Origin of the sequence: Hymenobacter elongatus (assembly GCF_004745955.1) — a bacterium.
Taxonomy (GTDB): domain Bacteria; phylum Bacteroidota; class Bacteroidia; order Cytophagales; family Hymenobacteraceae; genus Hymenobacter; species Hymenobacter elongatus.
This window is the reverse complement of the sequence record NZ_SRLD01000004.1, coordinates 1-57671: the sequence shown is the minus strand read 5'-3', so window position 1 is coordinate 57671 and position 57671 is coordinate 1. Positions and strand designations below refer to the sequence as shown.

Sequence of the window (57671 nt, the reverse complement as noted above, 5' to 3'; positions counted from 1 at the left end):
GGTATCAAAGCCAGTAGCATTAGTAGTAAGGGAAAAACTTCCTGCTGACCAGAGGAAGAATTTGCCAATGGTACCCGCCTGCCATCATTATTCACTACATAGTCTTCATCACCATTCAATGCAAGCTTGCCCTTTATTATTTGCTGTGTCAAATTGTAAAATGATTTCTTGTCAGATGCACCATCTATAAGTTGGTAGCGACGTGCAATTTCATATTGCTGAATAAAATCTTTAAGCAAAGGATCTATAGCTGATGAAGGCGTATTAGCTAAAAATGTGAGTACTGAACCTTTTAGCGCGGTGAAAAAGGAGCGTCCAGCTATTACGTAACGCTGCAGTGGCTCTAATTCGTTTCCATTACTATAATGGAAAGAAGCTCTTAGGTTATATAATGCTTGAGGTTCCCACGCAAGCCGTTCGAATATGTCTTGGCTATGAGGAAAGCGGATAGATTTAGTATTGAATGCTTCCACTTCTTTCCTAGCATTCTCTGCTGTGGTTATGAAAATATCCGAGTATGTAAATTCAAACTTCCGGTCTTTACTCTCAATCTGTACGAAGATATTTGCGGCTTCATAGCGTAAAATAAAATCTTTATCGTTGCGCCATAAATTAGGAAAATATTCTCTAAATCGTATTAAATACGAATCCTCAAAATTGATTTTAGATTGTCCCGACTTTATCGAAGCGAATAATGTTGGTATAAATGATTTAAACAAGTATAAACATTTAGCACAAACGCTCTTTCCACTAGCCTGCGGGCCAATAAAAATATTTATTCTTCCAAGCTCAATATCAATATTATCAAGCCCGGCGAAGTTGCGAATGATTAGGCGTTCTGACATGACTTGTATGTATTAGGCTTCGCTTAGCTTCACCAATATCTCCTGCGCCGCCACAGCAATAACCGTCCCCGGCCCATATACGCCCACCACGCCGGCGTTATACAGGAAGTCGTAGTCCTGGGCGGGGATGACGCCGCCGGCAATGACGAGGATGTCTTCGCGGCCGAGCTGCCGCAGCTCCTGAATCAGCTGGGGAATCAGGGTTTTGTGGCCGGCGGCGAGGCTGCTCACGCCCACTACGTGCACGTCGTTCTCAGTGGCCTGGCGGGCTACTTCGCCGGGCGTTTGGAACAGGGGCGCAATGTCCACGTCGAAGCCCACGTCGGCGAAGGAGGTAGCAATAATCTTGGAGCCCCGGTCGTGGCCGTCCTGGCCCATCTTGGCGACCATCATGCGGGGGCGGCGGCCTTCGGCCACGGCAAAGGCATCGGCGGCGGCGCGGGCCTTGGCAAACTCTTCGTCGTAGTTCATCTCGGCCGAATACACGCCCGAAATAGCCCGGATGGTGGCTTGGTGGCGGCCGTATACGGCTTCTAAGGCATCGGAAATCTCGCCCAGCGTGGCGCGCAGGCGGGCGGCGCTTACGGCCAGCTCCAGCAGGTTACCCTGGCCGCTACGGGCCGCGTCGGTGAGGGCCGTGAGAGCCTGCTGCACGGCCGCCGAGTCGCGCTCGGCCTTAATCTGGGTGAGGCGCGCAATCTGGGACTCGCGCACGGCGGCGTTGTCGATGTCGAGCACATCAATCTTCTGCTCGGCGTCGAGCTGCTTGTCGGTGAGGCGGTACTTGTTTACGCCCACCACCGTTTCTCTGCCCGAGTCGATTCGGGCCTGCTTGCGGGCCGAGGCTTCCTCGATGCGCATCTTGGGCAGGCCGGTTTCGATGGCCTTGGCCATGCCGCCCAGCGCTTCCACCTCCTGAATGAGGGCCCAGGCTTTGTCGGCCAGCTCGTGGGTGAGGCTTTCCACGTAGTAGGAGCCGCCCCAAGGGTCCACCACGCGGGTGATGTCGGTTTCGTGCTGGAGGTAGAGCTGGGTGTTGCGGGCAATGCGGGCCGAGAAGTCGGTGGGCAGGGCAATGGCCTCGTCGAGGGCGTTGGTGTGCAGGCTCTGGGTGCCGCCCAGGGCTGCGGCCAGGGCTTCCACGGCGGTGCGGGCCACGTTGTTGAACGGGTCCTGCTCAGTGAGCGAGTAGCCCGAGGTCTGGCAGTGGGTGCGCAGGGCGAGGCTTTTGGGGTTCTGGGGGTTGAACTGCTTCATGAGCTTGGCCCACAGCAGACGGCCGGCGCGGAGCTTGGCAATTTCCATAAAGTGGTTCATGCCGATGGCCCAGAAAAAGGAGAGGCGCGGGGCAAACTGATCCACATCCATACCCACGGCCAAGCCGGCGCGCACGTACTCCAGGCCGTCGGCCAATGTGTAAGCCAGCTCAATATCGGCGGTGGCTCCGGCTTCCTGCATGTGGTAGCCCGAGATGCTGATGCTATTGAACTTGGGCATGTGCGCCGCCGTGTAAGCGAAAATATCGGCAATGATGCGCATGCTCGGCGCGGGCGGATAGATGTAGGTGTTGCGCACCATGAACTCCTTCAGAATGTCATTCTGAATGGTGCCCGCCAGCTTTTCCGGCCCCACACCCTGTTCCTCAGCCGCCACAATGTAAAAGGCCATAATCGGCAGCACGGCCCCGTTCATGGTCATGCTCACCGACATCTGGTCCAGCGGAATCTGGTCGAACAGGATCTTCATATCTTCCACCGAGTCGATGGCGACGCCAGCCTTGCCCACGTCGCCTTCCACGCGGGGGTGGTCGGAGTCGTAGCCGCGGTGCGTGGCCAGGTCGAAGGCCACGGAGAGGCCTTTCTGGCCGCCGGCGAGGTTGCGCCGGTAGAAGGAGTTGCTTTCCTCGGCCGTACTGAAGCCCGCGTACTGCCGGATGGTCCAGGGATTCTGTACGTACATCGTGGCGTAGGGGCCGCGCAGGTAAGGCGCCACGCCCGCGCCGAAGCCCAGGTGGTCGAGCCCGGCCACGTCGGCGGCGCTGTAGTGGCTTTTGATAGTGATGCCCTCGGGCGTCAGACTACCAGCCGTGGCCGCAGCAAGGGGCGACAAAGGAGCAGCGTCGTAGGAAATATGGGCGAAGTCGGGTTTCATCAGGTGGGGTTATCCGTTTGTGCAGCCGAAGCATTTCGGGTGTACCAGTTATTCAGACACTAGGCGGGAGAGAGGCTATCGGCAGCGCGGACGGCAGAGCCAGCAGCGCTGCTCTTACTGCGTTACCGGCCCTGGAGGCGGGCCAGCACGTCGTCGGTGCTGTAGCCTTCCACGGTAAATTCGCGGAAGCCAAACAGGGATACGGCCTCCTGCATTGTCGCCAAATCGGCGGTGAGCAGAGTGGGCGGCACAAAGTCGGGCTCGTTGATGGCCACCCGGCACACCACGCGGGCGAAGTGCCCGAACTGGTCGGGGGTGGCGTACATGAGCGTAGCGGCTTCGGGCGTCGAAAACAGCACCGACAGCGTGCCTGCCGGATGACTGGCCTTCAGCGCCAGGCGCTCTTGCACGGGCAGCAGCCGCAGAAACGACTCCATAATCAGCTGATTGGTGTGCGCGCCTAGTAATACTACGGCGGCGCGGCGGTGCTTTTTCTCACGCCGCTGGAAGTGTAAGACCGTTGCTAGCCGCAGCACTTCCGAGGGGTACGCGGCCCGCGTCGAGTCAAACTCCTTACTGCGCAGCAGCTTCTTGGGGTTATAGTCGAATTGCTCGTGGGGGTTCTGAAACCGGTTGGTGCCGATAATAACCTGCTCGCCGGACGCGATGCGCTGGAACTGCATCTGAGCCACCGCGTGCAGCTCCTGCAGCACCATGCCGATAGCCACGCTAAGTCCGCCCGCCGCATCGACCCGCTGAAACACTGCCCAGGCTTCGCGAGCCATCTGGTCGGTGATGGTTTCCAGGTAATAGGATCCTGCCGCCGGGTCAGCCACGCGGTTCAGGCCCGCTTCCTCGCGCAAAATAACCGGCAGGTTGCGCGCTAGCCGGCCCGAAAACTCATTGGGGCTTTGGTAGAGGCTGTCGAACGGGGCTACCCCCACGGCATTGGCCCCGCCCAGCACGGCGGCCATGGTAGCGGTGGTGGCCCGCAGTAGATTCGTATGCGGGTCGAGCGTGGTTTGGGACCAGGTGGAGGTAACGGCAAAAATCCGCAGAGCCTGGGCCGCGTCGGCCGGCAGCCCGAAGGCGTGCAGCAGCGTGGCCCACAGCCGGCGTAGGGCCCGCAGCTTGGCTATTTCGAAGAAGTAGTTGGGGTTGAGGCCCACCTGAATCTGGAAAGCAGCGGCTACTTCGGCCAGCGGTATATCGTCGGTGGGCAGCTGCTCCAGGTACACGGCGGCAGCTGCCAGCGCAAACCCGACTTGTTGAATAACGGTGCCGCCCCGATTGGCGAAGAACGCGCCGTTGAGCGTCAGGGCCCGAAACTCGGCCATGTGCCGGGTTAGCGTCAGCACCGTGCGCAGCTCGGCCAGCTGGTGCGGCAGGTCGGGGGCGTGGTCGGTAACGGGGTCGAAGCGCAGAAAGCCGCGCAGTGTGGGGGTGCCGGTGGCCAGCAGCCGCTCCACGAAGCTAGCCGCCCCAATCCGGACCGAATAGCCGATATAGCTGGTACTCAACGGCAGCCGCTCGTGCAGGTAACTTATATCGAAAGAAGCCGCGTCGGTGAGCTCGAAATAAATACCATCGGCCCCGCGCTCCAGCGCGTCGGCAGCCCGGGCAATGGCGGTGTGGCCTTTATCGGCCGCGCCCACGGCGTAAGTGGGTATGTTCAGCCAGGCTGTAGAAGTGGTCAGGGCTTGCGTCGGTAGCCCGTGCAGGGCTTCCTGATGGTAAAACGGCTGGACGTTCAGCCCCTCGGCCGTGGCCCACTCCAGCGCGGCCGGGTCGGCCCCTTTCAGGTCACGCTTGATGCGCTCCTGCCAGGCCGCAGTACTGACGGCGTCAAATTCGGAAAACGAAACAGGAGCAGAATGTGGCGTATCGGCCATAGTAGAGGGAATAAAGCCGAAGAACACCCGGCCGGATAGAACGGGCTAAAGATACCGGAAAGGGCGAAGAACGACTACCACTCGCGCGAGTTTGCTCCGCCTGATTTAGCCGTAGCTTTGCCGACATATCTTTTGCTATGCTTTCCTGGCTACGCTATACTCTGCCTGCTTCTTCACGTATGACCCCATTTTTATGCCTGCTGGCGGTGCCCCTGGTGGCTCTTTCCTCCGTCGCCTTTGCCCAGTCTGATTTTCGCCCTGGGTATGTTGTGCCCACTACCGGCGACACGCTGCGCGGAGAAGTTGACTACCGAGGCGAACAACGCCAAGCTATCCTGTGCCGGTTTCGGGCCGCTGCCAACGGTGCCGAGGTAGCATACACGCCCGCGCAGCTACGGGGCTACGGCCTGGCGCAGGGCCAGCACTACCATAGCCAACTGCTACCCGGCGCGGTTCCCCAGTATGTTTTCCTGGAGGTGCTTGCCTTGGGTACGCTGGCGCTGTACCATCATGCTGATGAGAACGGCAAGCTACTACGTCCGCAAGAATGCGGAGGGGTTGCAGGCGCTGATTCAGCGCGATACGACTGTTAGCCGCTTCAGTCCCCAAAGTCAGCAGCAAACCACCGTCCGGGAGCGGCACTATCCTTTTCGGACCGTGCTATGGGCCAAAATGGCCGACTGTCCAGCGGCGCAGGTGCTGGTGCAAGCCATGGAGCTGAAAGAGTCGCAGCTGGTGAAAGCCGTGGCCGCCTATAATGCCTGTGCTGGCAATCAGGTGCAGTATACGCAGCCAATTCGCGCCTCGCGGGTGCGCTTTTCGGTGCTGGCGCTGGGCCATGCCGCGTGGGCAATTTTGCCGGGCCTCGACGGCAGTAAAATCGTGTCCTCGGATAAATTGCCAAGCGGTGGAGTAGGCCTTGATTTCGCCCCGGCTTTTTTAAATCCTAAACTTACGCTGCACCTGCAGGTCCTGTATTTTCAGCAGCTTTTCAGCTCCGAATCGGTATTGGCCAGCTCCCCTTCGCTGAATGGCACCGATGTGCAAGAAAGAGTGCGCCTGGAACTGAACGCCATTCAAATACCTGCGCTGGTACGCTACACGTACCCGAAAGGAGCCGTGCGACCCTATTTTCAAGTGGGACCTATGCTGTCGTTGCACACCCATGCCAAAGCGCAGCGGTATTTCTCGTACAAAACCACCACCGGGGCAACCAATACCTACGCCGACATGATTGAGTTGCGCGGCTATACTTTGGGGCTGACTGCCGGGGCTGGGGTAGCTGTGCCGGTTAGCCAGGGAGCAGTGCTTTCGCTGGAAGTTCGGGGCGAGGGCACAGATGGCATCTCGGCTACTGCGGGGAGAATACCCGGTAAGCGGGGCGTTTCGATAGTAGCCGGCTTCACCTTCGGTAAATAACCCACACAGCATGGCTGCTCGTCGCCGCTTAAGCTGTTTTTGGCCGGGCTTTCTGGCCCAAAAGCGGTTTCGCCGTCAGTGGTCGCCATACCGCGAAGTGTTACTTCGCGACGCCCGGTACGAGTCGGCTGCGGCCGTCCGCAACGACTCGCGGAGTAACGCGAAGCGTTACCCAGAGGCAGTGCACTGATTCAGAAACGGCCTTAAAGCGTGTTTGGGAATTGGTGAAAACCCCGTTTGCGTCATGCTTCGACAAGCGGACGCCAGAGGAAGCATGACACGAAATATAAAATCCCAAACACGCCCTTAATCAATACCTGATGCATTTTTGTCTCCTTAACCCACAACATCTTATGTTTCGATTTCTGCGCCTGCTGGTGTTACCGTTGCTGACTATATCATCTGTGGCGGTAGCCCAGGTTGATTTTCGACCTGGTTATATCATTCAGCCCGCTGGCGACACTTTGCGGGGCGAGGTAGATAACCGCAGCGCCGTGCGCAGTGCTACGGAGTGCTGGTTTCGGCAGGGTGCCGGTGCAGTGCGCTCCTATAGCCCCACCGAGCTGCTGGGCTACGGCCTGCCCGGCAGCAAAGTATACCGCTCGCGCCTCGTCGCCGTGCCCGACAGCAGCGCGCTGCTGCCTCGTACCTATTTCCTGGACGTGCTCGTGGCCGGGGCCACCCAGCTTTACTACCGCCGCGACTCGAATGGGTATGAGCATTTCTACGTCGGCACGGGCCCGGCGGCCGCTACCGAGCTGGTGTATCGCCGCACGCTAACCACTTCGCCCGATGGCAGCAGCCGCTACCTGGAGAAAAACCTGTTTCGCGGCACGCTGGCCGAAACGTTTAGTGCCTGTCCGGCCGTGCAGCAGCAAGTGGCTTCGCTGCCATTCAAGCAAAGTCAGTTGGTGGCTATAATCAAGCTCTACAACGCCTGCGTGGGCAGTGCTACGTCGGCTTCGTCGCAAGCTTCGGCCATCCCACGCTCCCACGTCACTATCGGGATGGTGGCCGGCTTGGGCATAGATGAGTTGCGCATCACTACAAACCCGGGCTTCGCAGGCCTGAGCAATGCTGACTTCGGGACCTCCACGCAACCGGTGGGCGGGCTGCGGCTGGGCGTTACGCTGCCGCGCCTCAGCGAAAAGCTCTCTGTTCAATTGGAAGTACTCTACCATCACCAGAGGTACCAGAACGAGTACCGGATAAATTACAGCAGTAGCACCTATTCGGAGCAGACGCGCGTGCAACTCACTCACATCAAGTTCCCGCTGCTGTTGCGCTATACTTACCCCACCGGCAGGGTGCGTCCCATTGTGCAGGCGGGAATAGCGGCCAATCTGGGCTTGAAAGCGGTGGCTGAATACCGGCAGCAATCGGCCACTAGCACTACTTCCTATAGCCCGTGGCAGCCCGTATTTACTTCCGAGGTTCGTACTCGTTCCGGTTGGGGGCCCGTGGCCAGCGCGGGAATTCAGAGCCTGGGGCTAGGCGGACGGCTGCTAACGCTGGAGGCCCGTACCGAGCGAAGTTTGGGCTTTACACATGACACGGGAGTTGGGAGTATAATTTGGCACCACCAGGTATTGCTAGGCGTTACTCTTACCAAGTAAGCGTGGCGGCATTACCTTTGCCCTCCGCCACATTCAATCCGTATGTCATTTCTTCGTTCCAACTCCTCGGTGCTTGGCTTTCTGCTGGCTGCTACGCTTACGGTCGGGTGCCAGCGCGGGGGCTACCAGCCCCAGGCGCAGCTGGCTCCCATTACGGCTCAGCCGGTCAGCAAAACGCAGCCCGAAGACCCCAAAGCGGCTGCTACCATTGAGCCCTACCGCCAGCGCGTGACGCAGCAAATGAACGAAGTGCTGGGCACTGTGCCGGTCGCTATCGGCAAGAACAGTGGGGAGTCGCCGCTGGCCAACTTCGTGGCCGATATTCAGCGGGTGCGGGCCAGCACAGCGCTGGGCCAGCCGGTGGACGTGGGCGTGATGACCAACGGCGGTCTGCGCACCAGCCTGCCTGCCGGGCAGCTCACGCTGGGTTCTGTGTTTGAGCTCATGCCGTTCGAAAACGAGCTGGTGGTGCTCGACACCCCCGGCCCGGTGCTGCAGCAGCTGCTCGACTACGCTGCCCGGATCAAGATGGCACTTTCGAATGTCACCTACGCCGTGGCAGCCGATGGCAAGCCCGTCAACGTGCTCATCGGCGGTCAGCCTTTCGACCCCGCCCGCACCTACACTGTGGCTATTTCCGACTATCTGGCCGGCGGCGGCGACCAGATGGTGTTCTTCAAAACCATTAAGCCCCGCAGTACCGGCGTGCTGCTGCGCACGGCCATTGCCGACCACATCCGGACTCTGACCAAACAGGGTAAGCCCGTGGAAGCCAAGGTAGAAGGAAGAGTGAAAATCATGTAGCCGGAGGCGCGTTTCAGGGCGCGCCGCTACTGCCAGGTGCGCCGGCAGCCGTTATCCGACTACTGTTACCCATTAATTGACAAGCCATGAACCGTCGCGATTTTCTCAAGCATACGTCCCTGGGTGTTGGCAGCCTGAGCCTGTTGGGGCTGAGCCTGCCCGCAGCAGGTGCGGCCAAAGACGTGCGTCTCACCATTCTGCATACCAACGATATGCATTCGCGCATCGAGCCGTTTCCCGACACCAGCCCGCAGTGGGCCGGTATGGGGGGCATGGCCCGCCGCGCCAGCCTGATCGAGCAGATTCGCAAGCAGGAAGCCAATGTGCTGCTGCTCGACTCGGGCGACATCTGGCAGGGCACGCCGTACTTCAATTTTTTTAACGGCGAGCTGGAGTACAAGCTCATGACCCAGATGGCCTACGACGCCAGCACGCTGGGCAACCACGACTTCGACAACGGGCTGGAAGGCCTCAAGAAGCAGCTGCCCAACGCGGGCTTTCCCTTCCTGATTGCCAACTACGACTTCTCCCAGACTATTCTGGCCGGCCAGTTCAAGCCCTATAAGGTGTTTGAGAAAGCAGGGCTGCGGATTGGCGTTTTCGGTTTGGGCATCGAAATGACGGGCCTGATTTCGGACCGCAACATCGGCGGCACCACATACCTCGACCCCGTGACGACGGCCCGGACGGTGGTGGCGCAGCTGCGCGGGGCTGAGCGGTGCGACATGGTTATCTGCCTTTCGCACCTGGGCTACAAATACGAAAGCGCTAAAATCGATGACCGCAAGCTGGCCGCCCAGGTTGCCGGCATCGACCTGATTCTGGGCGGGCACACGCACACCTTCCTGGAAAAGCCCGAGCCAATAGATGGCCCTAGCGGCCACCGGACGCTCATCAATCAGGTCGGCTGGTCGGGTATCAACCTGGGCCGCCTCGACTATTCCTTCTCGCACGGCACCAAGCGCCCGGCCGTAGCCAGCTCAGCAGTAGTACCTGTAACCACGGCGTGAGAAAAGCAAGGAAAAGACCGTTTTTTTGTGTCCTGACTTTTCCACATTTTTGTCTCCCCTTGCCAAAAAAGCCCTGTTTTTGGTCCGCTCCTGGCCCTGTTTCTCGCCCTCTAAGCACTTGTTGCTTTTGTTCTAACTGATTGATGCTGAAGGATTGCCAAACCGTATGGGTCAACTGTCTTCGCGTCATCAAGGCTAATATTGGTGAGCAGAGCTTCCGTACGTGGTTTGAGCCAATCATGCCGGTGCAGCTCCATAATAACGTCCTGATTATCCAGGTTCCCAGCCAGTTTTTCTATGAATGGCTGGAAGAACATTATGTGGATGTCTTAAAAAAGGGCATCTACCAGGAGCTGGGCCCCGAAGGTCGGCTGGAGTACTCCATCGTCGTAGACCAGGGCAATAGCCAGAACAAGCCGCGCACTGTCAACATCCCGACCTCGCGCAAGGCTGCCGCGCCCACCGGAGCCGCTACCATGGCCGGCGCCATTGCCGCCAGCGCCCTCACCGGCTCGGCCCGCAACGTAGCCGCTGCCGCTGCCGCCCCCGATACCAGCAACATGCTGCGCAATCCGTTTGAGGCCACCAAAGCCATCGACCGGAACTATGTGAAGTCGCAGCTCAACGGCACGTACTCGTTTGAGAACTACGTGGAAGGCGACTGCAACCGGCTGGCCCGCTCGGCGGGCTTGGCCGTGGCCAACAAGCCGGGCACTACCAGCTTCAACCCGCTGATGATTTATGGCGGCGTAGGCCTGGGCAAAACGCATTTGGTGCAGGCCATCGGCAACCATATCAAAGCTACCACGCCCGATAAATTCGTGCTCTACGTGTCGGCGGAGAAGTTCACGAACCAGTTCATCGAGAGCCTGCGCAACAACGGGGTGCAGGACTTCGCCAACTTCTACCTGCTGGTCGATATTCTGATCCTGGACGACGTACAGTTTCTGTCGGGCAAGGACAAAACCCAGGAGATGTTCTTTCACATCTTCAACCATCTGCACCAGGCCGGCAAGCAAATCGTGATGACCTCCGACCGGCCGCCCCGCGACCTGAACGGCCTGGAAGACCGGCTGCTTTCCCGTTTCAAGTGGGGCCTGACGGCCGATTTGCAAAGTCCCGACTTCGAGACGCGCATGGCCATCATTCAGAACAAGATGGAGCAGGATGGCATCGATATTCCGCCGCAGGTGGTGGAGTATCTGGCGCACTCCGTGAATACCAACGTGCGCGAGCTGGAAGGCGTTCTGATTTCGCTGGTGGCCCAGAGTAGCCTCAACCGCCGCGAAATTGACCTGGAAATGGCCAAGCAGGCCCTGCGCCACATCATTGAGGAAGTGGAGGCCGAGGTCAACCTGGACTTCATCCAGAAAACGGTGGCCGAGTACTTCAGTATTTCCCTGGACCTGCTGAAGGCCAAAACCCGCAAGAAGGAAGTCGTGACGGCGCGGCAGGTAGCGATGTACTTCGCCAAGGAGCACACCAGCCATTCGCTCAAAAGCATCGGTTTCCACTTCGGGGGCCGCGACCATAGCACCGTCATCCACTCCGTTCAGACCGTTTCGGACCTGATAGACAGCGACAAAAATTTCCGCAATACGATTGTGGATTTGCGGAAGAAATTCGCCGGCAAACAGCGCTAAGCATTGTTTCTCAGAACAAAAAAAGCCCGCTGCATAGCGGGCTTTCTTGTTGTGGCACCTTCAGTAGCGGATGGCAGCACGCACCATCGTAGACTGATGCGTACTACTCGCGCATCAGGCTCGGGCCGTGGGAGAGGTTTCGCGCAGCGTGATGTTGTACTGGGCCGCGAACTGCCGGATTTCGGCGCGGAAGTTTTCCCGGCGTTTCGGGCCTTTCACCTCGCGCAGGCTTAGCGTGTAGAGGTCGTTGGAGCGCAACCGAATGCGTAGCTGCATGGGAGCCAAATCGATGGCATCGATATTTTCGGCGGCGAAAACCTGCTTAGGGCGAAAGAGGCCGCCTTTGTGCACGATATAGCCCGGCGTGAACTCGAGGTAGCTCTGGGTGCCGAAAACCGGGGCGTTGTGTACCAGCACGTAGCCCAGATACACGAGGCTGAACACCAAAAATACGTAGTGCAGAAAGTGGTAGTCCTGCATTCCCTGGTCAGAGATAATCAGAAAGACCGTGTAGGCAATCCAGAGGCCACCGATGAGCAGCTGGCCCCAGAACGGGACCTTGGACGTATCGGCGGGCCGCAGACGAATGCGGGTAGTTTTGGTGGCGCGGGGCATAGAAAGGAGAAGTCTGGCAACAAAGTAAACGAAAAACCGGCAACGCTACGGGCGCTGCCGGTTTTGGGAGTTGCTGGTACGTCACAAACGTCATGTCGACCAGTGAGATACATCTCGCGTGCAGACGTTGCAACGCCATTGCTTACCATGAAGCTGTTTAGAAAGTCGCCAACCCTAATCAGGAGTTATGCATTATCTGGCGGCCGCCTGTCGAAGCATCTCTACCGCCAAACTAAACTGAATTAGCACTGCGGTAGAGATGCTTCGACAAGCAGACGCCAGATAAAGCATGACGTTCTTTTGACTTGCTAAACAGTTTCCATGGCACGCGAGATTCCTCGGCTTCGCTCGGGATGACGTTCTTTTCGGCTTTATTTCAACGTGGCTGAAGCCAGCTCCATTTCGGGCACGGCGCTCAGAAGCTGCGAAATGGGGCAGTGGAGCTTGGCGTTTTCGGCCTGCTGCTGAAATTCTTCCTGCGTGATGCCCTCTACTTCGCCTTCTGTGGTGAGCACAATTTTCACCACCTTCGGAATCTCACCCGACGTATCGAGCGTCACTTTCGACTCGGTGCGAATCTGCTTCACCTGCGCGCCGGCTTTGGTGAGCTGCCCGGTCAGGAACATGGTGTAGCAGCCCGCGTGGGCCGCCCCGATCAGCTCCTCAGGGTTGGTGCCTTTCTGGCCCTCAAACCGCGCGCCTACTGAGTAGGGCGCTTTCACGGTGCCGCTCTGGGTGGAAACTTCGCCGCTGCCTTTGATGTCGCCGTTCCAAACGGCATTTCCGTGCTGATTAATCATAGAAGTGTGGGTGAGGTGGTGAGATAGTAAAACAGGTACGTCAGAAACAATGGAAAGGGTGGAGCTGAACGGCAGTGTTGGTAGTTCGTTGGAAGTGTACCTTTGAAAACACGGGAGCGAGTGCCAGCGGTAGCAACGCCTTCCTTTACTGTTTTACGCTCTTTCCGCATGGGTCTGAAATCTGCCTTGAGCCGCCCGCTGGCTGCCTACGTTCACCACCGCTACCAGCAGTGGCAGCAAGACCCCGTGGCTACCCAGCAGCGCGTATTTCGGCAGCTGATTGACACGGCTGCGAACACTGCCTTCGGCCGCGACCATGACTTCGCCGGCATCCGCACGCCTGCTGACCTGGCCCGGCAGGTGCCCGTGCGCGACTATGAAGCCCTGGCCCCGTATTTTAACCGCGTAAAAGAAGGCGAAGCCGATGTGCTCTGGCCCGGCAAGCCCGACTATCTGGCCAAAACCTCCGGTACGACTTCGGGCGCCAAATACATTCCGCTAACCAAAGACAGCATCCCGAATCACATCAACGGAGCCCGGGATGCCCTGCTTTACTATGTGCACCGCACCGGGAAAAGCCGTTTTCTGGACGGTAAGCTCATGTTTTTGTCGGGCTCACCGGCGCTGGAAATGGTAGGCGGAATTCACACCGGGCGGCTGTCGGGCATCGTGAACCACCACGTGCCGGCCTATCTGCGCCGCAACCAGCTGCCCACATATTCTACCAATAGTATCGAGGACTGGGAAACCAAGCTCGACCACATCGTGGAGGAAACCCTGCCCGAAAACATGACCCTGATTTCGGGCATTCCGCCCTGGGTGCAGATGTATTTCGACAAGCTGGTGCAGCTGACCGGCCGGCCGGTGAAAGACATTTTCCCCCAGTTCGATTTGTTCGTGTACGGCGGCGTCAACTTCGAGCCCTACCGTGCCAAGCTGTTCGAAACCATCGGCCGGGCCGTGGATAGCATCGAGCTGTTTCCGGCCTCCGAGGGCTTTCTGGCTTTCCAGGACGAGCCCGGCAACCCCGGCCTGCTGCTGCTGCTCGACGCGGGTATCTTCTACGAGTTCATCCCTGCCGAGCAGTTCTTTGAGCCCCACGCCCCACGCCTGACTATCGGCGAAGTGGAGCTGGATAAGCAGTACGCCTTGGTACTCAACTCCAACGCCGGCCTGTGGGGCTACAGCCTCGGCGACACGGTGCGCTTCGTGAGCCTGAACCCATACCGCGTGGTAGTGAGCGGCCGCATCAAGCACTTTCTGTCGGCCTTTGGCGAGCATGTCATCGGCGAGGAAGTGGAGCAGACCCTGCGCGAGGCCATGAGCCAGTTTCCGGAAGTGGAAGTCGTGGAATTTACCGTAGCACCCCGAGTCAGCTCCGACCCCGCCGAGCCTTCGCGGCACGAGTGGCTGGTAGAGTTTGCCCGCCCGCCCCACGATGCCGCTGCCTTTGCCGCCGCCCTGGATGCCGGCCTGCGCCGCCGCAACGTGTATTATGACGATTTGCTGACTGGGAATATTCTGGCACCGCTGCTCCTCACGAGTCTATCGGCTGGCGCGTTTCAAAGGTATATGAAAAGCCTGGGCAAGCTCGGTGGGCAGAATAAGGTGCCGAGGTTGAGCAATGATAGGACGGTGGCGCAGTGTTTAATCAAAATTGGGCAAAATCTGGCTTAAGAAACAGTCACAAAATAAAAAAATATCATGAACGCTGAATACGATTGGGCACGTCTGAATCCTTTGCAGGTGGGGCGCTTTGCCGAATACTTTATAAAAATGAAATGTGCATTATATGCTTTCGATATTTATTCGTCGGAGGTAGATGATAAAGGCATAGATTTTATTCTCCGAGTTGATGCCAGTTCTTACTATGATATTCAAGTAAAATCAATTCGAAGTAACGGGTATATATTTTTCCCTAAATGGAATTTCACGCCGCGCCACAATTTGTATGCTGCTGTAGTAGTTTTAGTGCAAGGGCAGGAGCCTGATTGTTATCTTATACCATCTATGGCTTGGGCGAATGAAAATGCTCTGTTTCGTAATCGTGATTATGGAGAAGGTCTGAAATCGAAGCCTGAATGGGGGCTAAATATAAGTCAGAAGAATATGCCTCTGCTGGGTGAATACTCATTTGCCAACGTAGTTCCTACGTTGCGAAAGTCTACTGATTTCGATGAATAACGAAGTGCTAAAACAAGCTCTCTATACCGCCTGCGAGCACTACGCCCAGGACCGCCTCAACACTTGCCTGGCGGCTATCCAAGCCGCGCAAGAGTCAGCCAATAGCGAAACCAAGAGCAGCGCCGGCGACAAGTACGAAACTGGCCGCGCCATGGCCCAGAATGAGCGCGACCGGAACCTGGTGCAGCTCCAGCAGGGCCGGCAGCTGCAAGGCGAGCTGCAGCGCATCGACCCCAGCAAGCCCTGCGACACCGTGCGGCCCGGCGCTTTAGTCAAAACCAGCATGGGCTGGTTTTTCATCAGCATCAGCGCCGGTAAGCTCACCGTGGAAGGCACCGACTACTTCGCCGTATCGGCGGCGGCCCCGGTGGCGGCGGCGCTCAGTGGCAAGCGGGCCGGCGAGGAAGCCGTGTTCAATGGCAAGTCAGTGCGAGTGGAGCAGATTATATGATAATCTCTAAGCCTAAAGGTCGGGCAAGCAGTTACCTAAAATCCCGCGCGGGAGCTGGCCCCTGGCTACTAGCAGGCGTAGCAGGGCTGCTCGTGCTGGCCGAAACCTTTCAAGCTGCCCCGTTGAGTGAGGATGCATGCTTCCTGTTTGCTATGATGGGGTGGGGTATTGTTTGGCTAAATGCCCAACGGATAGTTGACCATAACGCATTTCTGCAGTATGGTGCAGCGGCGTTTCTGTTTGGACTGGCGCAAATAGCTGTCGGACCACCGGAAAGTGGTTTGCACCGAGCGGTGTTTCTCGCAAGTCCTTGCGCTGCTGTGGCCATGCTGCGGATTTCTCTGGCCCTTTTCTTCCCGGGATATCCGAATGCTGTGCATAAGCCCGTAATCATACTAGGCCGGAACTCCTGGAAAAGTGCGCCGCATTACCAGCCTTCTGTGCGGGAGAAATTATTCTCGGTGTGCCAGTTTCTTGGGATGATACTCTGGGCTATTGTCGGCAATCTGTTGCGCTAGCCCGATGCTTACAATGTCCGTCAACTGCCGGTAGAAGCGCTACAGCTTCGGCAGCAGCCCCAAAATACCTTTGATATTGAGCCGGGTAAAGTTTTTCACCCGCTCAAACTTCGCCGTGGTTTCCTCCAACTCCTCGTCTTTGTCGAGCTTGCTGGGGCGGTGGGTGCCGAGCAAATCGAAGATGGATTCGGCAATGTCGATGTAGCCCAGAATCATGAGCAGCAACAGCTTCTTTTCGTCTTCCTCGTAGCTTTTGGTGCGTACGGCCTTCACCAGGCTGTCGAGCTGGTTAGTTTCGTCGATGAACAGGTCGCGCAGGTAGAGGCGCTGCTGCTGGTAGTCGGCCAGCTGCTCGGCTTCCAGCACGGCGGCCGAAAAGGGAAACGAGGTGGTGAAAGTAGTGGCGGCCCGGAAGTCTTTTTCGGCGGCGTACACCGTTTCCAGGTGCTTTTGCAGGCTGGCCCAGAGGCCCTGGCGGGCTTTATCGAAAGCAGAAGCGCTGGCGGCGGGGGTAGGGTTGGTCATAGGAATACAGGATACGGCGGGGGTAAAAGTACGGCCTTCCGCCGCGTGATGACGAAGGCGCTGGCAATTTTCCGCCTACGTTGCTGCTTCGGATACGCCGAAGCCGTAAGAAGCGGCGGCGCGTGTCGTTGAACCTCACGCGAGCCGCCACTGTCTGGTTTTACTGATAACAGAAAGTTCGGCTTACTTTTGTTTGTAGCAACCCACCTTGCTCCGCATCTGCTGTTTTCCATGTCTTCTCTTCCCAAACGCGTTACCCTGCTGGGCTCCACCGGCTCCATCGGTACTCAGGCGCTCGACGTTATTCGTGCCCACCCCGGCCGGTTCGTAGTAGCGGCGCTATCGGCCCAGTCCAACGCCGACTTGCTGATTCAGCAGGCCCGCGAGTTTCGGCCCGCCGCCGTGGTCATCGGCGACGACAGCAAGTACGAAACCGTGAAAGCCGCTTTGGCCGGGCAGGCAACCGAAGTGCTGGCCGGCCAAGGCGCCCTGACCGAAGTAGCCGGTCGCCCCGATACCGACATCGTGCTGACGGCTATGGTGGGCTACGCCGGCCTGCTGCCCACGGTGGCGGCCATCCGGGCCGGCAAATCCATTGCCCTGGCCAACAAGGAAACCCTGGTGGTAGCGGGCCAGCTGATTACGCAGCTCGTCAACAAGCACGGGGTGGGCCTCTACCCGGTCGACTCCGAGCATTCCGCTATTTTCCAGTGCCTGGTAGGAGAGGAGCGCAACCCGATTGAGAAGATTATCCTCACCGCTTCCGGCGGCCCGTTTCGGGGCCGCACCGCCGAGCAGCTGGCCACCGTCACCAAAGCCCAGGCGCTCAAGCACCCAAACTGGGATATGGGCGCTAAAATCACCATCGACTCGGCTTCGCTGATGAACAAGGGCCTGGAGGTGATTGAAGCCAAATGGCTCTTCGGCCTCCGCAACGACCAGATTGAGGTGGTGGTACACCCGCAGAGCATCATTCATTCGCTGGTGCAGTTCGAGGATGGCTCCCTGAAGGCCCAGCTGGGCCTGCCCGACATGAAGCTGCCGATTCAGTACGCGCTGGGCTACCCCGAGCGGCTACCGTCCGGCTTTCCGCGCTTCTCCTTTCTCGACTACCCGCAGCTCACCTTCGAGCAGCCCGACCGGGCTACGTTCCGCAATCTGCCGCTGGCGTTTGAGGCCATGCAGCGGGGCGGCAATGCGCCCTGCGTGCTCAATGCGGCCAACGAAATAGCGGTTGCCGCGTTCCTGCGCGATGAAATCGGGTTTCTGCAAATGCCGGACTTGGTAGAAAGCTGCCTCACGAAGGTTTCGTACCTTGCCGAACCGTCGTTGGACGATTACGTGCAAACCGACCAGGAAACGCGCCGTGTGGCTCACGATCTGGTTGGTCGTTTGTAAGTGCTGTGTGGTAGCAAAAGCCGTCATGTCGAGCAGCGCGAGACATCTCGCGTGCTGATGTTGCCAACGTGACCTTTGATTACCCCTTCCTGCACGCGAGATGCTTCGGCTGCGCCTCTGTATAACCGTTTTTCTTCCCTTTCTACCCACTACTACGTTTCGCTTTGGAAGTATTAATCATGGCCGGCCAGATGTTGCTGGGCCTTTCTATTCTGGTGGGCCTGCACGAGTTCGGGCACTTCGCCGCCGCCAAGTATTTCAAGATTCGCGTCGATAAGTTTTACATCTTCTTCGACTTTCTGTTCCCGATGCCGGGCCTGCTCAACTTTGCCCTGTTCAAGAAGAAAATCGGGGAGACGGAGTACGGCCTGGGCTGGTTTCCGCTGGGTGGCTACGTCGCCATTCACGGCATGATCGACGAAACCACCGACGCCGACCAGCTTTCTGCCGAGCCGGCCGCCGACGAATTCCGCTCGAAGCCAGCCTGGCAGCGCCTCATTGTGATGCTGGGCGGCATCATCATGAACGTCATTACCGGTATCGTCATCTTCTCGGTGCTGACTTTCAACTACGGCGAAAAATACCTGCCGGCTTCGGAGGCTCGCTTCGGCGTGGTACCCAACAAGCTGGGTGAGGATATGGGATTCCGCACCGGCGACAAAATCGTGAAAATCAACGGCCGCCCTTTCACTGAGTTCGACGAGGTGTACAGCACCGACGTGATGCTGGGCTCTAACAGCTACTACACCGTAGACCGCAACGGGCAGCTGCTCGATATTCCGATTCCCAAGGACTTCATGGATCGGCTGTCCGACAAGGATCAGACGCCATTCGTGCTGCCCCTGAATCCGTTCGTGGTCGACCAGGTGGTAGCGGGGAGCGGCGCGGCCAAAGGCGGCCTGCAGCCCAACGACCAGGTAACCTACGTGGCCGGGAAACGCACCCAGTTTTTTCCCGATTTACAGCAAGCGCTGAAAGCCAATGCCGGCAAAACCGTGCCCGTCCAGATTCTGCGGGCCGAACAGCCGCTCACCCTCCAGATTGCCGTGGATGAGGAAGGCAAGATTGGCTTCATGCCGAAATCCTTGCTGAAGGAAGCCACGCGCACCTATAGCCTAGCCGCCGCCATTCCGGCTGGCACCAAGAAAGCCTTTGGCGTCGTGACCACGCAGATGAAGGCTTTCGGCAAGATTTTTCGGGGCGAGGCTTCGGCCCGTAAGTCGTTGGGCGGCCCCATGGCCATTGCCCAGCAGTACGGCGGGGTGTGGGACTGGATGCGGTTCTGGACGCTTACCGGCATGCTGTCGATGGTGCTGGCTTTCATGAACCTGCTGCCCATTCCGGCCCTCGACGGCGGCCACGTCCTGTTTCTGCTCTACGAAATGGTAGCCGGCCGCAAGCCGTCCGATGCCTTCCTGGAAAATGCCCAGAAAGTCGGTATGGTGATGATTCTGGGCCTGATGGTCTTCGTCATCTTCAACGACTTCTTCAAGCTGCTGTTTTAAGCCTTTCACTGAACGAAAAAGCTCCTTCCTGCATTAGGAAGGAGCTTTTTTGTTTCGCAGATTTTTCAAGCCATGCGTCGTTTCCTCTTTCTTCTGGCCGCTTGCCTGTGTAGCCTGGCGGCCGTGGCGCATGCCTACCACGCCAGCCTTATGGAGGTGCGCTACAATGCCCCGAAACAAGAGCTGGAAGTGGCCCTGAAAGTATTTACCGACGACTTCGAAAAGGCGCTGTCGGTGGGGCAGCCCCGGCCCGTCAGCTTCGAGCAAACTCCCAAAAGCCTGCTGACTCCCCTCATTACGGAGCTGCTGCGCAACTCTTTGGCCTTCGGTAGCAAGCCGGGTGAAGTGTTGCCTACGCAGCTCATAGGCTTCGAGAAAGAGCGTGATGCCCATTGGCTGTACCTGGCCGTGAAGCTGCCCCGGCCCACCACAATGCTGGTGCTGCGCCATAAGCTGCTGACGAATAATTTCAGCGACCAGATGAACATCGTGAATCTCGACGCCGGTGGCAAAAAACAGAGCGCCCTGTTCCGGGACGGCAACGCCGAACAGAAGCTGACGTGGTAAGAAAAAGCGCGTTCGGGCGAACGAAGCGCGGCTATTCTTCCTATGAAATGTAGAGAGCCTTTCACACTAAGAACCTATCCGAATAGGCGGTCATGCTTCGACAAGCGGACGCCAGATGAAGCAGGACGTTCTAAATTCAATACGCTTGTTTCTGCACGAGCACATAGAAAGTACAGTAGAACGTCATGTCTCGAACAACTTTCTAAACAGCTTCATAAGAGAGCGGCAGCTACTCCATCAGCCGGCGCACGGTTTGCGCGCCGGCCCGCACCAGGTACACGCCCGCGGGCAGCATGGCCGGCAGCTGCGCCCAGGTAGGCACCCCTCCGATTTTTACCAGGGCTGCCTACCTGCGAAGGTAGGCAGCCCCAAAGGTTTTACCCAGGGTGCCTACCTTGCCGGCATGGCCGCTCCCTCTTCTGCTGTTGACCTTAGCCTGACGGCCGCCGTGCGGGCGCACCTGGGCATTTCGACGCGGCAGCTGGCCCGCTACCTAGGCTTGTCGATGGGATTTGTGACGCATGTGGAGGCGGGCCGCAAGGGCTTGCCGCCCGCGCTGGGGCCGCGCCTGCTTTGGCTGGCCCGGCTGCTGCCGCCGCCGCTGGGCCAGGGGCCGCCCGCGCTGCCGCCCCCACCCGCCCCCGAGCCGCTGCGCCGCCGCCTGCGCGACGTGCGCCTGTGCCTGCTGGTGGTGGGCCGGGAGCTGGCCCGGCAGCAGGCGCTGGCCGCCGCCCTGGCCCACCGCCGCGCGGGCCGGGCCCGGCTGCAAGCGGCCCCGCCCCGCCCGAGCCCACCGAAGCCGCCCACTACGCCCGCTGGCGGCACGAGCTAACCGCCGACCTCACCCGCGACGAGCCCGGCCCGGCTAGGGCCGCTGCCACCGGCCACCTGCTGGTCGCCCGCGTGGCTGGCCTGCGTGGCTGGCCTGCGTGCCGAGGCGGCGGCGCTGGGCGGGGTGCTCATGCCCTAGCTACCTCTCCGCGGCCTCGTCTCCTTTCCAGCGCCTCACCCCCCCGGCCCCCTCTCCGAACAAGAAAGGGGCACCGGCTATGCCCCGGACGTTGGGCTCCCCCTCTCTTGTTCGGAGAGGGGGCCGGGGGGTGAGGCGGCTTGGTCGCGCCGTTTGTACGCTTCCTGATGGCTGACCACTTAAAAAGCCCTTTCCCGTTGCGACCGGAAAGGGCTTTTTAGTGAAGCTGTTTAGAAAGTCGCCAACCCTAACGAGCATGACGTTCTTTTGACTTTCTAAACGGCTTCAGTGCTAAAGGGAGCTGGTCGCTGCGTCGCGGACAGATGGCTTCGGGTTTCGTAAGGACGGATGCGCGCCGCCGAATCTACTTCCAGTCCAGTGTGCCGTCGGCGGGTTTTTTGTCGTCCGTGGGCTTCTTGTCCTCGCTTTCGGGCTTCAGGAGCCGGAACTCCACCCGGCGGTTGGTGCGGGCATCTTCCTCGGTTATTTCCTCCTTCAGCGGTTGGGTGCTGCCGTAGCCCATGCTCTCAATGCGGTTGGGCTTGAGCTTGCCTTTCGCCTCAATGTAGCGCCGGATGGCTTCGGCCCGGTCCTTCGATAGTGTTTCGTTGAAGTCAGGGTCGCCCTTGGAGTCGGTGTGGCCCTTGATGCTGAGCCGGAACGTGGGATGGTCGACCATAAACAGCGCAATGCGGTCCAGAATGGGGTGCATCGTGGTCCGAATGGTTGCTTTATCCTGGTCGAATTCGATGTTTTTGAAAATCAGCGGTAGCCGATAGTCAATCGAGTTGGTCATGAGCTTCATCACCGTGTCACCCTTGAGCTCAAACTGCTTTTCCACCGTGAAATAGTCCGGACTCTGTATCAGCAGCACGTAGTGCGAGCCTTCGATCAGGTCGAAGTCGAAGCTGCCATCGGGCCGCACATACTTACTGGCCACTTCGATGCCGTTATCAGTATCGATAATGCTGACGATGCCATTGAGCGGCTTGCTGCTCACCGAGTCAACCAGGGAGCCCTCAATGTGCGTGGTGGCCAGAGGCTGGGCTTCCATCGGGAGCGGAAACGAGAACAGGTCCAGGTTCTTCATGTCCTGGGGTTCCGAGCGCGCATAGTACAGGTTGGTCGATTCCGAGTCGATGGTGAAGTAGTACTCCGAGCCCTTGCCATTCACTAGCGGGCCAATGTTGCGTGGTTCCTGCCAGCGGCCCCGCACGCGGTAGGTTTTGTAAATATCGAAGTCGCCGTAGTTGAGCAGCTGCCCGCGCGAGCTGAAGTAGAGCACGTTGTAGAGGGGGTGATAATAGGGGCTGACCTCACTTTCGCGGGTGTTCACGACCGGGCCCAGGTTTTGGGCTTTGGTCCATTGGCCGGCCTTGTTTTTGGCCGTAAACCAGATATCGGACAAGCCGAAGCCACCGAGCCGGTCGGAGGCGAAGTAGAGCGTGTCCTCGTTGCGCGACAAAGTGGGCTGCGAGTCCCAGGCGGGCGAGTTGATCTGGGCGCCCAGACTCTTGGGCACCGACCACTGCCCTTCCTTCAGCGACGATACGAACAGGTCGCAGTTGCCGTGGCACGTCGGGCATTCGCAGCGGGCGAAGTACAGGGTTTTGCCGTCCTTACTGATACAGGCCGAGCCTTCGTTGTAGGGCGAGTTAATGGGTTTGGGCAGCGGCTCGGCATCGGCCCATGACACGCCCTCTTTGCGCGACAGGTACAGATCTTCATCCACGGCATCCTGAATACCCCGGGTTTTGCGCTTCGAGGAGAAGATAAACTGGTCGGCCCCGGCATTCAGCGTCGGCCCGTAGTCCTCTACTTTAGAGTTAACAGCGTCGCCCATGCTGGTATATACGCCCTTGGGCGGATGAAACGTAGCCAGGCTCTTGCGGTACTCCACGATGTCGTAGTACACCCGCAGCGGCACGTACAGCTCGGCCTCTTTCTGCTCCAAAGAATCGTAGTAGAGCTGAATTTTCTTGATATCCTGGCGGTGATGCTTCAGGGCCAGACGGTAGTAGGCTTTGGCTTTTTCCTCGTTGCCGGCTTTTTCCCAGAGCTGGGCCAGGCGCCACAGCATGGGCGTGTCTTTGGCAAAATTCTGGATGCCAAACAGCGAAACATAGGATTCGAGCAGGCTGCGCGCCTGGTTGTAGTTGCGGCGCTTTTCGGCCTTCTGAATAGCCTTCAGCGCTTTCTTGTCTTGAAAATAGGCCAGCTTGTTGATGTTGATAAAATCGGGAGTGCCATCGGGGCGCACCCGCAGCTGCCGCGTTACTTTGCCCGTCAGCTTCCGTGTGGGGGGCGGCGTGTTTTTCTTCTGGGCATGCCCCGTCCCGACGACGATAAAAAGGAACAACAGGCAGAGAAGCGGGCGTAGAGAGCGAAGCATAAGTCAATAAAGCACGATGACCGGCCCAGACAGCGCGGCGAAAGTTCAAAAATAGGGATTTTCTCATGCAATCAACTACTGGCGGCCGGCTGTCGGAGTGGCTGGCTTTTGCGCCGCATTGGCTGATTAGCCGTAAGAAAATAAGCCCTCAGCTGCCGTGGCATAGCGCTTGACAAAGCTGTATCTTCGGAAGCTCGCTCGCTTCGTGCCGCGTGTTGCCTGTGGCACCTGTCATTCTGGCACCGCTTTTCTTTCCCCGACCTTCGTCCCATGAGTTCATCCGATTCGCGCAAGCCCAAACCGACCCCCCTGCTCATGACCGACGACCCCGCCGAAATGGTGTCCATCGTGGCCACCGATCCGGACCAGCCCCTGGCCGAGCAGGACTCGCCGGCGGTGCTGCCGTTGCTGCCGGTGCGCAATACGGTCCTGTTTCCCGGTGTGGTGCTGCCCGTCACGGTCACCCGCAAAAAGAGTATTCGGCTGGTGCGCAAGGCCTACCGGGGCAATAAGATAGTAGGCGTAGTAGCCCAGAAGAACACCCAAAGTGACGACCCGGCGCTCAGCGACCTGTTTGAGGTGGGTACTATGGCCCGCATCCTGAAGCTGTTGGTGCTGCCCGATGGCAACACGACCATCATCATCCAGGGCCAGAGCCGGTTTCATATCGACGAGCAGGTTCAGGATACGCCGTATCTCACGGCCCGCGTGAGCTACTTTCCGGAGGCTTTTCCCAACAAATCGTCGAAGGAAGTGAAGGGCCTTGTTTCGTCCCTGAAGGACGCGGCGGCCAAGATGCTGAAGCTCAACCCCGAGATTCCGCAGGAAGCACAAGTGGCGCTGGACAACATCGAGTCGCCGTCTTTTCTGACCCATTTCCTCTCTTCCAACATCAACGTGGAAGTAGGCCTGAAGCAGAAGCTGCTGGAAATCAACGATGGCGTGGAGCGCGGCACCCGGCTGTTGGAGATGATGATGAAGGAAATTCAGCTGCTGGAAATCAAGCATGAAATCCAGACCAAAGTCCACACCGACATCGACCAGCAGCAGCGTGATTATTTCCTGCGCCAGCAAATCAAGGTGTTGCAGGACGAGCTGGGCTTCGATGGCCCCGACCAGGAAATTGAGAAGTTCCGGCAGGCCGCCAAGACCAAGAAGTGGCCCGAGTCTGTAGCGAAGCACTTCAAAAAGGAGCTGGAGAAGCTGGCCCGCGTCAATCCGCAGGCTGCCGAGTTTCCGGTGAGCGTGAACTACGTGGAGTTTCTGCTGGACCTGCCCTGGGCCGAGTATACCAAAGACAACTTTAACCTGAAGCGTACCCGCAAAATCCTCGACCAGGACCACTACGGCATGGAAAAGGTGAAGGAGCGCATCATCGAATACCTGGCGGTGCTCAAGCTCAAGCAGGACCTGAAAGCCCCGATTCTGTGCCTGTACGGCCCGCCCGGCGTGGGCAAAACATCGCTGGGTAAGTCTATTGCCAAAAGCCTGGGTCGCAAGTACGTGCGCATGAGCCTGGGCGGTGTGCGCGACGAGGCCGAAATCAGGGGGCACCGCAAGACCTACGTGGGCGCCATGCCTGGTCGCATCATCTCCCAGATCAAGAAAGCCGGCGCTTCCAATCCGGTTATCGTGCTCGACGAAATCGACAAGATTGCTTCCGACTTTCGCGGCGACCCATCCTCGGCGCTGCTCGAAGTACTGGACCCGGAGCAGAATTCGACCTTCACCGACAACTACCTCGAAGTGGAGTACGACCTCTCGCGGGTGCTGTTCATTGCTACGGCCAACTCCCTCGATACCATTCAGCCCGCCCTGCGCGACCGGATGGAAATTATTGATCTGACGGGCTACACGCTGGAGGAGAAAACCCAGATTGCCAAAAAGCACCTCTGGCCCAAGCAACTCACCGAGCATGGTCTGAGCCTGAAAGACGTAGCCATTACCACGCCCGCCCTGCAGCGCGTGATTGACGACTACACCCGCGAGTCGGGCGTGCGGAGCCTTGAGCGCAAGCTGGGAGCCGTGGCGCGCAATATTGCGAAGAACAAGGCCATGAAGGAGGCTTTCCCCGATACGCTGGAGCCCAAAGACATCAGCCGTATCCTGGGAGCCGCCATTTTCGACCGCGACTTGTACCAGGACAACGAAACGGCGGGTGTTGTGACCGGCCTGGCCTGGACGAGCGTGGGCGGCGATATTCTGTTCATCGAGAGCTTGCTTAGTCGGGGTAGGGGTAAGCTCACTCTTTCCGGTCAGCTCGGCGATGTGATGAAGGAATCGGCCGTTACGGCCCTGTCGTATCTGCGCAGTCGGGCCGAGGAGCTCGGAATCGACTACCGCCTGTTCGATCAGTACGATCTGCACATTCACTTTCCCGAAGGAGCCGTGCCCAAAGACGGGCCGAGCGCCGGTATTGCCATCTTTACCAGCATTGCGTCGGTCTTCACGCAGCGCAAAATCCGGAGCCATCTGGCCATGACCGGCGAAATTACCCTGCGCGGCAAAGTGCTGCCCGTAGGTGGTATTAAGGAGAAGATTCTGGCGGCCAAGCGGGCCGGCATTCGGGATGTTATTCTCTGCGAAAAGAACCGGAAGGACATCAACGAAATTTCTGCCGACTACCTTAAAGACCTGACGGTACACTACGCCGACCGGGTCGATGACGTGCTGAAAATTGCGCTGCTGGACGAGAAAGTGGCGCATCCCATCACGCTTGTGGTTCGCGACGAGCCGCCCGTGCCAGCCGGGGCCAGCGTAGAAGTGGCGTAGAGCGGCTGCCATCGTCTTCAGTAGATAACCTCCCTGGCTGCCCGCGCCGGGGAGGTTTTTTGTTCGCGGCAGCTACCAATACTACGCTACTCAAAGGGCAGGAAACACGCTGAACTTGCTACAATAAAACGCGGCCATTTACGTCTTACCCCCGAAACCCTGTATCTTAGAGCTATGATTCGACTGCTACATCGTCCGGCTTTGGCTGGCTGTATTCTGTTAGGTGCCAGCTTGTTGGCGGCTAGGCCGGGAGCGGCTCAAATTGGAGGGCAGCAAGCTTTTTCCTTTCTGAATCTGCCTCCCAGTGCTAAGCTGGCGGGTCTGGGCGGCGTCAATGTTTCCTCCCGGGATGCTGATGGCACGATGCTCTATGCCAACCCGGCTCTGCTCAACAGCGAAATGGACGGCCGGCTGGCGCTGGGCTATGTCGATTTCCTGGCCGATATCAAGCAAAGCACGGTTTCCTATGTATTCAATACGGCTCGGGCGGGCCGGTTCGGTGTCGGTCTCACCTATCTGGACTACGGCAAGTTTGAGCAGTTCGATGCGGCTGGCAATAGTCAGGGGCAGTTTTCGGTTAGCGAATATGCCCTGGGCGTTTCGGATGCTTACACCAGCGGTAATTTCACGCTGGCCGGCACGCTCAAACTCGCTGTATCTGGTATTGCCGGCAACCACTCGGTGGCTTCTCTGGCTGATGTCGGTGCTTTATTCAAACACCCCACCCAAGACTTCAACGTGGGGCTGTTGGTCAAGAACGCGGGCATTCAGCTCAAAACCTACGCCGGAGCCGGCCGGGAGCCAATGCCGCTCGATGTACAAATCGGCACCTCTTTCAAGCCCGAGCACATGCCACTCCGGATTTCCATCGCGGCTCACCACTTGCAGCAGCTAGATATCGTGTACCTCGACCCCAACCAGCGTGGCCAGCTCGACGAGAACAACAATGAGATAAAGCCTAAGAAGAGCCTGGGCGACAAGATTGCCCGGCATTTCGTGGTCGGGGGAGAATTAATTCTGGGTAAAAACCTGAATGTGCGCTTGGGCTACAACCACTTGCAGCGCCGCGAGCTGCGCCTGGAAAACACCGCTGGCGGTGCGGGCATCAGCTTTGGCGTTATGCTCCGCATCAGCCAGTTCCAGCTCGATTACACCCGGGCCGGCTATCATGCTTCCGGCGCGGCCAATTACTTTACCGTAGCTCGCAACATCGACACGCTTTTCAAGAAGAGCGACTAAGTCCTAAACCACAGCCAGGAGCTGCCGTACGACGCAAGCCGTTAGCTTATTTCCGTGCTACCGATGTGTCGTAACTTTGCCCCTGCCTTGGCTGTTCTAGCCCCGCCCTATAGTCGCAGTTCCTGTCCGGGAACTGCGCTGTTTTTTTACCACCTCGCCCACACCTTCCCCTTATGCTAGATTCTGCCACGTTTCTTACGCCAGCCCAAATTGTGGCTGAGCTCGATAAGTATATCATTGGGCAGCACGATGCCAAGCGTCACGTGGCCATAGCATTGCGCAACCGCTGGCGCCGCCTGCATGCACCCCTCGATATGCAGCGCGAAATCGTGCCCAATAACATCCTGATGATTGGTTCTACGGGTGTGGGCAAAACCGAAATTGCCCGGCGTCTGGCCAGCATTGCGGATGCTCCTTTCACTAAAGTGGAAGCCTCAAAGTTTACGGAGGTTGGCTATGTGGGCCGCGACGTAGAAAGCATGGTGCGCGACTTAGTGGAGCAGTCGGTGAACATGGTGAAGCATCGCCGCAAGGAAGAAGTGAAAAGCCGCGCCGCGCAGGCCGTCGAAGACATCATCCTCGACGCCTTGATTCCGCCCGTCACCGGTAGCAACTCCGGCGGCCCAAAGCTATCCGTTGGCTTTGGCTCCGATGCATCAGGCGTCCCCGAATCCGACTATGAGCTGAATGAGCGTACCCGCGAGAAATTCCGGCTCAAGATTCGGAGCGGGGAGCTTGATGAGCGTAAAATTGATATTAAGGTTCAACAGAGTAGTATGCCCGGCGTGGGTATGGTCGGTGGCCCCGCTGGGTTAGATGAAGCCTCCCTCTCTGGCTTGCAGGACATGCTGGGCAGCATGATGCCCAAAAAGACGCGTAAGCGGAAAGTCACGATTGCGGAAGCCCGGAAAATTCTGCTGGATGAGGAAGCGGCAAAGCTCATCGATATGGACGAAGTGAAAGATGAAGCCATACGGCAGGCCGAAAACGCAGGTATCATTTTCATCGATGAGATAGACAAGGTGGCTAGCCGCGCCGGCAAGGGTGGGGGTGGAGGCCCCGATGTGAGCCGTGAAGGCGTACAGCGCGACTTGTTGCCCATCGTGGAAGGGAGTGCCGTGAGCACGAAATACGGCATCATCAATACCGACCATATTCTGTTCATTGCCGCCGGCGCTTTTCACGTAGCTAAGCCCAGCGACCTGATTCCCGAGTTGCAAGGCCGTTTTCCCATTCGGGTAGAACTACAAAGCCTGACCAAAGACGATTTCTACCGCATCCTGAAGGAACCGAAGAATGCACTGACCAAGCAGTATGAGGCCTTGCTCAAGTCGGAGGAAGTAGAGTTGTCCTTTGATGATGCGGCCCTGGAGCGGTTGGCGGAAATAGCCTTTCAAGTGAATGCAGAGGTCGAAAATATCGGTGCCCGGCGGCTGCATACAGTCATGAGCCGCTTGCTGAACGACATCCTCTTCGACGTGCCTGACCTCATTGGTGCCCACGCCCGGATCCAAATTACTGTAGCTATGGTCGAAGAACGGCTGCGCGGTATGGTGAGTAATCGGGACTTGAGCCAGTATATCCTGTAGTAAGCTGAAATATAGTAGCTGAAACGACGAAAGAGGGCGGCTGCAGGGCTGCCCTCTTTCGTTTACATCCCTGGTCTTGAGATAGAGGCTGGTATTTCTGCCAAACGAAACGTGCCCCATGCAATACTACATCATTACCGGCACTAGCCGTGGACTAGGCAAAGCCCTGGCTGAAGCCATTCTGCGCCAGCCCGATACTACAGTGATTGGCGTCTCTCGCCATGCATCCCTTGAAAACGAACGCTACAGGCATACGCATCTGGATTTTTCGGATAGTGTAGCAGTAGAAAATAACGTGCACAGCGTGTTTCCCCGCTTGCCCGATGCCGCCGGTATAACGCTTATCAACAATGCCGCTGTGCTTGGCGAAATAGGGTACTGCGGAGAACAGATTAATGCCGACTACAGCTTCGTGTTCAGTGTAAATGTCGTCGTGCCAGCCGTGCTCATGGATGCATTTCTGCGGGTCTACTCCGAAATGCCTGTCCCCCGTACGATACTAAATATCAGTAGTGGCGCGGCTCAGCGTCCTGTCGATGGCTGGGCTGCTTATTGTGCCTCCAAGGCCGCCTTAGAGGCCTTGACTGCTACCGTGCACAAGGAGCAGGCGCTCCGTGGCTCCGGCGTACGGGTGCATTGCTTGTCACCTGGGGTAGTAGATACGGCGATGCAGGAGCAGATCCGCACGGCAGAGGTTGGCGTCTTTAGTGAGGCCGCTCGTTTTGGTGAGTTATACGAACAGAGACAATTGCCTTCACCTGAGCAAGTAGCAGATAAAATTGTGAGGTGGCTGCAAAGCAATACACGTCAGCAAACTCCAGTAGGAGTACGACTCGCGGATCTATAATTCTTACTCCACTTTCTGTTGTAACGGCTTTTATACGTACAGCATCAGCATAAAAAAAAGTCCCGATTTATACAATCGGGACTTTCTAAAACTAAATGTTGGAGTCAGTTTTCTGCCAACAATTAACGCACAATCACTGCACTAAAGAAGCGACGCTCCGAGCTACCGTCAGGATTAAAAGCATCCACCGCGAGGTTGTAAGTATTAGCGGGCCGCGAAGAGGTGGGGGCAACATCACTGGCTCCCACTATAGCACCGTCAGCTGAGTTACGGAGAGAATTAGACGGAACGCTGAATACAGCCACCCCATTAGATACTGCTACGGTGCCTAAGTCCTTGGTTTTAGCCGTAGTACCAACGCTGTAGTTGCTGGTAACGCGCACGCTGGTAGCGCTACCAATGATGCCAACTCTGATAGCAACATTGTCGGCCAGTTTAAAGTCTGCTGTGGCTTTATCAATGTTATCATCAAAAACGATGGATGACTTGGGTGTTACGTTAAAGTCGGGCTCATCTTCTTTGCAGCCAGCCAGTAGCGAAACAGCTACAAACAGCGACAAGAAATGGGAAATAATCTTTTTCATGAGGAAAGGCTGAAACTAAAGAGGAAAAATCTAGTGGGTGCCTTTTCACGGGCACCCACCAGAAAGAATGGTCTACTTCTTACCTGGGTCCCAGAAAACCGAAGGAGTCGTCAGATCCGTGCGAGCCGGCGTATTTGCCGGGTTCGCAGCGCGGTCTGCGTCAGAGTAAGGTAGGATGCGCAGAATAGATGTAGACTGACCATTAGCAGGTACCGTCAAAACCGGGAAGCCTGTACGACGATAATCCGTCCATGGCTCTACTGCAACACCATAATTGGCTACAAATTTTTCCTCTATGATTTGCTGAATGCCATTATCTGCCGTCAAGGCCGGACGAGCCTTAACGTAGACATCGGCCGCCGCTGCTGTAACGCCAGCCATGGTCATCGAGGCGTTAATGCCTGCATTAAAGGCCGTCTGAGCCAAGGCAAGGTTGCCAGTACGAACGTAGTACTCGGCCAGAATGAACTGGTACTCAGCGAAGGTCAGCATCCGGATCGGAGTGTTTCCCGCGTAGTCATCCAGACCTGTGCCCGTCCGGGCACCCCGCAGATAAGTGTGCATCCGCGAAAAAGCGTTGGGGGTAGGAGCCCCAACCCCTGTGCCGTTACCTGCACCGATGTAAACCCCTGTAGCAGGAGCCACAGCTACGTCAGTGAAGAAGAAGGGCCGGCGAGGGTCCGCCTTCGTATTCATGATGCCAACCAGGGATGTGCTGGGATAGAAGGTGTTGGGACGTGCCCGCTCGAACTGGTCGATAGAATTGGTTTTGCCTACCGTATTCTCAAACCGGAGCTGGAAGTTGTCGCCGAGACCCGACATGAAAGTCGTGGGGCCCTTTGCCAGCAGCGTAGCGAAATCAGCGTTTGAGTTCTGCGAAAGCTTGGGGAAGTAGTGAAGATACATCCGCAGCTTCAGCGTGTTGGCGAACCGCTCCCACTTGGCCAGGTCGCCACCGTAGATCAAATCATCGACACCAGGCTTGAGGGCGCTGGCCTTCTTAATATCTTCGATACCGGCATCAATCAGGCCAATAGCAAACTTGTACCCATCTTCCGACTTGTCATAAACCGGGCGGCCATTGGTGGCAAACTTCAATGCTTCGGATACTGGAACATCACCGAAGCTATCAATAGTGACAGAGAACAGGAAGCCCTGCATAATCTTGGCAATACCCGCGTAAACCGGACTGGTTTCTTGGGTACTGACAATGAGCTGCTGCATGTCAGCTAAAGCAGCAGCATAAATGGTCGTGCGGAAAAGGTTGTTGACGTCAGTACCGGTAATTATACCCCGATCGAACACCACCGTTTGGATACCTAAGCCACCATGCCCCGCAAATTGCTGCGCGATGAGCGAAGTAAAGCGATGCAAATCGGACCCCATCAGGAAGCCAAGCTGGGTCTGAGCGGCAACCATTACGCTGCCGGCCGGAGCCACCACCACCGCGTTTGGGTTCACGTTCACGTCCAGGAAACTGTCGCAAGAGCCCAGAAGGCCTATTGCTCCAGTTAGAACGACATATTTTGCGAAACGAAAAGTTTTCATTCAGTTGAGGAACTAGAGGATTAGAAAGTAAGACGGATAGAGCCGCCGTACATCTTCGACTGTGGCAAGGAGTTGAACTCGAAGCCCTGTGAGTTGCTTACACCGGTCGTGTTCACCTCGGGGTCGATGTGAGGGATATTCGGTGCGTACAGGAACAGGTTGCGAGCATTCAGGCTCAGTTCTACACCGCCCAGGAACGTCTTATCCATAAGAGTGCGGGGAAGCGCATAGGTAAGCGCTACTTCCCGCAGACGTAACCAAGAGGCATCGAATACGGTGTTCTCATATGAACCGAAACCATACAAGTCGTTGAAATAGTTCTCCGCAATGATTTGAACATTGTTAGGCGTGAAAGTACCATCAGCTTGTTTGATAACACCGTCGATGATGTAGGTACGGTCACGGTCGCTAGTTTCTTCGCCAGCACCGAAACGACGTAGGTCGTTGATATTGCGCGATACCACTTCGCCCCCTACCCGGATATCCAACAGCGTGTTCAGCGTCAGGCCTTTGTAAGTGAAGGTGTTCGTGAAGCCGCCCGTCCAGTCTGGGTTAGGATCACCGATAACACCGGCGTTTTGCTGCAGCTGAGTGCGGCCCTGAGCTGTAAGCACTAATGGACCTGTATCGCCGTTCTGACGCAGGAACTTCGAGCCGAAGATCACGCCATAAGGCTGGCCAGCAATCAGGCGAGTGCCGGGAGTGGTGAAGCCACCAAGCTGGATGAAATCTACGCCAGGAGCCAGCTCCAGTACTTTGTTGCGTACCCGTGAATAGTTGAACGAGTTGCTGTAGGTGAAGTCACCAAGCTTCAGCGGAGTGCTGCTGATCATCAACTCGACACCACGTGCTTCCGAAGTACCGATGTTACGGTTGATGCTCGTGAAGCCGGAAGTAGCGGAAAGAGGTACGGCAAAGATGATGTCTTTGCTCTGCTGCACGTAGTACGTAGCTTCCAAGCCCAGACGGCCCTTGAAGAAACGGAAGTCAGCACCGGCTTCGTAGCTGGTCGTGAATTCAGGACCCAGGTCGACGTTGCCACCCACGTTGCTGTAGGTCAAACCTACCTGACCGAGGAAAGGATAGTTAATTGCCGGGCCAAAGCCATCGGTAACGTTGGTAGACTGGAAGGTAGTATTGGTGCCATATACAGGAGCCTCACGACCTACCTGTGCGGCAGCCGCCCGAATTTTGAACAGATCCAGAATGCCGTTTTCTTTCAGCAATGGAATAGCATCGCTGAGCACAAGGCTGGCCGAGGCACCGGGGTAGAAGTAGCTACGCTTGTCGGCACTGAAGGTCGACGAATAGTCATTCCGACCCGACAGGCCCAGGAACGCGAAGTTCTTATAGCCCAGCTGCAGATCACCATACACACCGATCAAACGACGGGTGGTTTTCTCAGCGAAAGGCGTAAAGTTTTTCGTGTTGGAAATGTTGTCGAAGCCGCGTACCTGAATGTCAGATCCTACTACTGCATTGTTGTCCGTACGACGCTGGTTGATTTCGTTACCCAACAACAGACGAGCAGTAAAGTCTTCCGTGATGTTACGCTTGATGTTCAGCGTCAGGTAAGAGCTCAATTCCCGACGGATGAACGTCTCGTCCTGGATGTTACCTACGAAAGAACCACCACCGTCACTTGTAGTCGTAATGCCGCGGCTGTCGCGGGCATTCACGGCCTTAGACTGCTGAGAATAGGTGTCCGTACCGAGTTTGTAGTCCAACGACAACCAATCGGTGAAGTCGTAGCCAATGCTTACGTTGCCAACGATACGGTTTACTTCGTCGTCGTAGGTGTTGTTCTTGATGGTCCACAGTGGGTTATCAGCCGTGCCATAGTACGTGTTGTTGGGCGTGAGCGTACCAACGATAGCAGCGTTGATCTGGCCGCCGGTAGGCGTCTCAAATGGATATTTGCGAATATCCATCGTGCGTGGCAGGGAGAACGTAGCGAAGAAAGGGTTAGCCAAGGCATTACCTTGAACAGTCCGTTGCGAAACGCTGTTCGAGAAAATGAGGTTGGTACCCGTGCGCAGCTTATTAGTGAGCTGAGCGTTGCCGTTGAACGTTACCGTGTTCCGCTTCAGGTCGTTATTATCCAGAATACCTACTTCGTGCAGGTTACCGTAGGAGGCATAGTAGCGAGTACGGTCCGTAGCACCCGAAAGAGCCACGTTGTTCTGGAAGTTCGAGCCGGTCTTGAAAATGTCCCGTACGTTGTCAGGCCTGATTGTCAGGACCTCGTCCTCACCACGGAAATTTTTCACCGTCTGGCCCGTTACTTTCGGTCCCCACGACTGCCCGCTGATGGCGCTGAAGTTGCCTAAGTTGCCCTGGCCGTAGGTATTCTGGTAATCGGGCAGACGACCAACCTTTACAAGGTTGTAGTTGGAGGTAAACGTGACAGCCTGCTTTTTGCTGCCGAGGGTAGCACCTTTTTTGGTCGTGATGATTACGGCACCCGAAGCAGCCCGCGAACCATAGAGTACTGCGGCCGCTGGGCCTTTCAGGATGGATACCGTCTCGATATCGTCCTGGTTGATGTCAATAGCACGGTTGGAATTGGCTACACCTCGCTGCAAAGCATTGCCACCACCACCGTTGTCGATTGGAATACCATCTACTACGAACAGGGGTTGGTTGCTGCCGGTGAAAGTGGTCATACCGCGGATGAAGATGTTGGATGAAGCGCCCACCATGCCGCTAGAGCCTTGTACCCGTACGCCAGCCACTTTGCCACTCAGCGAGTTAACGACGTTCGTAGAACGAGCCTGGATCAGTTCCTGCGACTTTACTTCAGCCACCGAGAAACCAATTGCTTTTTTCTCCTGCTCACGGCCGAAGGCCGTAACCACTACTTCACTCAGTTGCTTTGAATCATTAGCCAGACCAATGTTGATCTGGTTTTCAGTGCCAATCGGCCGCTCAGACGAGACATAACCAACCGAGCTGAAGACAAGAGTTCCTCCCTCAGCAGGAGCAGTCAAGCTGAAAGTACCATCTGAATTAGTCGATACTCCATTAGTAGTACCTTTTAGCAGAACCGTTACCCCTGGCAGGCCTTCACCTGTTTGGCGGTCCGTAACCCGACCAGACACATTCCGGTTTTGGGCTGTCACCTGTTGTAGCAAGGTGAACATGAGTAAAAAACTCATGAATAGAATTTTTTTCATGCAGAAAAAAGTTTGGGTTAGAATACAAGCGAGGCGAAAGGACCGCTTTTACTTCTTAAAAATACTCACTGTTGAGCGAAACTAAATTTTCCGCGCACTTTTTTTTTCGTGAATAGACATAGGGATAGTATTAAGATGAATTTTAATTAATGTTTATTTTATAATATTAATTACAATAGTAATATTTATTGAGTACTACAGTTCAATGTATTAGATAAAAACGCGAAATGCTATACATGATTCCCTGTCTAGGATACCACAAAAAAAGTGTTGACCCCAGGTCGGGATCAACACTTTTTGCTTACAATCTCTTGATTTGTCGCTTAACGGCGGAATACCGCCACTGCTACGTAAGGAGGCAGCGAGTAAGTACCCGTAGGGGCGTTGAACGCATTGAGCTGAGTGATAGTAATGCGACGGCCACCTTGCACGATGTAGTCGAAAGTAAAGACGATAGCATCACCTTGGACAATCAGGTTGTTGGTCACGTCAGGTCCGCCGCCCGGAATTACGGGTACCAAATCCTTTCCGGAGAGACGGCTCAACCCTTGAAGGGCATCGCGGCTGCTGACAGAAACGGTAGCAGGAAAAGAGCTGTAGTCTCCTACTTTAACCCGTGGGCCTATTACGGCACCGCGCCGGTAGCTTTTATAGACCTCAATGGTTTCGAGCTTTAAGTCGCGCTCGGTAGGATTCAGGACAAATTCGAAGATGGGCCGGGTAGGGTTGGTGCTGGTTGCTGCCCTGGCCGCATCGTAGTTATAGAAATCCTTACCGGCGGTAGGTACGGCAAAAATAGCCGGGACGCTCTCTGCGGCTGGAGCCGGCAGCTTGCTGTCATCTTTGCAGGAGCTAAGTGTTCCGCTGGCGGCAACGAAGAGGCATAAGCCCAAAAATATTTTTTTCATGAGATGTCGAAGTTGAAATGGTGAATCGGACTGGCGAAACAGCCTCAGCGTTTGTCCCAGAAAATCCGATCCAGTACTACATTCACCTGTTGTGGCGCGTTCGGGTTCGACGTCAGGTCGTCTTGCCGATACGGCAGGCGCCGTGGGTAGCCGCCGGTGATGCGGGTATTAGGCTCGGCTGGGCTACCTGGCAGGGTGATTACTGGGAAGCCCGTGCGACGATAATCGGTGTAGATGTCTTCGCCAAAGCCAAAGCCCGCTTTGTATTTCTCCTCCATAATAACCTGGAGGCTTCCAGCACCATAGCGGCTTAGTACGGCCGTTTTGTAGGTATCTATGTCAGCGGCTGAAATCAGGGGGCTGCCATCTGCAGCAGCAATAGCATTGACCTTATCAAATGCAGCCTGTACTCCTTTATCCAAGGCTGTGCGAGCACCGGTTGGGTCTTTCAGAATTGTCAGACGCACTTCGGCTTCGGTGAAGAAGCGGCTGGCGTAGGTGAGAAAGCGCTGGGCAACTACCCCTTTGCCGGATGATGCATTGGCCACTCCTCCCACACCATTGTCGTATCTGCCGCCTACCGGGTACAGACCCGGAAGCGTGCGGAACTCCGAGTTGGCCTGGTTTGCATTTGGGCCAATGCTGCCCAGCAACACAGTTACAAAGCGACCCAGCTGGAAATCGGCACCCGTCCGAGGAGAGGTAGTCGCCAGCTGATTATAGAAGTAGTAGTTCACCCGCGGATCATTCCGCGCCGTCATCATGTCTACGTAGAAGAACCGGCCAATGGTGTTTTCACGGCTGGGGGTGGCGTAGTCAGCAATGAAGCCGAGATTACGATTTTCAGGCGTAACAGAATTGTTGTACTTGAACTCGTAGTCGTCGGCATTAGACGCAATAAGGCTCTGGCCTAACAACTCCGTCACTTTGGTAGTCAGCTCAGACGCACTGATAACTTCCGACGGATTCAACCGGATTTGATTGTAGAGCTTCAGCTTTAGCGTACGACCCAAACGAGCCCATTTCTCTTTGCTCGCGGCACCGCTGCTACCATAAATCAGGTCGGCATCCTCAAGCGTGGTGCTGTACCCCGGCTTGGCCAAGTTTTCGATGCCTGCATCGATGAGAGTGAACAGGCTCTTATAGATATCCGAGTCCTTGTCAAACTTCGGGGCCCGGTTAGCCTCACCTAGTAGTGCTTCGGAGTAGGGAATACTGCCCCACATATCAACCATTTGGCTGAATACGAATGCTTTTTGAATCTGAGCGATGCCCACATAGTCCCAGTTTTGGGAAGCGGTGCCCTGGATGATGACCTGCTCGTTGTTGATCAGGCAGTCGGAATACAGGCCAGACCATTGGTTGCTGTAGGAGTCACCGTCGGGCGTGTAGGAGCCAATATCCCGAGGGCTGGAGAGCTGGTTGACCAGCGTGGAAGTAGACTGGCTCAATCCCAGGGCGCTTAAACCCAGGTAAACACTCATGGAGCCTTGAGTGGCCGGTAATAATTCGGGGAGACGTGCCGTCGTAGGGTTGATCGGATCGACGTTGATGTCGAAGAAATCTTTGCACCCCGGTGTTGCTACCAACAAGCTCAGCAGAGCAAGGGCAGTAGTACCTTTACGTAAATTCATATCAGGAAAAGCAAGAAGGTCAAGACTAGAAGGTAACCCGCAGGTTTACGCCATAACGACGCGTCGATGGAGCATTCGTGAATTCGATGCCCTGCGCATTGGAGCCCGAGTTGTAGGTGCTGGTTTCGGGGTCGAAATTCGTGTACTTCGGAATGTTTGGCGAATACCAATACAGATTACGGCCCGACAGCGAAACGTTGATGATGCTGAAAGGAGTCTTCTGCAGCAACGATTTTGGCAAATCATATCCCAACGTCACCTCGCGCAGACGCACGGTAGTGGCATCATAGATGGACTGCTCTGCCGAACCACCAATACCTGCTGAACCCGCGCCGAAGTAATAATCGTTCAGCGAAATGGCCTTGTTGTTTGGTATCGTGTTGCCATCAGCATCCCGAATCGGCTCGCGCGTGATGGGGTCGCCTTGTACCCCTTTAATTACGAGCAGCTGGTCGCGGTCTTCCGTATCCTTGGTCACACCCCGGCCTAGCTCCGACTGAAGCGTAGTGGAATAGATGCTGCCACCTTTACGATAGTCGATCAGGGTATTAAGTGTGAGGCCCTTGTACGAGAATTGGTTAATGAAGCCCATCAGGAACTGTGGGTTGGGATTGCCAATAATCTTAGGGTTCAGCGACGCAATTAGCCTCCCCGTGGTAGGGTCCACCAGGAAGTTGCCCTGGTCGTCACGTTCAGCATTCGAGCCAAACAATACGCCGTAGGGCTGGCCCGGCATCAGAATAGGCTGTACCAAGCCCGAGCCGAAGCCTGCCGTAATGGCAATCATCTCGACTCCATCCGTCAGCTTCTCCACGATGTTCTGGTTGTGGGTGAAGTTGAAGGTGCTGGTCCAGCGGAATCCTTTCAGATCTACCGGTATTACCGTCGTGGCTAGTTCTACCCCTTTGTTCGAAATCTCGCCGAAGTTGGAGGTTCTTACCGAGTAGCCCGTAGCAGTAGGCAATGAGACGTTACCAATCTGTTTGGTCGACAGGCGGCTGTAGTAGGAGGCTCCTACCGTAACGCGACCTTTAAAGAAGTCCAGATCCGTGCCGACCTCTATTTCATTGGTGAATTCAGGCGTCAGATTAGGGTTGCTGATAGCAAAGTTCAACGCCAGCGCCGGTACCCCGTTGAAGGGGAAATCGGTGGTGCCGACGTTGTTGCCGTAGCGCGGGTTCGTAGTGTAGGTAGTGCGACCCGCTTCGTAAGGAGACGCGTCATTGCCGACCCGAGCATAGCCAGCCCGAATCTTACCCGACGACAGCCAGGAATAGTCCAGATTGAGTGCTTCCGTGAAGATAATGGAGCCACTGGCGCTGTAATAGAAGAAGCCTTGACCGGTGTTGCCTACTTCTCCGTTTTTGTTCAGCGTCGAAGACCAGTCATTGCGAGCCGTTGCGTTCAGGTAAGCCCAGTCTTTGTAACCAAGCGTTACGTCGCTCAACGCGCCAACCAAACGACGCTTTCTGAGCTCCTGACCGTAGGGCTGCGTGGCCTTCGTGTTACCTATGTTGTCGATGCCGAAAACGATGATGCCCCGGCCCAGGAAGGAAGCCGCCTCAAATTGGCGTTGGTTAAGGTTGTTGCCGACAATAGCCTTCAGGCTGATGTCTTCCGTCAGGTTTTTGTCGAAGGTCAGCAATACGGTTTGCTCCAATTCGGTATTCTGGAACAAGTCTTCCACTACGCGGCCGTCGTTGTAGAGGCTGGTGTTGCCGGGACGAATAGTCGAACGACGGGAGTCGGTGTAGGTGTTAACGCCACCCAGGTAGCTCAACGACAACCAGTCTTTGATAGCATAGCTACCCGATACACTACCTACTACCCGGTCGACGCGGGAAGAAAACGAGTTGTTGGTTGTCGACCAGATGGGGTTGTCCGCTTGTGCCGACAGCCAGCCAAATACGGAGGCATTTGTAACCGGGTCGGTGTTAGGCAAGCCCTGCAAGTCGAGGTTGCGGGGCAGGAACATGATGCGCGAGAAAGCAGAGCCACCGCCCTGGGCGCCGCTGCCACCCACGAGGGGGCCACGCTGCACCGAGTTGGTGTAAGCCACGTTGCCACCAATCGTGAATTTGTTGTAGACACCCGAACCACCCGCGCTGATGTTGTTACGAACAAAAGAGGAGTTGGGCACGATGCCTTCCTGGTCGGCACGCGACAAAACGGCCGTGAATTTGGCATTGTCGCTGTTGCCGGTCAACGAAACTGAGTTTTCAAACAGGCTACCCGTGTTGAAGAAGTCCTTCACGTTATTGGGTGCCGCCTGGTAAGGAATAGTGGCGTCGGGCGCGATGTTCGGGAAGTTAGGATTGCCAGCCTGGGGATGCGGAATCGTGGCCGGAGCCTGCGCGCTACCAAATCGTGGACCCCACGAACCATTGGTCAGGAATGGGCCAACATAGTTGGCACCCGTGCCGTAGCTGTTTTGATATTCTGGCAAACCAGCTATGCTTTCTACCGAGTAAGCGGTGTTGTAGCCAATTTGAATGCCTTTGGTGCCACGCTGGTTGCTGCCGGTTTTAGTTGTGATGACGATAACGCCGCCTGCAGCCCGGGAGCCGTAGAGTGCAGCAGCTGCAGCACCTTTCAGGACGGTAGTCGAAGCAATGTTGTTCGGGTCGATATCCACGGCCCGGTTGGAGTAGTTCGTGCCTTCTACCAACGGATCATCGGAGTCGGTCTGCTGGTTGTCGTACGGTATGCCATCGACGACGAACAGCGGGCCGTTGGTTTTCGTCAAGGAAGTGTTGCCACGGATGATAATCCGAGTTGACGCTCCAGGAGTGCTGCTGGCATTGTTGATGACAACACCGGCAACTTTGCCAGCCAGGGTACGAATTACATCGGGCTCCGACTTCTGTACCAGCTGCTCGGCCTTGATATCGGCTACTGCGTAGCCCAAAGCCCGTTTTTCCCGCGAAATACCCAGCGCTGTTACGACTACTTCCCTCAACTCCTCGGTGCTAACGGCCATCGTAACGTCGATGGTGTTGCTATTCGTAATGGCACGCTCTTGCGAGCCGTAGCCCAGCTGCTTGAAAACCAGGGTAGTGGCATCAGCTGGAACTGACAGCGTATAGGTGCCTTCGGCATTGGTAGCAGTACCAATGCTGGTACCTTTCACCAGAATGCTTACCCCTGGCAAGCCTTCGTTTGTTGTGACATCGAGTACTCGTCCTGAAATGGCCCGATTCTGCGCCCATGCGCGCCCAATCAGGGTCAAAGACAGGACTAAACTCAGTAGTAAGAGTCTTTTCATGAAAATTGTAAAGTGAGAATGAAAAAAAATGCGAGGTTGTGGAAAAGTGTCAATTGCTAAAAGTAGAACATATTTTTTGCATCAGCTACTTCAAATCGGCTGAGCAAAAGCAACTCGAAAGAGGAGAGCCGTTCCGCTTCCTACCAAATGAGATGCTTAACAGACAGTAATTCCACACAGCAAGCACCATAATTATTCATAAGACGTTGGTTTCGTCGCCGGTCTGGTATGGGAGAAAGAGAATTATCAGATTGAGCATCTCGCTGCGGCTTTCCATCAGGTCCTGAGAGATGACGCGCCGCGGGGGAGAGAAGGGATTATTGGGGTTGGCCGCCGAGTTATCATACTCGCCCTCTACGGTGATAACTGCGCCCTTGGGCAAATGCTGCATCTGGCGAAACCGGTAGGCCTCCTGCCAGCGGAAATCCCAGTCCGGAATCCTGACCAGATTGATCTGAGTACCGTCTGGGGCCGTTGCCCACGCCTTGAAAGACTTGCCGAGCAAGTGCATATGGGGCCAGACGTATAGCAGGGAAAGATCCTGCGCCAGCTTCAGGTCGACTCTAAACTTCTTGATGCTATCCGCTGGAATAATCAGCGGGGGCGTGATTTCGCCCACGCCCGCCGATCCAATGCTCAAGGCCTTTATCTCACGCTTAATGGGCGTTTTGGCAAAGTAGATATTGACTCTAGACCAGTCGGTGGTGTCTACTGCCGAAGGACCATAATGGACTGTGAGCAAGATAACGCCCCGCTTGGGCATGGTAAAACCGACGCCACTTGGGAACTCCTGAGGAGTGCTGCCCGGTATCCAGCCGCCGTAGTAAGCTACTTCCTGCATCAGGGGCTTAAACTCCTGCATGTTGGTCAGGAACTGGTCAGAAATCACCAGGTCACTGCCCTTGTAGATGTCTACCTCCGGCCCAACACTCTGCACGGCATAATTAGCATGATGCAGCAAGTGCCGGTTATTGGCGACAAACTCAAGAGCCCGAATAGGCTGGGCGTTTGCCAGCTCGAAGGGAATCTTGAACATCACAAAGTGCTCGTTTCCGTCGCCTTTAATGCGAAATGCATCTTTGGGCTGCAGCACCAAGTCCGGCTTTCCTAAGGGTATCTGACCGCGCAGCTCCACCTTTTTGGCTTTTCGCTCAGAGCCCTGGGGGGCACCTGCTTCCACCCATAGTTTGATCAGGCCAATCTGCTCCTCAGTCAGGCGGCGTTCATTGGCGAAGGAGGTAAAATGCGTGTCAGCTTTCCAGGGCGGCATGTAGCGCGTTTCGGTGACCCGCTGAATGGTCTTGGCGCGCCGGGCCACGTCAGGATAAGTCAGTAGGGAAAAGGGCCCTGCTCCGTTCGGCTTATGGCACGAAACACAATTCGCAGCAATTATCGGGGCCACATGCTCCGAGTAGGTAATCTGCTTTTGTTGGGCTAGGCCCTGCTGGGCGAGAAGACACAAAAAGACAATCGAGAGTATCCCTTTTTCTCGGCTGTACAAGCAAGATGAAATAAGACGCTGCACTTGTAGGTAAACCTGAAAATTGGCGTGGTTCATTCCTCTAAGTTACCGGGAAATTCTCTGGCACAACACAAAAAAGCCTCCCATCTTCTGATAGGAGGCTTTTTCAAAAAGAGAGCTTGTTAAAAACTAATTCTTAACATCCCACCACAAACGGGTTCTGATCAGGTCAGCTCCTTGGCGAGCAACTGCATCAGTGTAGTTTGCCGTGTTGATCGACTGCTCGTTGGCAGGGTAGCGAAAGCGGGTAGGAAACTTACCCCCGGCCGCTCCCGTCGGCACGGCGGCAATGCTCAGTTTAGGGTAATCTAAGCGCCGGAACTCAGACCACGCCTCAACGCCTTGGCCATACAGCGCAATCCATTTCTGGGTGCCAATGCTTTCCTTCTGCGACTCAAGACTGGTTTTGTCATATGCCACCAAAGCCTGATCGAGGTAAGTCTTCACGGCTGTTGCATCTACGATACCATATTGAGCAAGTGAGGCTTTAATTCCATCCTGATAGGCTTGTTCAGCATTGCCGGAAACAAACGTCCTAGCTCTAGCCTCCGCAATAAAGAACTGAACCTCCGAGTAAGTCATCAGCACACCCGGGGCACTAGGCTTAGTAAAGAAGTCACCTACCTTGGACATACTGCACAGGGGACCACGGGCAGCTACCGGGTTGGAAAGGCCATTCTTTACGCCTCGATAGAGACCCGTAGAGTCACCAGTGAGGCCTGCACACAGCGCGGGATTAGCGTAAACAGGGAGGCGCGGGTCATTACGGCGGCTAAGTACCGAAGTAATGGACTGGCTTACGCGGTGATCATCACGAGTGAGACGGTTCTCAAAGATCGGGTTGGTGTTGGGCTGGGCCCCCAAGAACACTATCTGAGCATTGTCAGCATTACTTGTCATTAACAAGTTTGAGCCGTTCAATACATCAGCAACTTCGGTACGGGCTACAGCGGGCTTCACGTCAGAAACGCGCATGGCCAGACGGAGGCGCAATGAGTTGGAGAACTTCTCCCACTTGGTCATATCGCCCCCGTACATCACGTCACCGCTCACGGGTAACGAACTCTTCGTCTTTAGCAGAGTCGTGGCCTGCTTGAGCTCCGCCAGTAATCCCGTATACACTACTTCCTGAGCATCATACTTAGGTGTGATGATGTTCACCTCATTAGAAAGCTTTAGGGCATCCGTGTAGGGAATATTACCGAAAACATCGGTTAACACCGAGAAGTAGTAGCTGCGCATAATCATCGCAACTGCCTGCAGGTTGGGGTTATTGGTTTCCTTCCCAATACGAAGTAACTCATTGAAGTCTTTCAAGCCACCGGGCAAAGCAGCTGTACCGGTATAAAAACCGTCCCAGATGCTTTGGTAAGATGTAGCCCGGAATCTGTATTGATCCTCGGTGGTATATTGAGACTTCGCCCAATGTTGTACGATCAGCAAACCACCGTCCATGTTGACGGGAACGTCGAACAGGCGAAAAGCGGTAGCCGTTTCTGCGCCCGTCAAAAGCGTTTCAGGGCTGATCGTTAATGGATTGTTAGGGTTGGTGTTGAGTTCATCGAACCCTTTTTCGCATGCGCCCAGGCCCAGGGCCAACGGCAGCATCAGTGCGATTTTATTGTATTTGGACAACATAGAAAGTAATGAGAGGGTAAGAGGGCCGCTCCCGAAGGAGCGGCACCAATGATTACAGGGTCAGGTTGATGTTGAAGCCGTAGCTACGAACCGAAGGAATCTGCGTGGATTCCAGGCCCTGAACGTTACCACTGTTGAAAGAAGTTTCCGGGTCAATGCCAGGAGCCTTCGAGCTGATGAGCCACAGGTTACGTCCTACTGCTGAGATACCGATTCCTTTGAGGAAAGTCTTGTCAACAATCGACTTTGGCAGCTGGTAGCCCAAGCGTACTTCGCGCAGCTTCACGAAAGAAGCATCATACACGCTGCTCGAACGAACGTTGTAATAGTAAGCACCATTCCAATCCTGTGCTGGTACGTTCACGTCGTTCTTAACGTAGGTGATACCGTCGGCAGCCAGCATTACGCCGTCGCCTACAATACCTTCTTCACGACCATTCAGAGTGCTTTCCAAAGCGCCGGTGTAGTTACCCCACATATTGGTTTCGCTTTGCAGCTGACCGCCCTGGCGGGTATCGATGGTGAAGCTGAGGTCAACCCCTTTGAAGCCAAACCGGTTAGTGATGCCTCCTACCCAGTCAGGAGTATAGGAACCCAAAATCTTACGCGTTGGATCTGCTACGGGTAGGCCGTCCTCGTAAATGATCTGACCATCGGGAGCCCGCAGAAAGTCCTCGGCGAACAGAACACCGTATTTCTCGCCGATGCGAGCTTCTACGTTAACTCCAAATCCTGATTGCCCCAGAATTAGGTTTTTGATCTGACCCTCGTCGTCAAACTTTATAACCTTGTTGCGGTTGGCCGCGAAGTTGGTTGTGATGTTCCACTGGAACGGGCTCGAAGTAGGCAAAGGAGCGATGGTCAGAATGGCTTCTACTCCTTTGTTCGATACTTCGCCAGCGTTCAGTACCTTGAAAAGATAGCCTGTTGAGGCCGAAACCGGAACGTTAAGGATCTGGTCCGTCGTCGTCGACTGATAAGCCGTCAGGTCCAACCCGATACGATCTTGTAGGAAACGTACTTCTACGCCTGCTTCCACCGAATTAGTGCGCTCTGGCTTCAAGTCAGGCGTAAACAGCGTGTTGAAATAGGTTTGCTGTGCTCCGTTGCCGAATGGCGTGCGGGCAGGGTAAATAGCCTGCAGTCGGTAAGGGTCAGTATCGTTGCCGACCTGGGCGTAGCCACCACGAACTTTAGCAAACGACAATACCGATTCAGTAATGCCCAGCGCTTCCGTTAGCACCAACGATGCATCTACCGAAGGATAGAAGAATGCACGGTTGTTGGCAGGTAGGGTAGAGGTCCAGTCATTACGAGCTGTAACGCCTAAGAATGCAAAGTTCTTGTAGCCCAAACGAGCCGACCCGTATACGCTATTGATGCGGCTTTTCTGTACTGGGTTCAGAATGCCTGTGTTGTTGTCATTGCTCGAACCAAAATTGTTGCCGGTTACGAGCGGAGAACCCGCGTTGCCCAATGAGAACAGACCTGGTACGGCCAACTCGGGAGCGGCAACCTGGCTTCTGTTTTGACGATTGTCGCGACGGTTAACCCCGATCAAACCATCAATGTTGAAGTCCTCGGTCAGGTTGCGGTTGACTGTTGCCAAGAACTCCGTATTGCGCTCCAATACATAGATGCGCTCTTCCGTGTAGTCGTCTTGGATAGCGTTGTCACGCGTTTCGGCACCCACGCGGCGCTGGTTGAGCTGGTTGTAAACGTCGTTGGTGGTACGGGCCGTGATGTTCAGCCAGTCAGTCAGGGCGTAGTTCAACGTCAGGTTACCGATAAGACGGTCACGCTCGTCATCGTTGGTTGCTTCGTTCAGGATGTAGTATGGGTTGCTGGAGTACACCTGAATCCAGTTGTAATTCCGGCTGCCTTCTCGGCCACCCTGCTCGTAAATGTCCTTAAGATCCGAGAGTTTCACCTGCCGTCCAAACCACGTGTAGAGCTGCTGCATTACGTTTAGCTCGTCATAGCCTTGGCTAGGACGACGGCCACGCGTGTTGGAATAGTTTACGTTCGTGCTCAGCTTGAACTTGTTGGTGATATCAACACCACCGTTCACGTTTACGGTATTGCGCTTGAGGAATGTGTTGGGCAGAATGCCTTTCTGGTCGAGGTTGGTGAACGACACCCGAATACCAGCCTTGTCATTGCCACCCGAAAGTGCCACATTGTTGGTCAGCGTGCGGCCAGTCTCAAAGAAGTTGCGCACGTTGTCTTTACCGGGGCTCACCCACGGAGTGGGCTGACGCACACCATTAACCACAGGCGAGTTGTACTGCGGAATCAGGCGACCGTCCAATTTAGGTCCCCAGCTTTCATCCACGTTGTCGCCGTCGCCACCGCCCGCACCGTCCACATACTCAAAGCTACCATAGCCTTGGCCGTACTGATCCTGGAATTTAGGAATGATGAGGGGCGTTTCAAACGACGTAGTGCTGTTGACGGAAATGCCGATGCCACGTGACTTACGGCCGTTCTTAGTAGTGATAACTACTACTCCGTTCACACCGCGCGTACCATACAAAGCAGCTGCGTTTGCCCCTTTCAATACAGTAATAGACTCAATATCATCCGGGTTAATGTCGGAGGCGGCGTTGCCGTAGTCTACACCACCGGCCGAGCTGCTGTTTGAGAAGCTCGAGTTATCAATTGGCTGACCATCAACTACGAACAGTGGCTGGTTGTTGCCCTGAATCGATTTCGCGCCACGGATAAGAATGCGCGACGAACCACCTGTAGCTCCCGAGCTGTTGGAAATCTGTACGCCAGCTACTTTACCAGTCAGGGAGTTAACCACGTTGGTTTCGCGAGCTTGGGTCAGGTCAGCGCCTTTCACATCCTGTACGGAATAGCCAAGGCTCTTCTTCTGCTCCTCACGGCCCAATGCTGTTACTACTACTTCGCCCAATTGCTTGGTATCAGCGCTCAATCCGATATCAATGGTTGAGGCCGTTCCAATAGGACGATCTACGGACGCGTAGCCGATAGAGGTGAAGGAAAGGGTGGTAGCTGAAGCAGGCGTACTCAGTGTGTAGGTTCCATCTGCATTGGTTGAGGCACCAATAGTGGTGCCTTTTACAAGAACAGTAACTCCGGGCAACCCCTGACCGTTAGATCGGTCGGTGACCCTTCCTGAAATGGTCCGGTCCTGCGCGATGGCCTGCTGCAACAGGCTAGTCATCAGCAGGATGACCATAAATAAGATTTTTTTCATTGGACTAGTAGTTTGGTGAGTGAAAGGGTGAAGTAATAGGTAGGAAAGTGGGCGAATAGGGCAAGTATAGCGGGAAAAACCCCATTTAGCAACTTTTGGGAAACATAGAGAATAGCTTGATTTCAAAGTTTATCATACTTTCTCCTGCTCTTATCCAACGCTGCGCTCAACGATTGAGCACCCGATCCACACAATTCCTTTTCTTGAAGATAAGGATTTTGTTAGCAACAGGGCCTAGTGCAATTCCGGAATGGAGTTTGACTATGGGGGATTTTATTTATAACAATACTTAGTTTTGCATCAAAAATCCTTTGATATATTCATCCAAGTCGCCGTCTAAAACAGCCTGCACATCAGTGCGCTCAATGCCCGTGCGCAGATCTTTGATCAGCTTGTAGGGGTGTAGCACGTAGTTGCGGATCTGGGAGCCGAAGTCAATCCGCTTTTTACCAGCCTCAATTTTGTCGCGCTCCGCGTGGCGCTTATCCAATTCTATTTGGTAAAGGCGCGATTTGAGCATGCGCAAAGCGTGTTCCTTATTCATGAGCTGCGACCGTTCAATCTGGCATTCGATAACGATGCCAGACGGGGCGTGCTTCAGGCGAACGGCCGTTTCGACTTTGTTCACATTCTGCCCACCAGCGCCACCCGCGCGGTAGGTATCCCAGGTGATATCGGCGGGATTAATCAGGATATTGATGGTGTCATCAACGACCGGGTAAGCGAAGATAGAAGCAAACGAAGTGTGCCGCCGCCCGCTACTATCGAAAGGCGACATGCGCACCAAGCGGTGAACCCCAATCTCACTTTTGAGGTAGCCATAGGCAAAATCACCATTGATTTCGAGCGAAGCCGACTTTATGCCAGCTCCCTCACCAGGCTGATAGCTAAGCTGGCGAACGGTGAAGCCATGCTTTTCACCCCACATGATGTACATCCGCATCAGCATCTCGGCCCAATCCTGGCTTTCGGTACCACCCGCACCGGGGTTGATGTCGATGATAGCAGAAAGCTGATCTTCTTCGTCGGAGAGCATACGTTTGAACTCTAGTTGTTCAATCAGCTTCTGCGTAGCCTCAAACTCCCGCTGAATCTCGGGCTCGGTAACTTCCCCTTCCCGGTAAAAGTCAAATAGAATGTCAAGTTCTCCGACGGCTTGTTCTACGCCTTCGTAGTCATCAGTCCAGACTTTTATAGTTTTAATCTCTTTGAGAATGCTCTCTGCTTTCTTGGAATCGTCCCAGAAATTGGGTGCGGTGGTCTGTTTTTCAGTTTCTACGATTTGTGCTTTACGATTGTCGTAGTCAAAGATACCTCCTCAAGGCCTCAGCGCGGCCCTTCAATTCCTTAACCTGGTCTTGGGTCATTGGAAAAAAAGAATGATGAATGATGAATTAAATGGAATCAAGCAAAGATAGCCAATGCAAAACGCCCGTCACCGAGTAAAACCGGCAACGGGCGTGAAGATGTAGCGGTGGGCAGAGGGTTATACCTGCACCATCCAGCTATGCGTATCCTGGGCTTCACCAGTGCGAATGGCACTCATGATAGCGCTGGCTTTCTGCGAGAACGAGTCTTTAGTGGTAGCGGGCAGAGAGTAATCCTGTCCTTGGAAGCCGATAACGGCAATAGGAGCAATGGTAGCAGCTGTACCCACTCCGAAGGCCTCCTGCAATGAACCACTGGCTTGGGCCTCCATAATTTCGGTGGCCGATACCCGGCGTTCCTCTACCGTCAGACCCAAATCGTGGGCTATTTGCAACACACTCTTGCGAGTGATGCCATCCAGAATGGAAGTGCTCAGGGCCGGCGTAACCAAGCGACCATCGATAACGAACATGACGTTCATGGTGCCTGACTCCTCGATGAATTGGTGCGCTGAAGCGTCGGTCCAGAGGAGCTGGTGGTAGCCTTCCTGCTGCGCTAGTTTGGTGGGCCACATGGCAGCTCCATAGTTCCCGGCTGCTTTGGCATAGCCCGCGCCACCTTCAGCTGAGCGTACGAATTTTTCCTCGAAGCGCACCCGCAATGGCTTGTTATAATACAGGCCCACGGGGCAGGTAAAAATCATGAAGCGATACGAATCGGAGGGACGTACCCCGATAAAGCCATCGGTAGCAAACATGAACGGGCGGATATACAACGCACTGCCCTCCCCATCGGGAACCCAGGCAGCATCTAGGCGGATAAGCTGCGACAGGCCTTGCATGAACAGCTCTTCCGGAAGTGTGGGCATGCACATGCGCTCGGCCGAGAGGTTGAGGCGGTGCAGATTGTCATAAGGACGGAACAGCGCAATTTCGCCCTGGGCGTTCTTGTACGCTTTCATACCCTCAAAAATGGCTTGGCCATAGTGCAGGGCTGAATTAGCGGGACTCACGGCCATATCACCATAAGGAACGATTTGCGGCTCCTGCCATTCGCCATCCTGATAGTCGACCACAAACATATGGTCAGAAAATAGCTTGCCGAATTCTAGGTGTTCAGGATCCAGCTGTTGCAGGCGGGAGGCCGTGGTACGCTGAGTCCGGATAGTGAGGGTGTCGAGCATATGCAGGGGAGTGGGGGAGTGGGAAAAGCGAGGGTAGGGCAGCAGGTGTTATCTCAAACGCGACTAGGTGAGGCGCGGTTTCCAGGTAACTTCTTCGGCTCCTAATTCGTGCGCCATTTGCCGGCTGAGCACGAATAAATAATCGGATAAGCGGTTGAGGTACATCACGACCAGATCGGCCACAACGTCTTCTTCGCGCAGGGCAATGACGAGCCGCTCGGCGCGGCGGCACACGCAGCGAGCCACATGGGCAAACGATACGGACGGGTGACCACCAGGAAGTATGAACACCCGCAGCTCGGGGAGGTCTTCATTCATGCGGTCCATTTCACGTTCTAGCAGCTGCACGTCTTCTTCGTGCAAATCCGGAATCTTCATCTTCGACTTCTCCGGGTCGGAAGCCAAAGAGGCTCCCATCGTGAACAGCCGGTCCTGGATTTCCTTGAGCAGCTCGCGGCGGGAGGTATTTACCTCTTGGTCGCGCACCAGACCAATGTAAGAGTTCAGCTCGTCGACGGTGCCGTAGCATTCAATGCGTAGGCTGGACTTGGGTACGCGGGTGCCGCCAATAAGCGAAGTGAGGCCTTGGTCGCCGGTTTTGGTATAGATTTTCATGCAATGAGCGAAGGACAGGTAGCAGGAGCTGAGGTTGCAGAGAAAAGAAGAACAAAAAAATCAGCTCAATGTCGGTTACTCATTGTTAAAAGTCAGCTGGGAATGGTGGGTGGCAATGTCCGAATTGACGTTATCCGACTCTACTATGCCATCGCGCAGGCGCACGATGCGGTGAGCATAGCGGGCAATATCTTCTTCGTGCGTAACCATGATGATGGTATTGCCCTTCACGTAGAGTGCCTCGAACAAGTCCATGATTTCATGGCTGGTTTTGGTATCGAGGTTACCCGTGGGCTCATCGGCCAGAATGATGCTGGGGTCGTTGACCAGGGCGCGGGCAATGGCGACGCGCTGGCGCTGCCCACCGGAAAGTTCATTGGGCTTGTGCTTGGCCCGCGTTTCAAGGCCTACGCTGCGTAGCACGCTCATGGCTTTCTCCTCCCGCTGGCTTTTGCTGTAGCCGGCATAAATCAGGGGCAGGGCTACGTTGTCGAGCGAGCTGGCGCGGGGCAGCAGGTTAAACGTCTGGAATACGAAGCCGATTTCCTTGTTACGCACTTCCGCCAGCTGGTTATCCGACATGCGGCTGACATCCTTGCCGTTCAGCACATAGTTGCCCCGGGTAGGCGTGTCCAAGCAGCCCACGATGTTCATGAGGGTGGATTTGCCGGAGCCGGAAGGCCCCATAAAGGCCACATACTCGCCGCGCTGGATGGTGATAGTAACGGACCGTAGTGCCTGAATGAGCTCGGTGCCCATCTGATACTCCTTCGCAATGTCGTGGGTTTCGATTACAGGCGGTAACATAGGCAGCTGGGTTAGTTCCAGGGGGTGGCGGTGGCCGCTTGGGTGGCGCGCCGCGCGTTATACAGTGTAAGAAAGGTACGGTATTCCGAAGGTGAAAGCAACGTGCGCAATTTTTCCAGCGACGAGGCAGCATACTCACCCAAACCCGCCGGAACAGCGGCCAGCGTGTAGGCTTTCAGTAAGCCCACCGATTCGGGATTGTACTCCAGGCCTTTCAGCAGCGCATTGTAGGCCGGCATGTCCTGTTGCCGCCCCAGATAGAAATTGGCGGCAGCCAATACGCCGGCTTCCAGATAGGGTGCTTCCCGCACCACGCGGCCAAACAGCTGGGTGGCCAGCGGCCGGTTGTTATCCTGTTGGGCCAATACGGCCTGATAGTACAGGGAATAGGGTTGGTCGCGGCGGCTGAAGTAGCCGGTTGTCAGCATTTGACGGAGAACCGTAAACTGCTGGCTCTGCAGGTATACCTGGCCGCGCAGCACATTCCAGGCAGAAGCAGCGGCGGTTTTGGTTGCCGGAGCCGGAGCAAACAGCGCAACTGCCTGCTGGGCCTCCGCTAGGCGCCCCGCCTGCAGCGCCCGGGGAATCTGGGCCAGCAACGCCGCGCTCCGGGTAGCCGGAGTGGCTAAAGCGGCCGCTCTGGGAAGCTGACTTTCAGGATACAGCGAATTGCCGCGTAGCACTACGTATTGCGCTTTCACCGAGTCGGAAGCCAGCGCATACTGCGTGTCGAAGTCCAACGTCAGAATCGATACCAGCCGTCGGGCCGACTGATTGGTGCCGAATGTGTTGCCGGCGAGAGCCTGAGTGGCCGAAACCCGGGCCGAATCGGGCTGGTTCAGCAAGGCCTGCGCGTAGGCGCGGAACAGCGCAGCCTCGGCGTAACCCGTGCGGCGGGCAGCAGCAAAGCGTGCGGAGGCCGAAGCGTATAGGCGCTGCTCTAGCAGCCACAGGCCCCACAGATTTTGATAATAGGCGCTACCGGAGGAATTGCCCGTAGTGAGCGGTAGTAAAGTGGTTTGGGCTGCCACCACCTGGCCCCCGTAGTGTTGCATCAGGGCCCGCACGAAAGTCAGCTGGTCGAGGTAAGCACTATTGTCGGGCTGTTGGGCCAGGCGCGCTAGTAACGCAAGCTGGCTAGTATCGCCCACGGCTGCCCGGCGCAGGCAGTCGTGGTAGAGGTGGGCGAATTCGGCGGTAGTTAGACTCGGTGAGGGCAAAGCAACTGCTGCTGGGGCGCTTGGCTTACCCGAAAGCAAGTTGAGCAGCGACGCAGTGCTCTGCCAGCTGGCACTCGTAGCCGACTTCGACTGCTCTGCTACCAGCTTGCGCGCGGCGTCCGTCTGTTGGGTTTGCACCAGAAATGCGAGTCGATTGGCCCGAACAACCGCGTTATCGGGAGCCAGGGCTTCGGCGCGCTGCAAGTAGAACTCAACCGAATCGGTGAGGGCTGAGCGGGTGTAGAGCTGGGCCAGATCATTGGCGAGGCGGGCGCTACGCGGGGTGCCTTTCAGGCCCTGGCGCAACACCTGCTGCCGGTCGAAAAAGTCGCCGGGCTCATTGTACAAAGCCGCCAAGCGTAGGGAGATTTTCTCGGATGGCGCCCGGCTGAGTGCTCGGCGCAATGCGTTGATTTCATTTTGCCGCTGCGAGCGGAAATGATACAAAGCCGCCCGGCCCATACTGGCCCGATGGTTATGCTGGTCCAGGACGTCGCTTTCGGCATAATATCGCTCGGCCAGCAAAGCCAGCCCGTCGGCGTTGGACTGCTCCTCGCTTTGGAGCCGGGTCAGGTCGCCTACGTTGTTGAAGTAGCCGGCCTGCACCTGGTCTAGCACGTAGAGGTTATTCCGCATTTCTACCGCTAGCAAGCTGCCGATGCCAACTATATACACAATGTAAAACGGCAGGCGGCGTGGCTCATATACAACCCGGAAAACGCGCAGCTTCTGGCGAATCAGGGTGACAAAGTTGAACAGAATATAGAGCAGGAAGGCGGCGCCACCAGCGAGCAGGGCCAGCGCCGTAAAGTCGCGGGCGGCGGCAATAAGCGGGCCGTTGGCGGTAGCAAAGGCAAAACCCAGAAATCCCGCCGCCAGCGTCAACAGAATAAGAAACAAGTACCGCGCCGCGCTGAAGGGCACCCATTCGCCGTAGGTAGTCGCCCGCCGGCCCAGATTCAGCCAGCTGATAACAGCGGCCGGCAGCAGCAGCAGCAACGGGTCGAGGTTGACGCCGGGCAGAATGAGCAATTCCCCGTCATTCCAGTAATACAGCAACAGCGTGCCCAAATAGAGGCCACTGGCCAGCAAAAACGGCAGTATACCAAAACGACTGCCCGGGTTTTCGGCCTGGGTGTTGAACCACAGCAGACCGTAGATATTCTCGATGCTAAGCCAGAGCACCAGCAATGCCACGGCAGTGGCTCCGCTGGTGGTAGCGTAGCTCACGAGGTGCAGAGCGGTGGTATCAATCGGGTTGTCGCTGCGCAGGAACAACAATGTGCTGAGGCCCGCTACCAATAGGCTGAACGTGAGGAGCCGTTGGCCGAAAGCCACGTCGGGCCAGAAGGAGTGGAACACGTAGGCCGGCACCCCCAGCGCCAGAAGCGTCAGAATAAGGAAGTACTGCTCCCGCGAGTCGATGATGCCGAGCAGGTCAGCATTAAACGACATCAGCAGAAAAATCAGGAGCGCCATGCCCGCCACAAACGACAGGCGGGGCAAGGTGCTAATAACGGCCAGATAGAAAACCAGGCAGACCGCTACCAGTAGCAGCAATGCCACCGCTGCTTCAGGGCGCACAAAAGGCCCGATTACGTCGTGGGTTTCCGTGACGAGGTAGCCATTCACGCGCACTGGCAGCACATCGAGCCCTACCTGCACTTGTTGCAACACCGTCGGGACGGTTTTGAGCTGGGCTATTTCCTGAACCCGCAGCGTGTAGTCGTCGCCGGTGAAATAATAATAGATAGCCAAGCCCAGGGAAAGGCCAGCCACCAGGCCTAGTGCCCAGAGGGCAATGCGCCAGCCGCCGGAGCGGGCAGGAGGAAGGAGGAGCGTCAAAAGAAAGGGTTATTCCAGCACCTTGGGTACCCGGAAGTAGTCAGAATCCTTACGGGGAGCGTTGCGCAGCCCTTCCTGGTGGCTCACGGAGTTGTGCGCCTCATCGGGCCGTAGCACGTTGATTTCGTGCGACAGATGCACTAACGGCTCTACGTCAGTCGTGTCCAACGCGCTAAGCTGAGCCACCCAATCCAGAATCTTATTCAGGTCGCCGAGCATTTGCTGCTCTTTGGTGGCGTCGAATTCGAGGCGGGAAAGGTGGGCTAGCTTGCGTAGGGTAGATAAATCGGTACTCACAGTCAGAGAAAAAAGTAAGAAGTTCTGATTAAGAAGTGGGCAGGCCCAGCTCTGGATTGGCGGAGCTCACCGACACCGGGCTGGACGCGGGAGCCGCGCCCGAACGAGCCGGGCGTAGGCGCGAGGGCGCGGGAATACCAGCCGCTTCGGGGCGGAAGGCGCTGGCAATAATACGGAAAGCCTGCTCCCGGATTCGCGGCACATCGGCACTGGTCAAGCCCTGGGTGAAAATGGGCTCATGAATCACGACTTCCAGCGGGGTGTAGCGCACCCGGATACCGCCTACATCGGGCATGAAGAGGTGGTTGAGCGGCATCGAAACCGGAATGATAGGCACGCCCGCGGCAATGGCCAGCTGAAAAGCGCCGTCCTTGAAGGGCAGCATCTCTTCGCCGGGCTTCTGCGAAATGGTGCCTTCGGGAAAAATGACCACCGAGCGGCCGGCTTCCAGACTTTGCCGCGCCTGAATGATGGCCCGGCCCCGACTCATAGCGCTCGTGCGGTTTACGGTGATGTAGACGCTGCCAAACAACGGCCCCCACAACGGGACCTTGGCTAGCGTGCTTTTGCCAATAATGTTCAGAAAGCCTGGAATGGCCTTGAATAGCACCGGAATATCGATGTAGGAGCTATGATTGGCCACGTACACGCAGGGCTGCGAGGCAGGCAACGAACTCTTGCGTACGATTTCTACTGGCATGCCCCACATCCGAATGGAAAGCCTCGACCAGCCGCGGTTGATGGTATGCAGGTGGTGATGCAGGGACGGGCGGCGGCCCAGCAGCCACTGCAATGGATACGTAACCACAAACGGCAGCACAAACCAGAACGTAGTCCAGACAGTGTAGACGCGGTGGCCAATAAATCGGAGCAGTCGATCCATAGTGGCAAAAATACGAGCTATAAACTTAAGAGCAGTTGTGCAGCCAGCTACGCCAACTCGCTGTGTTGTCAGGCGTGGCGGCTGTTTAGGACCCGCTCAGCCTTCAACAGCCCCGCCACGCTGATGGCATCGGTGATGCGGTTGTCCATAACCATGGCTACGGCCTCGGCAAGCGGTAGTTTCCAGAGGCGTAGTTCTTCCGTCTCTTCCGGCTCCACATCGCCGGCTTCCAGGTCCTCGGCCAGAAAGACGAAGCCTTCCTCATCGGTGACGGAGTTGGAGGTATGCAGCCGGGCAATATTGGTCCAGCGACGGGCCGTGAAGCCGGTTTCTTCCTTCAGCTCGCGCTGGGCCGATTCGAGAATGTCCAATTCCACGGGCCCGCCTCCCATCGGAATTTCCCAGGAGTATTCGTTGAGTGGGTAGCGGTACTGGCCCACCAGCCACGTGTTGCCTTCAGCATCGACGGGTACAATGCCCAAGGCTTTATTCTTCATCGAAACGACCCCGTAGATGCCGTGGCCGCCTTTGGGGTTGATAACTTGATCCTCCCGAACCCTGATCCACGGATTCTGGTAGGTTAGCTCGGAGTGCAAAACCTGCCACGGATTGCGGGTCTCATCGAAGTCGGGCGAAGGAATGTGCGTCATAAAAAGGGGGAGGTCAAAAAGCCTGAATATGGCAAAGGTACAATCTCAACAGTAGGCAAAGCAGCCGAGACTAGTCTGTCGGGTCATAGCTGGGGTTAGTCGGGTGAGAAGCCGCGTTTGACAAAAATATCCGAATAAGACGCTGACTGCGAGTAGTTTTGTCGTAGAAAGGAACAGCACAAACAGAGGTTGTGGAAAGGAAGTCTCTGTTTGTGTACCGCTTCGACCGGGTTAAGGAGTAGGGTGGATGAATTTCTGCCGGTCGTTGCAAAGAAAGAGCCGTTGCCATGAGCAGCGGCTTTTTTTGTGCCCTTGTTTTTCGGTTTGGGCAGGCCATAATATTGTTAGCCTCCGGTGCTGCTTCGGCCCAACCTCAGCGCGCGGAGCCGCGTACCAGCTAGTAATTGGCTGTTTACATCCCAGCCGGTACCGGATATTTTTATGGCAAATCAACCCAAAAACCAGTCCGCTCAATCCCAGCCTGGAGACCCATTGTTCAACCTGAAACACGCACAAGCAGAAGCTGAGCTAGTCCAGAATACGGGCGGCCTCGGCCCCATCACCAACGAGTACATCACTACCGACGAAGATTCTGCCCTCGACGAAGGGCCGCGTGATAAGCAAGGCAACCGCCGTGGTGAGCCCGGCGCCGCCGAGATTGGCAGCACTGCCGGACGTCACTAAGTTCGAGTAGATAGTTTTCCCAGAAAAAAGCCTCTCCGGTAGCTGACGCTGCCGGGGAGGCTTTTTTATTGCGGCAGGTGGTAGGCTGTGCGCGCGCCAGAGCCGTACCTTCGTCCTATGCTGCTTGCCTCCCACACGGGTTATTTGCTGGAAGCGGGCCTCGACGAAGCCGGGCGGGGCTGCTTGGCTGGTCCGGTTTTCGCCGCCGCCGTCATGCTGCCTCCCGATTTCGCCCCGGCCTACCTCAACGACTCGAAGCTGATGTCGGCCCGGCGGCGCGAAACCGTCCGCGTGGAAATTTGCCGGGAAGCTATTGGCTGGGCTGTAGCAGAAGCTTCCACCGACGAAATTGCCCGCATTAACATCGCACAGGCTAGTTATCTGGCCATGCACCGGGCGGTGGAGCTATTGCCCCAGCGGCCAGCGCATCTCATCGTCGATGGCAACCGCTTCCGACCCTATCCGGAGCTGGAGCACACGTGCTTTATCAAAGGCGACGGCCGCTACCGCAGTATCGCGGCGGCCTCGGTGCTGGCCAAGACCTTCCGCGACGACCGAATGCGGGAACTAGCGCGGGAGTTTCCGCTGTATGGCTGGGAGCAGAACGCCGGCTACCCTACCCAGCAGCATCGAGCCGCCATTCGGGAGTATGGCCCCACAGAACACCACCGCCTGGGATTTCGGCTGCTGTAAGTGGAAGTAAGCAACGGTAACGAAGGTTGCTGCCTGCGGCGAGCCACTAAGAGCCTATCCAAATAGGCAGTTATACCAGGTGATTCGAGCGCAAGCAAAATGGAGCATGGCCAGATAGTTTTCGGGTTTTTTGGCCCAACGAATCAGCAGGTGGCGGAAGCGGTTGAGCCAGG

Annotated in this window: 44 protein-coding genes and 1 pseudogene (1 of these 45 running past the window's edge); 20 read left to right on the top strand and 25 right to left on the bottom strand. The window is 56.1% G+C overall.

Features of this window, described 5'->3' with window-relative positions; translation table 11 throughout:
* The 3 genes from E5J99_RS03270 to E5J99_RS03260 form a co-directional block, all read right to left on the bottom strand.
* Positions 1–845: the 5' portion of an AAA family ATPase gene (locus E5J99_RS03270; RefSeq protein WP_135496285.1), read on the bottom strand. The gene continues 454 nt to the left of window position 1, outside the view; the window shows 845 of its 1299 coding nt (coding positions 1–845); its start codon is at positions 843–845; its stop codon lies beyond the left edge, outside the window.
* Positions 846–857: 12 nt separating this feature from the next.
* The gene (scpA, locus tag E5J99_RS03265; protein ID WP_135496284.1) at positions 858–2996 is read right to left on the bottom strand and encodes a methylmalonyl-CoA mutase; all 2139 of its coding nucleotides are present in this window, start codon (positions 2994–2996) and stop codon (positions 858–860) included.
* A gap of 122 nt (positions 2997–3118) precedes the next feature.
* Positions 3119–4888: a methylmalonyl-CoA mutase family protein gene (locus tag E5J99_RS03260; RefSeq protein ID WP_135496283.1), complete on the bottom strand. Its 1770-nt coding sequence runs from the start codon at positions 4886–4888 to the stop codon at positions 3119–3121.
* Positions 4889–5067: 179 nt separating this feature from the next.
* Here E5J99_RS03260 and E5J99_RS21125 point away from each other — a divergent pair, with 179 nt between their 5' ends.
* The 6 genes from E5J99_RS21125 to dnaA all read left to right on the top strand — a co-directional run bounded on the left by E5J99_RS21125 (position 5068) and on the right by dnaA (position 11380).
* Positions 5068–5481: a hypothetical protein gene (locus E5J99_RS21125; protein WP_167851958.1), complete on the top strand. Its 414-nt coding sequence runs from the start codon at positions 5068–5070 to the stop codon at positions 5479–5481.
* On the top strand, positions 5405–6307 hold the full coding sequence (locus tag E5J99_RS03255) for a porin family protein (RefSeq protein WP_167851957.1): 903 nt from the start codon (positions 5405–5407) through the stop codon (positions 6305–6307). Before E5J99_RS21125 ends, E5J99_RS03255 begins: the two co-directional genes overlap by 77 nt.
* A gap of 353 nt (positions 6308–6660) precedes the next feature.
* Positions 6661–7923: an outer membrane beta-barrel protein gene (locus E5J99_RS03250; protein WP_167851956.1), complete on the top strand. Its 1263-nt coding sequence runs from the start codon at positions 6661–6663 to the stop codon at positions 7921–7923.
* A gap of 42 nt (positions 7924–7965) precedes the next feature.
* Positions 7966–8727, top strand: coding sequence for a 5'-nucleotidase C-terminal domain-containing protein (locus E5J99_RS03245; RefSeq protein WP_135496280.1), 762 nt, complete (start codon positions 7966–7968; stop codon positions 8725–8727).
* 86 nt (positions 8728–8813) lie between these two features.
* The gene (locus E5J99_RS03240) at positions 8814–9737 is read left to right on the top strand and encodes a bifunctional metallophosphatase/5'-nucleotidase (RefSeq protein WP_135496279.1); all 924 of its coding nucleotides are present in this window, start codon (positions 8814–8816) and stop codon (positions 9735–9737) included.
* A 143-nt stretch (positions 9738–9880) separates the two neighbouring features.
* Positions 9881–11380 carry a chromosomal replication initiator protein DnaA gene (gene dnaA, locus E5J99_RS03235; RefSeq protein WP_135496278.1) on the top strand — a complete coding sequence of 500 codons (1500 nt, stop codon included), beginning with the start codon at positions 9881–9883 and terminating at the stop codon, positions 11378–11380.
* A gap of 114 nt (positions 11381–11494) precedes the next feature.
* On the opposite strand, the gene E5J99_RS03230 is transcribed toward dnaA, so the two are convergent.
* Together E5J99_RS03230 and E5J99_RS03225 are read right to left on the bottom strand one after the other, a co-directional pair.
* Positions 11495–11995, bottom strand: a complete 501-nt coding sequence (locus E5J99_RS03230; protein ID WP_135496277.1) for a hypothetical protein — start codon at positions 11993–11995, stop codon at positions 11495–11497.
* A gap of 371 nt (positions 11996–12366) precedes the next feature.
* Positions 12367–12795 (bottom strand): OsmC family peroxiredoxin, encoded by a 429-nt coding sequence (locus E5J99_RS03225; RefSeq protein WP_135496276.1) that lies wholly within the window; start codon positions 12793–12795, stop codon positions 12367–12369.
* Between the two features lie 168 nt (positions 12796–12963).
* On the opposite strand from E5J99_RS03225, the gene E5J99_RS03220 reads away from it, so the two are divergent.
* The 4 genes from E5J99_RS03220 (at position 12964) to E5J99_RS03205 (ending at position 15948) form a co-directional block, all read left to right on the top strand.
* Positions 12964–14472 carry a GH3 family domain-containing protein gene (locus E5J99_RS03220; RefSeq protein WP_135496275.1) on the top strand — a complete coding sequence of 503 codons (1509 nt, stop codon included), beginning with the start codon at positions 12964–12966 and terminating at the stop codon, positions 14470–14472.
* Positions 14473–14499: 27 nt separating this feature from the next.
* Positions 14500–14979: a DUF4365 domain-containing protein gene (locus E5J99_RS03215; protein WP_135496274.1), complete on the top strand. Its 480-nt coding sequence runs from the start codon at positions 14500–14502 to the stop codon at positions 14977–14979.
* Complete coding sequence (locus tag E5J99_RS03210) at positions 14972–15430, top strand: 3-oxoacyl-ACP synthase (RefSeq protein ID WP_167851955.1); 459 nt, start codon at positions 14972–14974, stop codon at positions 15428–15430. The genes E5J99_RS03215 and E5J99_RS03210 overlap by 8 nt, the downstream gene beginning before the upstream one ends.
* A gap of 92 nt (positions 15431–15522) precedes the next feature.
* The gene (locus E5J99_RS03205; protein WP_135496272.1) at positions 15523–15948 is read left to right on the top strand and encodes a hypothetical protein; all 426 of its coding nucleotides are present in this window, start codon (positions 15523–15525) and stop codon (positions 15946–15948) included.
* 39 nt (positions 15949–15987) lie between these two features.
* On the opposite strand, the gene E5J99_RS03200 is transcribed toward E5J99_RS03205, so the two are convergent.
* Positions 15988–16473: a hypothetical protein gene (locus E5J99_RS03200; RefSeq protein ID WP_135496271.1), complete on the bottom strand. Its 486-nt coding sequence runs from the start codon at positions 16471–16473 to the stop codon at positions 15988–15990.
* A 231-nt stretch (positions 16474–16704) separates the two neighbouring features.
* Between E5J99_RS03200 and E5J99_RS03195 the strand changes: the two genes are divergently transcribed.
* The 4 genes from E5J99_RS03195 to E5J99_RS03180 all read left to right on the top strand — a co-directional run bounded on the left by E5J99_RS03195 (position 16705) and on the right by E5J99_RS03180 (position 20775).
* Positions 16705–17871, top strand: a complete 1167-nt coding sequence (locus E5J99_RS03195) for a 1-deoxy-D-xylulose-5-phosphate reductoisomerase (protein WP_135496270.1) — start codon at positions 16705–16707, stop codon at positions 17869–17871.
* 164 nt (positions 17872–18035) lie between these two features.
* Positions 18036–19376: an RIP metalloprotease RseP gene (gene rseP / locus E5J99_RS03190; RefSeq protein WP_135496269.1), complete on the top strand. Its 1341-nt coding sequence runs from the start codon at positions 18036–18038 to the stop codon at positions 19374–19376.
* Between the two features lie 72 nt (positions 19377–19448).
* Positions 19449–19943, top strand: coding sequence for a DUF6702 family protein (locus E5J99_RS03185; protein ID WP_135496268.1), 495 nt, complete (start codon positions 19449–19451; stop codon positions 19941–19943).
* Positions 19944–20346: 403 nt separating this feature from the next.
* The gene (locus E5J99_RS03180) at positions 20347–20775 is read left to right on the top strand and encodes a hypothetical protein (RefSeq protein WP_135496267.1); all 429 of its coding nucleotides are present in this window, start codon (positions 20347–20349) and stop codon (positions 20773–20775) included.
* A 502-nt stretch (positions 20776–21277) separates the two neighbouring features.
* Here E5J99_RS03180 and E5J99_RS03175 read toward each other — a convergent pair.
* The gene (locus tag E5J99_RS03175) at positions 21278–23305 is read right to left on the bottom strand and encodes an OmpA family protein (protein ID WP_245318684.1); all 2028 of its coding nucleotides are present in this window, start codon (positions 23303–23305) and stop codon (positions 21278–21280) included.
* A gap of 270 nt (positions 23306–23575) precedes the next feature.
* Between E5J99_RS03175 and lon the strand changes: the two genes are divergently transcribed.
* From lon to E5J99_RS03155, 4 genes are all read left to right on the top strand, one after another.
* Positions 23576–26077 (top strand): endopeptidase La, encoded by a 2502-nt coding sequence (lon, locus tag E5J99_RS03170; protein ID WP_245318682.1) that lies wholly within the window; start codon positions 23576–23578, stop codon positions 26075–26077.
* Positions 26078–26251: 174 nt separating this feature from the next.
* Positions 26252–27316, top strand: coding sequence for a type IX secretion system protein PorQ (porQ, locus tag E5J99_RS03165; protein ID WP_135496266.1), 1065 nt, complete (start codon positions 26252–26254; stop codon positions 27314–27316).
* A 173-nt stretch (positions 27317–27489) separates the two neighbouring features.
* Positions 27490–28905: an ATP-dependent protease ATPase subunit HslU gene (hslU, locus tag E5J99_RS03160; RefSeq protein WP_135496265.1), complete on the top strand. Its 1416-nt coding sequence runs from the start codon at positions 27490–27492 to the stop codon at positions 28903–28905.
* Positions 28906–29023: 118 nt separating this feature from the next.
* Positions 29024–29752 (top strand): SDR family NAD(P)-dependent oxidoreductase, encoded by a 729-nt coding sequence (locus tag E5J99_RS03155; protein WP_135496264.1) that lies wholly within the window; start codon positions 29024–29026, stop codon positions 29750–29752.
* A 122-nt stretch (positions 29753–29874) separates the two neighbouring features.
* On the opposite strand, the gene E5J99_RS03150 is transcribed toward E5J99_RS03155, so the two are convergent.
* The 17 genes from E5J99_RS03150 to E5J99_RS03070 form a co-directional block, all read right to left on the bottom strand.
* Positions 29875–30336 carry a hypothetical protein gene (locus E5J99_RS03150; protein ID WP_135496263.1) on the bottom strand — a complete coding sequence of 154 codons (462 nt, stop codon included), beginning with the start codon at positions 30334–30336 and terminating at the stop codon, positions 29875–29877.
* A gap of 72 nt (positions 30337–30408) precedes the next feature.
* Positions 30409–31884 carry a SusD/RagB family nutrient-binding outer membrane lipoprotein gene (locus E5J99_RS03145; RefSeq protein ID WP_135496262.1) on the bottom strand — a complete coding sequence of 492 codons (1476 nt, stop codon included), beginning with the start codon at positions 31882–31884 and terminating at the stop codon, positions 30409–30411.
* Between the two features lie 20 nt (positions 31885–31904).
* Positions 31905–35027 (bottom strand): SusC/RagA family TonB-linked outer membrane protein, encoded by a 3123-nt coding sequence (locus E5J99_RS03140; RefSeq protein WP_245318693.1) that lies wholly within the window; start codon positions 35025–35027, stop codon positions 31905–31907.
* A 356-nt stretch (positions 35028–35383) separates the two neighbouring features.
* Positions 35384–35968, bottom strand: a complete 585-nt coding sequence (locus E5J99_RS03135) for a hypothetical protein (RefSeq protein ID WP_135496260.1) — start codon at positions 35966–35968, stop codon at positions 35384–35386.
* 44 nt (positions 35969–36012) lie between these two features.
* A complete protein-coding gene (locus E5J99_RS03130; protein ID WP_135496259.1) occupies positions 36013–37602 on the bottom strand; it encodes a SusD/RagB family nutrient-binding outer membrane lipoprotein in 1590 nt (529 codons plus the stop codon).
* A 25-nt stretch (positions 37603–37627) separates the two neighbouring features.
* Positions 37628–40867, bottom strand: coding sequence for a SusC/RagA family TonB-linked outer membrane protein (locus E5J99_RS03125; protein WP_135496258.1), 3240 nt, complete (start codon positions 40865–40867; stop codon positions 37628–37630).
* 196 nt (positions 40868–41063) lie between these two features.
* Positions 41064–42185, bottom strand: a complete 1122-nt coding sequence (locus E5J99_RS03120; RefSeq protein WP_135496257.1) for a cytochrome c — start codon at positions 42183–42185, stop codon at positions 41064–41066.
* Positions 42186–42518: 333 nt separating this feature from the next.
* Positions 42519–44027, bottom strand: coding sequence for a SusD/RagB family nutrient-binding outer membrane lipoprotein (locus E5J99_RS03115; RefSeq protein ID WP_135496256.1), 1509 nt, complete (start codon positions 44025–44027; stop codon positions 42519–42521).
* 52 nt (positions 44028–44079) lie between these two features.
* Positions 44080–47253 (bottom strand): SusC/RagA family TonB-linked outer membrane protein, encoded by a 3174-nt coding sequence (locus E5J99_RS03110; RefSeq protein ID WP_135496255.1) that lies wholly within the window; start codon positions 47251–47253, stop codon positions 44080–44082.
* 289 nt (positions 47254–47542) lie between these two features.
* A protein-coding gene (prfB, locus tag E5J99_RS03105; protein WP_135496254.1) for a peptide chain release factor 2 occupies positions 47543–48620 on the bottom strand; the annotation gives its coding sequence in 2 pieces (ribosomal slippage) (positions 47543–48568 and positions 48570–48620; 1077 coding nt in all).
* Positions 48621–48739: 119 nt separating this feature from the next.
* Positions 48740–49804 (bottom strand): branched-chain amino acid aminotransferase, encoded by a 1065-nt coding sequence (locus E5J99_RS03100; protein ID WP_135496253.1) that lies wholly within the window; start codon positions 49802–49804, stop codon positions 48740–48742.
* A gap of 63 nt (positions 49805–49867) precedes the next feature.
* On the bottom strand, positions 49868–50419 hold the full coding sequence (locus E5J99_RS03095) for a cob(I)yrinic acid a,c-diamide adenosyltransferase (protein WP_135496252.1): 552 nt from the start codon (positions 50417–50419) through the stop codon (positions 49868–49870).
* Positions 50420–50494: 75 nt separating this feature from the next.
* Positions 50495–51226: an ABC transporter ATP-binding protein gene (locus E5J99_RS03090; protein WP_135496251.1), complete on the bottom strand. Its 732-nt coding sequence runs from the start codon at positions 51224–51226 to the stop codon at positions 50495–50497.
* 11 nt (positions 51227–51237) lie between these two features.
* Positions 51238–54291, bottom strand: a complete 3054-nt coding sequence (locus E5J99_RS03085) for a tetratricopeptide repeat protein (RefSeq protein WP_135496250.1) — start codon at positions 54289–54291, stop codon at positions 51238–51240.
* Positions 54292–54300: 9 nt separating this feature from the next.
* Complete coding sequence (gene gatC / locus E5J99_RS03080; RefSeq protein ID WP_135496249.1) at positions 54301–54588, bottom strand: Asp-tRNA(Asn)/Glu-tRNA(Gln) amidotransferase subunit GatC; 288 nt, start codon at positions 54586–54588, stop codon at positions 54301–54303.
* Between the two features lie 28 nt (positions 54589–54616).
* Positions 54617–55471, bottom strand: coding sequence for a lysophospholipid acyltransferase family protein (locus E5J99_RS03075; protein ID WP_135496248.1), 855 nt, complete (start codon positions 55469–55471; stop codon positions 54617–54619).
* A gap of 68 nt (positions 55472–55539) precedes the next feature.
* Positions 55540–56121 (bottom strand): NUDIX domain-containing protein, encoded by a 582-nt coding sequence (locus E5J99_RS03070; RefSeq protein ID WP_135496247.1) that lies wholly within the window; start codon positions 56119–56121, stop codon positions 55540–55542.
* Positions 56122–56562: 441 nt separating this feature from the next.
* On the opposite strand from E5J99_RS03070, the gene E5J99_RS03065 reads away from it, so the two are divergent.
* Positions 56563–56805 carry a hypothetical protein gene (locus E5J99_RS03065; protein ID WP_135496246.1) on the top strand — a complete coding sequence of 81 codons (243 nt, stop codon included), beginning with the start codon at positions 56563–56565 and terminating at the stop codon, positions 56803–56805.
* Between the two features lie 117 nt (positions 56806–56922).
* Positions 56923–57498, top strand: a complete 576-nt coding sequence (locus E5J99_RS03060) for a ribonuclease HII (protein WP_135496245.1) — start codon at positions 56923–56925, stop codon at positions 57496–57498.
* Between the two features lie 54 nt (positions 57499–57552).
* Here the strand turns inward: E5J99_RS03060 and E5J99_RS03055 are convergent.
* Positions 57553–57671: pseudogene (locus E5J99_RS03055) on the bottom strand (IS5/IS1182 family transposase); the annotation flags it as partial.

Bases quoted from the DNA above. Each gene is read 5' to 3' on its own strand.
- hslU (WP_135496265.1), top strand. From the start codon at position 27,490: ATGCTAGATTCTGCCACGTTTCTTACGCCAGCCCAAATTGTGGCTGAG.
- E5J99_RS03195 (WP_135496270.1), top strand. From the start codon at position 16,705: ATGTCTTCTCTTCCCAAACGCGTTACCCTGCTGGGCTCCACCGGCTCC.
- E5J99_RS21125 (WP_167851958.1), top strand. From the start codon at position 5,068: ATGACCCCATTTTTATGCCTGCTGGCGGTGCCCCTGGTGGCTCTTTCC.
- porQ (WP_135496266.1), top strand. From the start codon at position 26,252: ATGATTCGACTGCTACATCGTCCGGCTTTGGCTGGCTGTATTCTGTTA.
- E5J99_RS03065 (WP_135496246.1), top strand. From the start codon at position 56,563: ATGGCAAATCAACCCAAAAACCAGTCCGCTCAATCCCAGCCTGGAGAC.
- E5J99_RS03130 (WP_135496259.1), bottom strand. From the start codon at position 37,602: ATGAATTTACGTAAAGGTACTACTGCCCTTGCTCTGCTGAGCTTGTTG.
- E5J99_RS03140 (WP_245318693.1), bottom strand. From the start codon at position 35,027: ATGTTCACCTTGCTACAACAGGTGACAGCCCAAAACCGGAATGTGTCT.
- dnaA (WP_135496278.1), top strand. From the start codon at position 9,881: ATGCTGAAGGATTGCCAAACCGTATGGGTCAACTGTCTTCGCGTCATC.
- E5J99_RS03115 (WP_135496256.1), bottom strand. From the start codon at position 44,027: ATGTTGTCCAAATACAATAAAATCGCACTGATGCTGCCGTTGGCCCTG.
- E5J99_RS03215 (WP_135496274.1), top strand. From the start codon at position 14,500: ATGAACGCTGAATACGATTGGGCACGTCTGAATCCTTTGCAGGTGGGG.
- E5J99_RS03060 (WP_135496245.1), top strand. From the start codon at position 56,923: ATGCTGCTTGCCTCCCACACGGGTTATTTGCTGGAAGCGGGCCTCGAC.
- E5J99_RS03225 (WP_135496276.1), bottom strand. From the start codon at position 12,795: ATGATTAATCAGCACGGAAATGCCGTTTGGAACGGCGACATCAAAGGC.
- E5J99_RS03220 (WP_135496275.1), top strand. From the start codon at position 12,964: ATGGGTCTGAAATCTGCCTTGAGCCGCCCGCTGGCTGCCTACGTTCAC.
- E5J99_RS03175 (WP_245318684.1), bottom strand. From the start codon at position 23,305: ATGCTTCGCTCTCTACGCCCGCTTCTCTGCCTGTTGTTCCTTTTTATC.
- scpA (WP_135496284.1), bottom strand. From the start codon at position 2,996: ATGAAACCCGACTTCGCCCATATTTCCTACGACGCTGCTCCTTTGTCG.
- E5J99_RS03125 (WP_135496258.1), bottom strand. From the start codon at position 40,867: ATGAAAAGACTCTTACTACTGAGTTTAGTCCTGTCTTTGACCCTGATT.
- E5J99_RS03095 (WP_135496252.1), bottom strand. From the start codon at position 50,419: ATGAAAATCTATACCAAAACCGGCGACCAAGGCCTCACTTCGCTTATT.
- E5J99_RS03185 (WP_135496268.1), top strand. From the start codon at position 19,449: ATGCGTCGTTTCCTCTTTCTTCTGGCCGCTTGCCTGTGTAGCCTGGCG.
- E5J99_RS03100 (WP_135496253.1), bottom strand. From the start codon at position 49,804: ATGCTCGACACCCTCACTATCCGGACTCAGCGTACCACGGCCTCCCGC.
- E5J99_RS03200 (WP_135496271.1), bottom strand. From the start codon at position 16,473: ATGACCAACCCTACCCCCGCCGCCAGCGCTTCTGCTTTCGATAAAGCC.
- E5J99_RS03075 (WP_135496248.1), bottom strand. From the start codon at position 55,471: ATGGATCGACTGCTCCGATTTATTGGCCACCGCGTCTACACTGTCTGG.
- E5J99_RS03250 (WP_167851956.1), top strand. From the start codon at position 6,661: ATGTTTCGATTTCTGCGCCTGCTGGTGTTACCGTTGCTGACTATATCA.
- E5J99_RS03135 (WP_135496260.1), bottom strand. From the start codon at position 35,968: ATGAAAAAAATATTTTTGGGCTTATGCCTCTTCGTTGCCGCCAGCGGA.
- E5J99_RS03145 (WP_135496262.1), bottom strand. From the start codon at position 31,884: ATGAAAACTTTTCGTTTCGCAAAATATGTCGTTCTAACTGGAGCAATA.
- E5J99_RS03210 (WP_167851955.1), top strand. From the start codon at position 14,972: ATGAATAACGAAGTGCTAAAACAAGCTCTCTATACCGCCTGCGAGCAC.
- E5J99_RS03230 (WP_135496277.1), bottom strand. From the start codon at position 11,995: ATGCCCCGCGCCACCAAAACTACCCGCATTCGTCTGCGGCCCGCCGAT.
- E5J99_RS03260 (WP_135496283.1), bottom strand. From the start codon at position 4,888: ATGGCCGATACGCCACATTCTGCTCCTGTTTCGTTTTCCGAATTTGAC.
- E5J99_RS03155 (WP_135496264.1), top strand. From the start codon at position 29,024: ATGCAATACTACATCATTACCGGCACTAGCCGTGGACTAGGCAAAGCC.
- lon (WP_245318682.1), top strand. From the start codon at position 23,576: ATGAGTTCATCCGATTCGCGCAAGCCCAAACCGACCCCCCTGCTCATG.
- E5J99_RS03150 (WP_135496263.1), bottom strand. From the start codon at position 30,336: ATGAAAAAGATTATTTCCCATTTCTTGTCGCTGTTTGTAGCTGTTTCG.
- E5J99_RS03070 (WP_135496247.1), bottom strand. From the start codon at position 56,121: ATGACGCACATTCCTTCGCCCGACTTCGATGAGACCCGCAATCCGTGG.
- E5J99_RS03090 (WP_135496251.1), bottom strand. From the start codon at position 51,226: ATGTTACCGCCTGTAATCGAAACCCACGACATTGCGAAGGAGTATCAG.
- E5J99_RS03240 (WP_135496279.1), top strand. From the start codon at position 8,814: ATGAACCGTCGCGATTTTCTCAAGCATACGTCCCTGGGTGTTGGCAGC.
- E5J99_RS03110 (WP_135496255.1), bottom strand. From the start codon at position 47,253: ATGAAAAAAATCTTATTTATGGTCATCCTGCTGATGACTAGCCTGTTG.
- E5J99_RS03255 (WP_167851957.1), top strand. From the start codon at position 5,405: ATGAGAACGGCAAGCTACTACGTCCGCAAGAATGCGGAGGGGTTGCAG.
- E5J99_RS03245 (WP_135496280.1), top strand. From the start codon at position 7,966: ATGTCATTTCTTCGTTCCAACTCCTCGGTGCTTGGCTTTCTGCTGGCT.
- E5J99_RS03180 (WP_135496267.1), top strand. From the start codon at position 20,347: ATGGCCGCTCCCTCTTCTGCTGTTGACCTTAGCCTGACGGCCGCCGTG.